This is a genomic window from Paenibacillus haidiansis, from assembly GCF_036553665.1.
Lineage (GTDB): Bacteria > Bacillota > Bacilli > Paenibacillales > Paenibacillaceae > Fontibacillus > Fontibacillus haidiansis.
Window position 1 is genome coordinate 115,344 of record NZ_JAZHPZ010000004.1, and the last position, 57,531, is coordinate 172,874.

At 55.3% G+C, this 57,531-nt stretch carries 55 protein-coding genes and 1 riboswitch (1 of these 56 cut by a window edge); of the genes, 11 read left to right on the plus strand and 44 right to left on the minus strand.

Annotated elements, in window-relative coordinates; all coding sequences use genetic code 11:
- From V3851_RS10165 to V3851_RS10225, 13 genes are all read right to left on the minus strand, one after another.
- A protein-coding gene (locus V3851_RS10165; protein WP_331846426.1) for an ABC transporter permease crosses the window boundary here: on the minus strand, positions 1–95 show its beginning. The gene continues 1,195 nt to the left of window position 1, outside the view; the window shows 95 of its 1,290 coding nt (coding positions 1–95); its start codon is at positions 93–95; the stop codon falls past the left edge of the window.
- Positions 88–993 (minus strand): ABC transporter ATP-binding protein, encoded by a 906-nt coding sequence (locus tag V3851_RS10170; RefSeq protein WP_331846427.1) that lies wholly within the window; start codon positions 991–993, stop codon positions 88–90. Before V3851_RS10170 ends, V3851_RS10165 begins: the two co-directional genes overlap by 8 nt.
- A gap of 17 nt (positions 994–1,010) precedes the next feature.
- Complete coding sequence (locus tag V3851_RS10175; RefSeq protein WP_331846428.1) at positions 1,011–1,943, minus strand: ABC transporter ATP-binding protein; 933 nt, start codon at positions 1,941–1,943, stop codon at positions 1,011–1,013.
- Positions 1,940–2,353 (minus strand): GntR family transcriptional regulator, encoded by a 414-nt coding sequence (locus V3851_RS10180; protein WP_331846429.1) that lies wholly within the window; start codon positions 2,351–2,353, stop codon positions 1,940–1,942. Before V3851_RS10180 ends, V3851_RS10175 begins: the two co-directional genes overlap by 4 nt.
- A 48-nt stretch (positions 2,354–2,401) precedes the next feature.
- Positions 2,402–3,124 (minus strand): hypothetical protein, encoded by a 723-nt coding sequence (locus tag V3851_RS10185; RefSeq protein WP_331846430.1) that lies wholly within the window; start codon positions 3,122–3,124, stop codon positions 2,402–2,404.
- Positions 3,125–3,642: 518 nt separating this feature from the next.
- Positions 3,643–4,107 carry a DUF420 domain-containing protein gene (locus V3851_RS10190; protein WP_331846431.1) on the minus strand — a complete coding sequence of 155 codons (465 nt, stop codon included), beginning with the start codon at positions 4,105–4,107 and terminating at the stop codon, positions 3,643–3,645.
- A 38-nt stretch (positions 4,108–4,145) separates the two neighbouring features.
- Positions 4,146–5,060 carry a cytochrome c oxidase assembly factor CtaG gene (gene ctaG, locus V3851_RS10195; protein WP_331846432.1) on the minus strand — a complete coding sequence of 305 codons (915 nt, stop codon included), beginning with the start codon at positions 5,058–5,060 and terminating at the stop codon, positions 4,146–4,148.
- 100 nt (positions 5,061–5,160) lie between these two features.
- A complete protein-coding gene (locus V3851_RS10200; protein ID WP_331846433.1) occupies positions 5,161–5,478 on the minus strand; it encodes a cytochrome C oxidase subunit IV family protein in 318 nt (105 codons plus the stop codon).
- Between the two features lies 1 nt (position 5,479).
- Positions 5,480–6,109 carry a cytochrome (ubi)quinol oxidase subunit III gene (locus V3851_RS10205; protein ID WP_331846434.1) on the minus strand — a complete coding sequence of 210 codons (630 nt, stop codon included), beginning with the start codon at positions 6,107–6,109 and terminating at the stop codon, positions 5,480–5,482.
- Positions 6,106–7,959, minus strand: a complete 1,854-nt coding sequence (ctaD, locus tag V3851_RS10210; RefSeq protein WP_331846694.1) for a cytochrome c oxidase subunit I — start codon at positions 7,957–7,959, stop codon at positions 6,106–6,108. Before ctaD ends, V3851_RS10205 begins: the two co-directional genes overlap by 4 nt.
- Before the next feature lie 52 nt (positions 7,960–8,011).
- Complete coding sequence (gene coxB, locus V3851_RS10215) at positions 8,012–9,070, minus strand: cytochrome c oxidase subunit II (protein ID WP_331846435.1); 1,059 nt, start codon at positions 9,068–9,070, stop codon at positions 8,012–8,014.
- 365 nt (positions 9,071–9,435) lie between these two features.
- The gene (gene map, locus V3851_RS10220; RefSeq protein ID WP_414859289.1) at positions 9,436–10,227 is read right to left on the minus strand and encodes a type I methionyl aminopeptidase; all 792 of its coding nucleotides are present in this window, start codon (positions 10,225–10,227) and stop codon (positions 9,436–9,438) included.
- Between the two features lie 115 nt (positions 10,228–10,342).
- Entirely contained in the window at positions 10,343–10,531 is a 189-nt protein-coding gene (locus tag V3851_RS10225) for a hypothetical protein (RefSeq protein ID WP_044480239.1), read from the minus strand.
- A 411-nt stretch (positions 10,532–10,942) separates the two neighbouring features.
- Between V3851_RS10225 and V3851_RS10230 the strand changes: the two genes are divergently transcribed.
- A complete protein-coding gene (locus tag V3851_RS10230; protein WP_331846437.1) occupies positions 10,943–12,124 on the plus strand; it encodes an MGDG synthase family glycosyltransferase in 1,182 nt (393 codons plus the stop codon).
- Positions 12,125–12,169: 45 nt separating this feature from the next.
- A complete protein-coding gene (locus V3851_RS10235) occupies positions 12,170–12,511 on the plus strand; it encodes a DUF4870 domain-containing protein (protein WP_331846438.1) in 342 nt (113 codons plus the stop codon).
- Between the two features lie 45 nt (positions 12,512–12,556).
- Here the strand turns inward: V3851_RS10235 and V3851_RS10240 are convergent, their stop codons facing one another.
- The 4 genes from V3851_RS10240 to V3851_RS10255 form a co-directional block, all read right to left on the minus strand.
- Positions 12,557–13,888 (minus strand): nucleobase:cation symporter-2 family protein, encoded by a 1,332-nt coding sequence (locus V3851_RS10240; RefSeq protein WP_331846439.1) that lies wholly within the window; start codon positions 13,886–13,888, stop codon positions 12,557–12,559.
- A gap of 61 nt (positions 13,889–13,949) precedes the next feature.
- Positions 13,950–14,528 (minus strand): xanthine phosphoribosyltransferase, encoded by a 579-nt coding sequence (locus V3851_RS10245; RefSeq protein ID WP_331846440.1) that lies wholly within the window; start codon positions 14,526–14,528, stop codon positions 13,950–13,952.
- A gap of 142 nt (positions 14,529–14,670) precedes the next feature.
- Positions 14,671–14,771, minus strand: a riboswitch (purine riboswitch).
- Between the two features lie 71 nt (positions 14,772–14,842).
- A complete protein-coding gene (locus V3851_RS10250) occupies positions 14,843–15,148 on the minus strand; it encodes a hypothetical protein (RefSeq protein WP_331846441.1) in 306 nt (101 codons plus the stop codon).
- Positions 15,149–15,332: 184 nt separating this feature from the next.
- Complete coding sequence (locus V3851_RS10255) at positions 15,333–16,046, minus strand: zinc ribbon domain-containing protein (protein WP_331846442.1); 714 nt, start codon at positions 16,044–16,046, stop codon at positions 15,333–15,335.
- Between the two features lie 180 nt (positions 16,047–16,226).
- Here V3851_RS10255 and V3851_RS10260 point away from each other — a divergent pair, with 180 nt between their 5' ends.
- A complete protein-coding gene (locus V3851_RS10260) occupies positions 16,227–16,598 on the plus strand; it encodes a hypothetical protein (protein WP_331846443.1) in 372 nt (123 codons plus the stop codon).
- Between the two features lie 15 nt (positions 16,599–16,613).
- On the opposite strand, the gene V3851_RS10265 is transcribed toward V3851_RS10260, so the two are convergent.
- Together V3851_RS10265 and V3851_RS10270 are read right to left on the minus strand one after the other, a co-directional pair.
- On the minus strand, positions 16,614–17,423 hold the full coding sequence (locus tag V3851_RS10265; RefSeq protein ID WP_331846444.1) for a hypothetical protein: 810 nt from the start codon (positions 17,421–17,423) through the stop codon (positions 16,614–16,616).
- Positions 17,420–20,557 carry a DEAD/DEAH box helicase gene (locus V3851_RS10270; RefSeq protein ID WP_331846445.1) on the minus strand — a complete coding sequence of 1,046 codons (3,138 nt, stop codon included), beginning with the start codon at positions 20,555–20,557 and terminating at the stop codon, positions 17,420–17,422. The genes V3851_RS10265 and V3851_RS10270 overlap by 4 nt, the downstream gene beginning before the upstream one ends.
- Before the next feature lie 213 nt (positions 20,558–20,770).
- Here V3851_RS10270 and V3851_RS10275 point away from each other — a divergent pair, with 213 nt between their 5' ends.
- Entirely contained in the window at positions 20,771–21,526 is a 756-nt protein-coding gene (locus V3851_RS10275; protein ID WP_331846446.1) for a TspO/MBR family protein, read from the plus strand.
- A 128-nt stretch (positions 21,527–21,654) separates the two neighbouring features.
- On the opposite strand, the gene V3851_RS10280 is transcribed toward V3851_RS10275, so the two are convergent.
- From V3851_RS10280 to V3851_RS10300, 5 genes are all read right to left on the minus strand, one after another.
- Positions 21,655–22,032, minus strand: a complete 378-nt coding sequence (locus V3851_RS10280) for a RidA family protein (protein ID WP_331846447.1) — start codon at positions 22,030–22,032, stop codon at positions 21,655–21,657.
- 42 nt (positions 22,033–22,074) lie between these two features.
- The gene (locus V3851_RS10285) at positions 22,075–23,547 is read right to left on the minus strand and encodes an ATP-binding protein (protein WP_331846448.1); all 1,473 of its coding nucleotides are present in this window, start codon (positions 23,545–23,547) and stop codon (positions 22,075–22,077) included.
- Between the two features lie 132 nt (positions 23,548–23,679).
- Entirely contained in the window at positions 23,680–23,949 is a 270-nt protein-coding gene (locus V3851_RS10290; RefSeq protein WP_331846449.1) for a hypothetical protein, read from the minus strand.
- A gap of 50 nt (positions 23,950–23,999) precedes the next feature.
- The gene (locus tag V3851_RS10295) at positions 24,000–24,200 is read right to left on the minus strand and encodes a CsbD family protein (protein WP_331846695.1); all 201 of its coding nucleotides are present in this window, start codon (positions 24,198–24,200) and stop codon (positions 24,000–24,002) included.
- Between the two features lie 158 nt (positions 24,201–24,358).
- Positions 24,359–25,873 carry an HD-GYP domain-containing protein gene (locus tag V3851_RS10300; RefSeq protein WP_331846450.1) on the minus strand — a complete coding sequence of 505 codons (1,515 nt, stop codon included), beginning with the start codon at positions 25,871–25,873 and terminating at the stop codon, positions 24,359–24,361.
- Positions 25,874–26,023: 150 nt separating this feature from the next.
- Between V3851_RS10300 and V3851_RS10305 the strand changes: the two genes are divergently transcribed.
- The 5 genes from V3851_RS10305 (at position 26,024) to V3851_RS10325 (ending at position 32,255) form a co-directional block, all read left to right on the plus strand.
- Complete coding sequence (locus V3851_RS10305; RefSeq protein WP_331846451.1) at positions 26,024–27,547, plus strand: potassium/proton antiporter; 1,524 nt, start codon at positions 26,024–26,026, stop codon at positions 27,545–27,547.
- Positions 27,548–27,815: 268 nt separating this feature from the next.
- Entirely contained in the window at positions 27,816–28,718 is a 903-nt protein-coding gene (locus tag V3851_RS10310; protein ID WP_331846452.1) for an FMN-binding protein, read from the plus strand.
- Positions 28,719–28,766: 48 nt separating this feature from the next.
- Positions 28,767–30,641, plus strand: a complete 1,875-nt coding sequence (locus V3851_RS10315; RefSeq protein ID WP_331846453.1) for an NAD(P)/FAD-dependent oxidoreductase — start codon at positions 28,767–28,769, stop codon at positions 30,639–30,641.
- 135 nt (positions 30,642–30,776) lie between these two features.
- Positions 30,777–31,229, plus strand: coding sequence for a hypothetical protein (locus tag V3851_RS10320; RefSeq protein ID WP_331846454.1), 453 nt, complete (start codon positions 30,777–30,779; stop codon positions 31,227–31,229).
- A gap of 45 nt (positions 31,230–31,274) precedes the next feature.
- Positions 31,275–32,255, plus strand: coding sequence for a polyprenyl synthetase family protein (locus V3851_RS10325; RefSeq protein ID WP_331846696.1), 981 nt, complete (start codon positions 31,275–31,277; stop codon positions 32,253–32,255).
- Positions 32,256–32,670: 415 nt separating this feature from the next.
- On the opposite strand, the gene V3851_RS10330 is transcribed toward V3851_RS10325, so the two are convergent.
- The 9 genes from V3851_RS10330 to V3851_RS10370 form a co-directional block, all read right to left on the minus strand.
- Positions 32,671–33,543, minus strand: a complete 873-nt coding sequence (locus V3851_RS10330) for a UbiA-like polyprenyltransferase (protein WP_331846455.1) — start codon at positions 33,541–33,543, stop codon at positions 32,671–32,673.
- Positions 33,527–34,855: an aspartate aminotransferase family protein gene (locus V3851_RS10335; protein ID WP_331846456.1), complete on the minus strand. Its 1,329-nt coding sequence runs from the start codon at positions 34,853–34,855 to the stop codon at positions 33,527–33,529. Before V3851_RS10335 ends, V3851_RS10330 begins: the two co-directional genes overlap by 17 nt.
- A 126-nt stretch (positions 34,856–34,981) precedes the next feature.
- Complete coding sequence (locus tag V3851_RS10340) at positions 34,982–35,335, minus strand: hypothetical protein (RefSeq protein ID WP_331846457.1); 354 nt, start codon at positions 35,333–35,335, stop codon at positions 34,982–34,984.
- A complete protein-coding gene (locus tag V3851_RS10345) occupies positions 35,313–37,382 on the minus strand; it encodes a peptidase U32 family protein (protein WP_331846458.1) in 2,070 nt (689 codons plus the stop codon). The genes V3851_RS10340 and V3851_RS10345 overlap by 23 nt, the downstream gene beginning before the upstream one ends.
- Before the next feature lie 51 nt (positions 37,383–37,433).
- Positions 37,434–38,234, minus strand: coding sequence for an energy-coupling factor transporter transmembrane component T family protein (locus V3851_RS10350; protein WP_331846459.1), 801 nt, complete (start codon positions 38,232–38,234; stop codon positions 37,434–37,436).
- Complete coding sequence (locus V3851_RS10355; RefSeq protein WP_331846460.1) at positions 38,200–39,135, minus strand: ATP-binding cassette domain-containing protein; 936 nt, start codon at positions 39,133–39,135, stop codon at positions 38,200–38,202. The genes V3851_RS10350 and V3851_RS10355 overlap by 35 nt, the downstream gene beginning before the upstream one ends.
- Positions 39,111–39,950, minus strand: a complete 840-nt coding sequence (locus V3851_RS10360) for an energy-coupling factor transporter ATPase (RefSeq protein WP_331846461.1) — start codon at positions 39,948–39,950, stop codon at positions 39,111–39,113. The genes V3851_RS10355 and V3851_RS10360 overlap by 25 nt, the downstream gene beginning before the upstream one ends.
- Positions 39,951–39,998: 48 nt before the next feature.
- Positions 39,999–40,553 carry a Gx transporter family protein gene (locus V3851_RS10365; RefSeq protein WP_331846462.1) on the minus strand — a complete coding sequence of 185 codons (555 nt, stop codon included), beginning with the start codon at positions 40,551–40,553 and terminating at the stop codon, positions 39,999–40,001.
- Positions 40,537–40,929 (minus strand): NusG domain II-containing protein, encoded by a 393-nt coding sequence (locus V3851_RS10370; protein ID WP_331846463.1) that lies wholly within the window; start codon positions 40,927–40,929, stop codon positions 40,537–40,539. The genes V3851_RS10365 and V3851_RS10370 overlap by 17 nt, the downstream gene beginning before the upstream one ends.
- 231 nt (positions 40,930–41,160) lie before the next feature.
- Here V3851_RS10370 and V3851_RS10375 point away from each other — a divergent pair, with 231 nt between their 5' ends.
- Positions 41,161–42,246: an FAD:protein FMN transferase gene (locus V3851_RS10375; RefSeq protein WP_331846464.1), complete on the plus strand. Its 1,086-nt coding sequence runs from the start codon at positions 41,161–41,163 to the stop codon at positions 42,244–42,246.
- Between the two features lie 466 nt (positions 42,247–42,712).
- Here the strand turns inward: V3851_RS10375 and V3851_RS10380 are convergent, their stop codons facing one another.
- The 3 genes from V3851_RS10380 to V3851_RS10390 all read right to left on the minus strand — a co-directional run bounded on the left by V3851_RS10380 (position 42,713) and on the right by V3851_RS10390 (position 45,776).
- Positions 42,713–43,984, minus strand: coding sequence for an ABC transporter substrate-binding protein (locus V3851_RS10380; RefSeq protein ID WP_331846465.1), 1,272 nt, complete (start codon positions 43,982–43,984; stop codon positions 42,713–42,715).
- 74 nt (positions 43,985–44,058) lie between these two features.
- Positions 44,059–44,895 carry a carbohydrate ABC transporter permease gene (locus tag V3851_RS10385; RefSeq protein WP_331846466.1) on the minus strand — a complete coding sequence of 279 codons (837 nt, stop codon included), beginning with the start codon at positions 44,893–44,895 and terminating at the stop codon, positions 44,059–44,061.
- Positions 44,895–45,776: a carbohydrate ABC transporter permease gene (locus tag V3851_RS10390; protein ID WP_331846467.1), complete on the minus strand. Its 882-nt coding sequence runs from the start codon at positions 45,774–45,776 to the stop codon at positions 44,895–44,897. The genes V3851_RS10385 and V3851_RS10390 overlap by 1 nt, the downstream gene beginning before the upstream one ends.
- A gap of 141 nt (positions 45,777–45,917) precedes the next feature.
- On the opposite strand from V3851_RS10390, the gene V3851_RS10395 reads away from it, so the two are divergent.
- Positions 45,918–46,076: an asparagine synthase gene (locus tag V3851_RS10395; protein ID WP_331846468.1), complete on the plus strand. Its 159-nt coding sequence runs from the start codon at positions 45,918–45,920 to the stop codon at positions 46,074–46,076.
- A gap of 439 nt (positions 46,077–46,515) precedes the next feature.
- Here the strand turns inward: V3851_RS10395 and V3851_RS10400 are convergent, their stop codons facing one another.
- The 8 genes from V3851_RS10400 to V3851_RS10435 all read right to left on the minus strand — a co-directional run bounded on the left by V3851_RS10400 (position 46,516) and on the right by V3851_RS10435 (position 57,382).
- A complete protein-coding gene (locus V3851_RS10400) occupies positions 46,516–47,874 on the minus strand; it encodes an ankyrin repeat domain-containing protein (protein ID WP_331846469.1) in 1,359 nt (452 codons plus the stop codon).
- A 49-nt stretch (positions 47,875–47,923) separates the two neighbouring features.
- The gene (locus V3851_RS10405) at positions 47,924–48,388 is read right to left on the minus strand and encodes a 2-thiouracil desulfurase family protein (RefSeq protein ID WP_331846470.1); all 465 of its coding nucleotides are present in this window, start codon (positions 48,386–48,388) and stop codon (positions 47,924–47,926) included.
- 133 nt (positions 48,389–48,521) lie between these two features.
- Complete coding sequence (locus V3851_RS10410; protein WP_331846471.1) at positions 48,522–50,621, minus strand: glycoside hydrolase family 36 protein; 2,100 nt, start codon at positions 50,619–50,621, stop codon at positions 48,522–48,524.
- A gap of 21 nt (positions 50,622–50,642) precedes the next feature.
- The gene (locus V3851_RS10415; RefSeq protein ID WP_331846472.1) at positions 50,643–51,488 is read right to left on the minus strand and encodes a carbohydrate ABC transporter permease; all 846 of its coding nucleotides are present in this window, start codon (positions 51,486–51,488) and stop codon (positions 50,643–50,645) included.
- A gap of 28 nt (positions 51,489–51,516) precedes the next feature.
- Positions 51,517–52,425: a carbohydrate ABC transporter permease gene (locus tag V3851_RS10420; RefSeq protein WP_331846473.1), complete on the minus strand. Its 909-nt coding sequence runs from the start codon at positions 52,423–52,425 to the stop codon at positions 51,517–51,519.
- 128 nt (positions 52,426–52,553) lie between these two features.
- Positions 52,554–53,888 carry an ABC transporter substrate-binding protein gene (locus V3851_RS10425; RefSeq protein ID WP_331846474.1) on the minus strand — a complete coding sequence of 445 codons (1,335 nt, stop codon included), beginning with the start codon at positions 53,886–53,888 and terminating at the stop codon, positions 52,554–52,556.
- A gap of 105 nt (positions 53,889–53,993) precedes the next feature.
- Entirely contained in the window at positions 53,994–55,604 is a 1,611-nt protein-coding gene (locus tag V3851_RS10430; protein WP_331846475.1) for a helix-turn-helix domain-containing protein, read from the minus strand.
- 56 nt (positions 55,605–55,660) lie between these two features.
- The gene (locus V3851_RS10435) at positions 55,661–57,382 is read right to left on the minus strand and encodes a sensor histidine kinase (protein ID WP_331846476.1); all 1,722 of its coding nucleotides are present in this window, start codon (positions 57,380–57,382) and stop codon (positions 55,661–55,663) included.
- Positions 57,383–57,531: the final 149 nt, after the last annotated feature.

The following is a 57,531-nucleotide window of genomic DNA, read 5'->3' on the forward strand; positions in this document are numbered from 1 at the left end:
ACGAGAATGGCCAGCACCAAGGTCGTAATCATAAACGATTTCGCCCTGATTTTATTGAGAAATGTAAAGGCGATTACCGTTCCCATCTTATTCATTCGATTCACCCACTTCCCTGATGAAGATTTGATTCAAAGTCGGTTCCTTGATTTCGAAATGCTCTACATCGCTTTGTTCCATCGCCTTATGCAAAATGTCCCGCGCCGCGGATACATCGGAAATCCGGATCAGGTAGCCTCGTTCTTGGCGCTCCACCCGGCTTACCCCAGCGATCCCTTCCAGCCCGGACACTTCCGAAGAAGTACGCAGAATCACTTCCTCGCGCGGATAACGCTTCTTGATTTCGCTTAGGTTGCCCTGCAGTACGGTCTTCGACCGGTCGAGAATCGTTATGTTGCGGCACAGCTCCTCGACATGCTCCATGCGGTGAGTGGAAAACAAGATACTCGTACCCTTGTCGCGCAGCTCTTTGACAGTCGCCTTCAGCAGCTCGACATTGACCGGGTCCAAGCCGCTGAACGCTTCATCCATGATGACGATCTTCGGCTTGTGGACGACGGCGGCGATGAAGCCCATCTTCTGTTGATTTCCTTTCGACAATTCTTCGATTTTCTTATCGTAATATTCCGGAACTTCAAACCGCTCCAGCCAGTATTTCAGATTTTTATCGGCGTCGGCACGCGACATCCCGCGGAGACGGGCCAGATAAATGATCTGCTCGCTGACCTTGACCTTTGGATACAGGCCGCGTTCTTCCGGCAAATAACCCATTAGATGGCGAAGCTCGGTATTGTGAGGCTTGCCGTTATACAATATCCGACCGCTGTCCGGATAGATGAGCCCCAGCACCATCCGCATCGTCGTCGTTTTGCCCGCCCCGTTGGCGCCGAGCAGCCCGTAAATTTCCCCTTCCTCCACTTGCAGCGAAATATCGCTAACCGCGGTCTTTTCGCCAAATTGCTTCACCACGCTCTCCAACACTAATGGCTTTGTCATGGCTGTTCCCCCTTGGTTCAATCGATTATTCCTTCCGGCTTATATCCTTGCATCCACAAATCCAATATTTCCTCCAGCTCGAGGCTGCGGCTCTTGATCAGTTGGACATCGCTCTCCAAGGCCCCTACTCTCTGCTCAAGCTCGTAGCTATCTTTAACGATCAGCTTCAGAATCCCGGGGCCATCCTCGCTCACGGTCAATACCTCCGGCCATGCCTCGATCCGGTTTCGGTCCGCTCCGCGCACCCAAATTTCCATGAAGCCGCCGAACAGGCTATCCTTCTCGGCCATCCCCAGGATTTGCCCCTGGTGGATCAGAACGATGTAGTCGGCAAGGCGCTTGACCTCCTCCACCACATGGGTTGACAGTACGATGGTGACGTCCTCTTCATCTTCCTCCATACACGCTCTAAGCTCGGCGATCATGTCTTTCCAAGCGAAAGGGTCCAGCCCGGACGACGGCTCATCAAGCAACAGCAGTTTCGGTTTGGCCGCCAGCACGGCGGCGATTTCGAACTTGCGCCGCTCTCCCTTGGACAACCGGTTCAGCCGCTCCCGGAGCGGCACCCCGAACCGGGTCATCAGGGTCTCGAAGCGCTCCCGGTCCCAATCGGGGTACCAGCGCGCTCGGAAATTCGCCGCCGATTCCGCGGTCATATAATTTTCCTCGACCGCCGAATGCTCCGGAACATATCCGATCCGCTGCCTTAGCGCCAACGGCAAAGCCTCATTGGTGAATTCGCCGAACCAGGAGATGTCCCCCTTATCCGGATGAATAATTTGCAGCATCAGATGCATCAGTGTGCTTTTGCCGGAGCCGTTCGGACCGACCAAAGCGACGACATAGCCTTGCGGGATCCGCAGATTCAGCGGCCCAAGCGGCTTTCTGCGCCCCCGGATCACGGCGCCTTTCAGTTCGATAGCAGCCTTTTGAAACGCTATTTCCGTCATTTGGCTCCCCCCCTGCCATCAGCTTCGCTGTATTTTTTTCGTAATATCCGCAAAAACAATTCCTTCATCGCTTCCTCGCCGTATTGGACCGATATGCCCGTATCCACGGCTTCCTCCACCGCCTTCTCCACCGCGGCCCTGCGGTATTCGTCGCGCTCGTCCGCATCGACGCTGGCCACAAAGGTTCCGGTTCCCTGTTTGGTTCTCAGCAGTCCCTCGTTCTCCAGGTCCTGATACACCCGGCGCACCGTAATGACACTGCAGCTCAGGCTTGCCGCAAACTCCCGAATGGATGGAAGCAAGGTCCCTTCCGCAATCTGCCCGCCGACAATCAGCGATTTTAATTGCGTTTCGATTTGGCGATATAAAGGCTCGGCGCTTTGTTCATTGATTTGAATGGGAATCCACATCCGCCGGCTCACCTCCGGTTCTAAACCGCCCGTATAAATTTTCATATTTCATCTTATCAAGTCCCGTCTGACCAGCTTCCGGCGGGTGGCCCCGCTAAGCAAGCCCAGAATAAGCAGCCCTCCGGCTAATGCTCCCCACATTAAGGGAGACAGCAAGCCGTAGCCCCTGGAAAGATTCAGCGATATCTTGAACAGGCTGCCGCCGTACAAACTTACAACAATGGAAACCAGCACCGAAACAATCACAATCAGGAAGGTAGCCCATAAGTAGGTACGCCCTTTGCAGGTCAGTTCCAAATAAATGTAAACACCGTTTACGGCCAACGAAAATCCGATCCAGGTCAGCGCAAACGCAATGTATTGCTCCAGGCTGAGCTTCAAGTCGAAAACGTTGGATAAGAAATAAATCGTTGCGAACAAGATCAGCCCGTTGAACAAAATCGCCGTAAAGAGCTGAATCAGACGACTTTTGATAATTGTGCTCACCGGGATCGGCAACGTCCGGTAAAAGAGCAGCATCTGCGTATAGGAATCCTCCTTGAAATAATTAAAGGATCTCCTGGAAAAATAAAAGCCGATCAGCGGAAACAATAGCAGCATCAGAAAATCCACGGTCGGATGAATCAATAAATTTTCTTCAACCCTAGGCTGGAACATGATGCTCAGCATTACCCCCATATAGACCATGAAGATGACATTCCAAAGGAGGTACAACCGGTCTATGCGCAAATCCTTCATGAAAATGGCCCAGGCATCTTTCCAAGTATGCAAATTCAAACACCCTTCCTTTGACTTGATTTTCCGCACACTACAGCCACTACTTATAAGCGGATCGGACATCCATCCCGGTTTACCGCTTCTTCTTGCCAGCCCGGCGGGCAGGTGTAGCGCGTTTTAGTGTGCTTACTGTTTATATCTTTATACACAGTATATACTGTGCTCTCGGTGACGTCAACATTTTTCGGCGTATTCGGCAGACGTTCAGAAGAAATTCGGCGGGCGTTTAGCGTGGGTTCAAGGGGTGTTCGGAAAGACATACCGCAGCGGACATAGGGAACCTTATCCGGGCAGAATATAACAATTGACGGTATTAACGGACAAAGAGGCGGCTATCCAGCCCGAAAAAGGACATTTAAGAGAAATCCTCGCATATAGTATCTCTCATGTCCGTTAGATTCTACAATCGACCCATCCGGTCAAAATAAGGTCTCCGGTGTCCCTTACAGTCGCCATGATACAGTATTCCGTCAAAAAAAAGCCGTCGAAGCAATCGCTTCGACGGCTCTATTCTAAAAACCGAAAATAACTTCCCATACCGGCTTCGTATGGCCTCCAGGGTAGAGGAGATACAGCAGCACGTAAACCGCCACGCCCGTAATCGCGGTGAAAAACCAGATGATCGAGGTCGTGCGCCCCCATTTGCGGTGCTTGGCGTATTTCTCCTTGAATCCGAGCACGAGGGTCGTAATCCCGAAGACGGCCGCCACCGTAGCCAGCACGATATGAAACACCAAAAACACCTGATAGTATGGCTTTAGACTGTCGGGTCCGCCCCAGGACGTATTTCCGATGAAAACGGTGCGCGACATGTAGATGATAAAGAAGAGCAGCGCCGCTGCGGCCGCCGCGATCATTGTCTTCTTGTGCGCCTCCCGCTTCCCTTTAATAATCAGGCCCCAGCCGATCGCCACAAGGATCGCGCTAAGCACGATAAATGCGGTGCTGACCGTCGGGAACACAAAAAACCAGTCCATAATATCCCCCTGTCCTTCCAGCATCTATTTACTCTATCTTACAACTGATTCAGCTTGAAATCATCCCCAATCGGTTCGTCATCATCTTCCCGGTTCTCTTGACGGTACCATTGAAAAAAGACGTAAGCCAGCATCGAAGCGAAAATGATCTCCTGGATGAATTTCATCAGGATCCCGCCGACCTGTTGGTCGATCCGCGGCTCCAGGTACCCGAAATAGCCGGGTCCCCCAAAGCGGCTGATGAGCGTCGCCGGATCGCCCGAAATGCAGTACCCCATCGCCTTCGCCCAAACGGCCGGGTCGCTGTAGGTGGCATATAACGGTTCGGGGGCGAAAATAATCAGCCCGCACGCCGGCGTAAGCAGCACCATATTGAGAAAGATGAAACCCATCTTTTTCAGCCCCTGGACCTCCGCGCCATCCGGCAGCGGCTTGACCAGCGTCCACCACATCAGCACCGAAGCGGCGAACAATACGACGTAATACAAACGGTGTACCCCAAAATGGAGCATGACATAATCATGTATCACCGGGATATGGTAAAAAGAAAACAACCCGTTAAACACCAGCGCGGCCACGATCGGGTGGGTCAGGAACTTCAAGCGGCGGAGCGGACCGCGCCCCAGGTACGAGACCGCCGCCTGCCAGACCCAGGCCGGCAAGCCGAGCATGAGCAGCGGAGGAGCGACGAGATAAGACAGCGCCATGCTGACCATGTGGAAGCTGAACATCATATGGCCGAGCAGCTCCACCGGGCCGCCCTGCGCCAGGTAAAGGGCGACCATACCAAGCACAAACAAAATCTTCCGGCCGGCGGAGACTCGCTGCCCTTGTCCGAATTTCTCGTTCAGCGGCCCCGTCAGCACGAAATAACCCGCCGTGACCAGCAGCATCACCGCCAGAACCAAAGGGCTCCATACATCTTCAAATTTAAAATATTCTAAACCCAGCACGTGAACCCTCCTTCCGCCCGCCGCTTTTTGCGTCCAAATTGTGAACTTCCTCCATATAAGCGAAAGAGGCGGCTTGAAACCAAGCCCACCTCTTTATCGATTACCACCACATCCAATATAGCGCCGCTACGATCGCCGTGCCTGCGACAAAAAATCCCCCGGCCATAAAGATGATCGGAATCATATGGCCCTTATCCTTCAAGTGCATCCAGTAACCGAGCTGCACGAGCACCTGGAGCACCGCCATCACCAGCAAGAGCAGCACCGTAAATGCGGTGTTGACGCCGCCGGCCGCCACTGTAGCGAAGGCGATCAGCGTCAGGATAATCGAGAAAATGAAGGCGACGACATGCTTCTGCGGCCCTTCCTGGCGGTGACGATGCTTCACCGCGCCGCCGTCCAAATCGTGATCTGTCATCTTAACCTACCACCTTTCCGAGCAGGTAGACTACGGTGAAGATAAATACCCACACAACGTCGATAAAGTGCCAATACATCGCGGATACGTATATTTTCGGCGCCGTCACGACGGTCAGCCCTTTTTTGAACAATTGTCCGATCAGAATCGATATCCAGAGAATCCCGAACAACACGTGCGCTCCGTGGAAACCGACCAGCGTATAGAAAGCCGAACTAAAGGCGCTTGTCGTCATTCCGTAACCGTCATGAATAATATATTCAGCGAATTCGTAAATCTCCAAGATGAGGAACGCAAGCCCGAGGACCACGGTGACACCGAGCCAGCGCGCCAAGGAGGTACGGTTGCCGCGATGCATCGCCTGGATGGCGAACACGCTCGTCAAGCTGCTGACGAGCAGGATGAATGTGGCGGCGGCCGTCATCGGCAGGCTGAACAGCTCGCTCGCGCTCGGTCCGTCCGCCACCTGATTGCGCAGCGTCAGGAAAGTGGCGAACAGCGTACCGAACAGGACCGACTCGCCCCCCAGGAACAGCCAGAAGCCGAGCACTTTGTTGCGGCCCTCCAGCGTCGCTTTCTCCGGCTCGTGGGGTAGAGCGCCCGCGGCCTGCTGTGGGTGAGGTGTACTCATGATGCTTTGACCTCCTTGTCGTTCAATTCGTCCGGATCGATATGCCAGCCGTGATCGTCAAACAGCGAACGAAGCAGCATACAGCCGAAAGTAATCGCCAGGCCGAGGCCCGTGATGATATATTTGCCGAACAGGAAATTGAGTACGCTGTTACCGAAATCGTCATTCGTAAACATAAAGCCGAGACCTGCAATGAAGAGGCCGACCGACATCATGAACGGCAGGATGGTCGGGGAAGGCATGTGAATCGGCCCGACCGGTTCGGCCGGCGTCATCTCCTTGTTGCCCGCCATCTTCTCTTTCCAGAAGGCGTCGATTCCGCGAACGAGCGGAGTCTGCTTAAAGTTGTACTCCGGCGGCGGCGAAGCAATGGCCCATTCGAGCGTCCGGCCGTCTTCCCAAACATCGCCGGCCACGCCTTTCGGCTGTCTGAACGACAGCACGACATTGACGAGGAAAATGATCACGCCGACGCCCATCAAAAACGCGCCGATCGTACTGACCAGGTTCATCGTATCGAAGCCTTGGTTCGGCAAGTACGTAAACACGCGGCGCTGCATCCCGATGAGTCCGAGGAAATGCTGCACGAAGAAGGTCATATGGAAACCGATAATAAAGGTCCAGAACTCCACTTTGCCGAGCTTCTCGTTCAGAACGCGGCCGAACATCTTGGGCCACCAGTAATGCAGGCCGGCAAACAGGCCGAGCACGAGACCGCCGACGATGACATAGTGGAAATGCGCCACGACGAAGTATGTGTCATGGTACTGATAATCGGCCGGCGCGGAAGCGAGCATCACCCCGGTTACCCCGCCCATCACGAAGGTCGGAATAAAGCCGGACGCGAACAGGTTCGCCGTCGTAAAGCGGATTTGCCCGCCCCACATCGTGAACAGCCAGTTGAAGATTTTAATCCCCGTCGGGACGGCGATCAGCATCGTCGCGATGGAGAACAGCGCGTTGGCGACCGGTCCCATTCCGGTCGTGAACATGTGGTGCGCCCACACCATGAAGCCGAGGAACGCGATCAGGATGGTGGCGAACACCATCGAGCTGTATCCGAACAGCCGCTTGCGCGAGAACGTACTGACTACCTCGGAGATGACGCCGAAGGCAGGCAGAATCAATATGTAAACCTCCGGGTGTCCGAAGATCCAGAAAATATGTTGCCAAAGGACGGGATTGCCGCCTTGAGCCACATCGAAGAAGTTCGCGCCCAAAATCCGGTCAAACGTAAGCAGCACCAAGCCCACCGTGATCGCCGGGAAAGCGAACAAAATCATGGTCGAGGTTACGAAAGTCGTCCAGGTGAACATCGGCATGCGCATAAAGGACATACCCGGCGCACGCATCGTAATGATCGTGGCCAGGAAGTTGATCCCCCCGATCAGCGTACCGAGACCGGCAATCTGCAGGCCGATTGTGTAAAAATCGACGCCGTGCGTCAAGCTGTAGGTCGTTGAAGACAGCGGAGTATAAGAGGTCCACCCGGCATCCGGGGCGCCGCCCAGAATCCAGCTCAGGTTCAGCAGCAGGCCGCCGAACAGGAACGTCCAAAAGCCGAGCGAATTCAGGAACGGAAACGCCACGTCGCGGGCTCCGATCTGCAGCGGAATCACCGCGTTCATGAGCGCGAAGATCACCGGCATGACGCCGAGGAAGATCATCGTCGTTCCGTGCATCGTGATGAGTTCATTAAATTGCTGGGCCGTTACGAAATCGTTCATCGGCTTGGCGAGCTGCACGCGGATGAGCAGCGCTTCAATCCCGCCGATGCCGAAGAAGAAACCGCCCGCGATCAAATACAGGATAGCGATTTTCTTATGGTCGACCGTGGTCAACCAGTCCATCAAACCTTTGTGGCGCTTGACAGTGTGAGCATGAGCCAAGGTTTGTACCCCCTCAATATGACAATTTGTAATCGGCCAGATACTGGGCGATGGCATTGATTTCATCATCCGTAAGCCCCAGATCTTCCTTCGGACTCGGCATCTTGTTGCCCGGTTTCACCGCTTGCGGGTCCATCAGCCATTCCTTCATGTTATCCTTGGCCGGTTTGCTGCCGACATAATTGCCTTCGCCCTCCGCATTCAGCAGAATGCTGGCCACGGATTCCCGGCTGCCTATGCCGGTCAGGTTCGGCCCGATCGGACCTCCCTGATCGCCGACCGCATGGCAGGTCAGGCATTGATTCTTGAACACCTCGGCGACGGCCGGGTCTTCCGGCAGCACCGCCGGCGCCTTCATCGCGTCCACCCAGGCGTTGAATTCGTCATCGCTGACCGCCTTCACCTTGAATTCCATAAAGGCGTGGGACGGGCCGCAAAGCTCGGCGCATTTCCCAAGATAAACGCCTTCGTTCTTCGCCTCGATCCAGGCGTTGTTAATCGTTCCGTCCGTATTGGTGTCGGTCTTCCCCGCCAGTGACGGAACCCAGAAGGAGTGCAGCACGTCGGCCGTTTTCAGCTCGAGCGCAATTTTTTTGCCGGTCGGGATGACCAAATCCTGCGCGGTAGTAATCCCGTAATCCGGGTAGGAGAATTCCCACCAGAACAAGTGCGAAGTGACCTTGACCTTGACCGCGTTCTTGTCCGCCGAATAATTTTCTCCGAACGCGAACACCTTCTGTACGGTAGCTACGGCCAGAATCAGCACCAGCACGAGCGGAATCGCCGTCCAGATGACCTCCAGCTTAAAGTTGCCTTCCACCTGCTTCGGAACTTCGTTTTGTCCCGGCTTCCGCCGGAATTTGATCCACACAAAGGCCGCAATTCCAAATACGATGAGCATAACCGCCACCATGATGGTGATGGAAAGTTTAATCAAACCGAGCTGCTCCTCCGCCACTGTCCCTTGCGGTCTGAGCACCGACAAATCCTCCCGGCCGCATGCGGACAGCAAAAGCGATAGCCCGGCGAACAGAGGTACAAGCCGCTTTACAGCCTTCCACGGTTTCATCATTGATCTACCCCACTTTTCCGTTTTCTTCTCCGGTATGTACAGGCATGTGGTGTACCCAGTCAAAAATAACCTGCTTTAGCACGGAAACATCACTTTTGTCAATTATAACAATCACCTATTAAATATATGATCGAACCCCTGTTTTGTCAATGTGTCGAAGGCAGTTCACAAATTGTTCAAAATTAGAGAAAACCGCGCCGCAATGCGGTTTGCTAACGTTTTCAGGATAGCTTTACCCGTTGGCTTGCCCTGTGAACCATGGTCATATTTTGCCAATTACGTAAAAATACTGATTTCATTCATTTTTGACATTTTGAGAAACTTTATGTTACAAAAAATCAAAAAAAGAGAGCATCGCTCTCTTTTTAAGATGTTAAGATGACCGGTCCGTCTTCCAAAATTGCCAAAGTATGCTCATAATGCGCCCCCAGGCTGCCGTCCGCCGAGCGGATCGTCCACCCGTCATCGTCCCAAAATACCGCGCCGGTCTCGCCCAGCGTAAAGATCGGTTCGATCGTAATCACCATACCGGGCTGCAATTTGACGCCGCTGTGCGGCCGTCCGAAGTTCGGCACATCGGGCGGTTCATGCATCTTTTGCCCGATTCCGTGGCCGATCAGCGGCTTGACGATTCCGACCCGCTCCTCCTGCGCGACGCGCTGGACCGCATAGCCGATATCGCCGACGCGGTTGCCCGGAATCGCCTGGGCGATCCCCGCATAAAGCGCCTTTTCGGTCGTCTTGAGCAGCCGTTCTGCTTCCGGCTTTACCTCTCCGACCCGGTAGGACCAGGCCGAATCCGCCAGCCAGCCCTTCTTGTTGACGACCATATCAATCGTAACGATATCGCCGTTCTGCAATTTCTGCTTCCCCGGAAATCCGTGACATACCACCTCGTTGACGGAAGCGCAGGTGGCGTAAGGGAAGCCGCGGTAGCCTTTCTGCTCCGGCGTCGCCCCTTTTTTGGCAAGGAAGGATTCGACGAAAGCATCGATCTCCCCCGTCGTAATCCCCGGAGCGATCAGCCTGGCGATCTCTCTGTGACATTCGGCAAGAATGGCTCCCGCCTCGCGGATCCGGGCTATTTCTTCTTTCGATTTTATATTTGCTTTCAAAATTAAGGAACTCCTTTCGCGGCGCATGGCTGTTAAATCCATAATAAGGCCGATGTTAATCTATTATATGTCGATTCCAAAGAAAAAAACGCCCCGGCTCTCGCCGGGACGGTCATTACCGTATTTAATCGGTTCAATCGATCAATTCACTTAAGCCTCAGGAAACCGAAGAGTCCAGTTTGTCCAATTCCATTTCCACCAAGTGGGTCAATTCTTCCTCATACCCGCCTGTAATCCGGTATTTGCGGACGTATTCCTTCACGAACTTTTTCGGGTCCTTCGGTTTGAATATCCGGGTCATTTCCCGCAAACTTTCCTTCACCTCATTGTGTCCTTTCGTTGCCATTCCAAATTCCCTCCCAGAACGATTCTAGTTCAATGCTCCGATCCCGAGAATGCGTAAAAAGCAGATATTCATGAAGTCAGCTTGCGGTAACTTAAACAGCTGGCGCATGACACTATACATACCCGAACAAATTCTCGATGAATCAGGCACGGTTAGAACAGCGTCTTGCAAATGCGTTTACCGGTCTCTTAGGAATTCTTAAGCGAAAAAGACCTTACCTCCCATATTGTAACATATTCAGCTTCCAGTTACAGCTTTCTTCCAAATACCTATTTCTGTTATCGGCAAAAATTTGATTTTTTGGAATAGCTCCCATTGGTTAAGATATCTACGGGGACATTTTATCGCGAGTTAATCATACTGTTATAATCTTAATAAGTGAGTAAAAATCACGGACAGGAGGATGGCATTTTGAAGCCCACAACGCCCAAAATCATGATACTTTCCGCCAGCTTCGGCGACGGGCATACCCTCGCCTCCCAAGCGGTCGAAGTTTGTTTCCGCAGCAAGGGGATTCAGGATATTATTGTGCTCGACCTCCTGGCTGAAGCTCACCCGTTTCTGAACGACCTGACGAAATTCGTTTACCTCAACAGTTTTAAAGCGCTGCCGTCCCTTTACGGATGGATCTATAATCTGTCCAACGAGCTCCGGCCCGAAGCTTCCTTCCTCCGGGCGATCAATTCCGTCGGGACCGGCAAGCTCAAAGAAGCCATTCTCCGCCACAAGCCGGACCTGGTTATTCACACATTTCCGCAGCTCGCCCTGCCGGATATATTGAAGAAATCCGGGCAGCGACTGCCGCTCGTCAATATCGTGACCGATTTTGATTTGCATACAAGATGGATCCACTCCGGGGTAGACCGGTATTATGTGGCTACCGAAGACATGAAAGCGGAGATGGTCAAAAAAGGAGTACCCGAATCCCGCGTGCTTGTCAGCGGCATTCCTTTACGGCCCGACTTTCAACAAGATCTTCAGAACTCCCGCCCCGGACTTACGGGCTCATTGGACCGGGAAAAAAAGACCGTCTTGCTGATGGCCGGGGCCTACGGGGTGATGCAAGGGATCCGCGAGATTTGCGAGGCGCTGCTTGAGGGGGGACAGTATCGGATATTGGCCGTCTGCGGCCGGAATGAGGGTTTGTACAACGGGCTGAAATCCGCCTTCGGTGACCGCCCGGATCTTCATCTGTTCGGCTACGTTCAGGAAGTCGCTCTGTTGATGCATGCGAGCGATTGCATTATTACCAAGCCCGGCGGGATCACTTTGGCGGAATCGCTGGCCTCCCGCCTGCCGATGTTCCTGTACCGCCCCGTCCCGGGTCAGGAATTGAACAACGCCCGGTACTTGAAAGAAAAGGGCGTCGCTTCCATCGCGAGCGACGCCAAGTCGCTGCGCAAAGAAATCGACGACCTGCTGCTGGATGAGCAGCGGCTCGCGGGGGTCCGCGCGGAAATAGAAAACCTCCGCAAGCCGGATGCCGCGGAGGTAATCGTCGGTGATATATTGGATCAATGGTTTCGGCCGGATACCGGGACCATTCCACCTGTTCAAATCGGTTCTGCCCGCCCTAGGCTCGTCATACATTGAGTACTAAAGGAAGGTTATCCGAATTTGGAAAGCAGGTGTATGCCCGTGTCCCCGTTCAAATCTTCAACAGGCCTTTACGAAAATGTGGCCGGATTCCTCTGTTATCTGTTCGCCTTCGTCGGCGGCGTGGTGTTTCTGGCTATCGAGCGAAGAAGCCGCTTCGTGCTGTTTCATGCCCTGCAGTCCGTGGTCCTGTTCGGCGGACTGATGGTCTGCCATGCGCTGGTCAACTTTCTGCCGATTATCGGTGTCGTTGTCAACCTGCTGCTCACGCTGCTAGGCCTCGTCCTGTGGTTCGTCCTGATGCTGGCCGCGCTGCAGGGCAAATGGCTCAAACTCCCCTGGATCGGCGACTTCGCCGAGAAGCAGTTAAACCGGATGCGCTGAAGACACGACGCTTCCCGCAAAGATACGAAAAGACGAAAAGATAGACTATTCTTCCGCCGGTGCTTGCTTCTTCTTGCCGCCGCTCAGGCCGTTGAACAGCAGGTTCAACACGATCGCCGTGAAGCTGCCGGCCACGATGCCGTTGTCAACGAGAATCCGCAGCCAGGACGGCAGAGCATGGAAAACTTCCGGAACGACCGTAACGCCCAGTCCCATCCCCACCGAGCAGGCGATGATGAGCAGGTTTTCCGGCCGGTTCAGGTCGGCCTGATCGCCCAGCATCCGGATACCCGAAGACAATACCATGCCGAACAGCGCGATCATCGCTCCGCCGAGCACGGAGGTCGGCACGAGCTGGGTGAGCGCGGCGATCTTCGGCACAAAGCCGATTAGAATCAGCAGAGAGCCGGCCACGACGATCACGTCGCGGGTTTTCACCCGGCTCATTTGGACGAGCCCGACGTTTTGCGAATATGTCGTATACGGAAATGAGTTGAACACGCCGCCGAGCATGATGGCCAGCCCCTCGGCGCGGTAGCCGCGCGCAAGATCTTTTCCGGTGATATCTTTGTCAACGATTTTTCCGAGCGCCATAAAGACGCCGGTGGATTCCGCAACGCTGACGATCGCGACCAGAATCATCGTGATGATGGCCGAGGCATGGAATGTCGGCACCCCGAAATAGAACGGCTGAACCATATGAAACCAGCTCGCTTCCTTAAGCGGCGTCAAATCCACTTTGCCCATCAGCGCCGCGGCCAGCGTCCCGACAATCAGGCCGATCAGCACGGAAATCGACTGCAGGAATCCTTTGGCAAACCGGTTCATCAAAATAACGAAAATGAATACCCCGAACCCTAAGATAAGATTGCTCGGGCTGCCGAAATCCGCCTTCGTGACGTCGCCGCCGCCAAGGTCGGTCAAAGCTACCGGAATCAGCGTCACGCCGATAATAGTCACGACCGAACCGGTAACAATCGGCGGAAAGAACGCGATCAGTTTGCCGAACAAGCCGGAGAATAAGAAGACGAACAGCCCCGAAGCGATGATCGCTCCATAGATGGCCGAAACCCCCATCCCCTCCGTTCCGCCGATGGCAATCATCGGGGACACCGCCTGGAACGCGCAGCCCAGCATGACCGGCAGCCCGATGCCGAAGAAGCGGTTTCCCCAAACTTGCAGCAACGTTGCCACCCCGCAGGCCAGCAGGTCGATCGAAATCAAGTAGGTCAATTGCTGATGAGTGAAATTGAGTGCCCCCCCGACAATCAGCGGTACAACGACCGCCCCCGCATACATCGCCAGCACATGCTGCACTCCTAGCGAAAATGTTTTAAACGGATGCCGGTTTCTTTGGAAAATACGCTCGCGTGCCATCTTTGCTCCTTACTCCTCCCCATGGTTATCCCATGATCATTTTTTATATATTGTGTTGCTATTACAGCTCCTCTACGAAGGAAACCGCCCCGTTCTCCAAAGAAGCGATCCGGACCAAAGAATCTACCCGATAGCCCGCTTCCTGAAGCCGGCTCGCGCCCGGCTGGAACGATTTCTCGATCACGATGCCGATTCCGACGACGCTGGCACCCACCTGCTCGACGATCCGGGCCAGTCCGAAAGCAGCTTCTCCGTTGGCCAGGAAATCGTCGATAATCAATACCCGGTCTTCGGGATGCAAAAATTTCTTGGAGACCGTAATTTCATTCGTTTCCTGCTTGGTGAAAGAATAGACCTTCTCCACCAAAATGTCGTCGCGCAAAGTCAGCGATTTATGCTTCCGCGCGAATATCATCGGCACGCCGAGTTCCAGCGACGTCATGATCGCCGGGGCAATCCCCGACGATTCTATCGTCAGCACTTTGGTGACGCCCTCTTCCGCGAATCTGCGGGCAAATTCACCTCCGACCTCCCGCATCAGCACCGGATCCATTTGGTGATTAAGAAAAGAATCCACTTTGAGGACATTGTCCCCCAGTACGATGCCCTCCGCCATCACTTTGTCTCTGAGTAATTTCATGTGACGCTTCCCCCTTATGTCGAATAAATTAAGCAACAAAAAAACACCTCCCGGCGCTGCCGGGAAGTGGACGAGACAAGGCAAAAAACCGGAGACCCCAGCCGTCTTCCGGCGATAAGCAATGCCGGAAGACACGCTTGGGGGAAACCTGGTTTCACCTCGTAGTCCGATCATTTCCGGTGACCGGGTAGAGACATGCAGGCCGATTCCTGCACATATACGAGAAAAATGTATTTAAAAATTGAAAGTTGTCGTCTTTCATGCAATGTTAGAAGTATAACGCATATGGTACGGGGAAATAAAGAGGAAATTTTTTAGAGCGGTCTGGATTCCTTGGGCAGCAAATTACTCAGCAGCGAACGCAGCTCCGTATCTTCCTTATAGCTCTTCTCCCCGGTATCCAGGCGGCGCACCCGGATCTTACTGTAGTTTGCGGCCGGATCAACCGGTGTAAACACCAGATTGTCCTTGTCCTCCAGCCGAAGCTTGTAGCCCATCTCCACGAACATCGACAAAAAATCTTGTTCCGACGGCACTTGTCCCTCCTGCAAAAAGATCAGCCCGCGCAATTCCTTCACCTCGTGCGGGTGATGCACTTCAAAGTGAACGATGCATTCCATAGTAATTAAGCTCCTTTCAAAACTAGCGTTCCCTGGAAAAACGCGCGGCACGGTTTCCGGCAAAATTTTACCGGGGCTCTCCGTGCCGCTTCCAAACCGGCGCCCTACTTATTACTACGGATCAATCCCTAGGCTGCGGGGCGCGCATATTACAAGTTTGTGAATTTTTCAGAAAAATCGCTCATTAAATTTGTTCCGAGCCGCAATGCGGACACCATTTGGTGCCTTTGACCAATACGGCGGAGCAAATCTGACAGCCCACCGTCGGGATGGCCGCCTCCAAAGTCGAAGAAACCTGTTCCTTCGGCTCCATGTTCTCTTTCCAGGTCCGAACTCGGCGGTCCAGCTCCTCCTGGCGTCTTATTTCCCGCTGGCGGCGGGCCTCCATCTCTTCATCAGCGGGTGGTTCCTTGGCTTCTTTGTAGATGATCGTCTCGTCCGACACCTGGCCGGTAAGCGAAGCCAGCGGATCGTTAAAGGCCTTGAGTGGGGCGGGCTCTTCCGGCTCCTTATCGGCGGAACGGCTTTCCTCCGCGGGCTTGACCTTGTTCAGCTTGTGCCCGCAATATTGGCAGAACATCGCATCCTCGGCGACGGACCGGCCGCAGGCGCCGCAAAGGCGCTCATTCTTCATCTCGGCGATTTTGGCGCGGATCTCGTCCCGCTCCTCGGCGAGGAGATCGCAGGTTTTGGCCAGCTCGATCATTTCTTTCTCCGCATCGGACATATCCTTGCGGGAATAACCTTCGTAGAAGATCTCGCCCATTCTTTGGAAGTATAGCCCCATTTCACGTTCAATATTCGAAATTTGCGTGTTCAGCCTGCCGATCTCCACGGCGTTTTGCGCGCGGTCGGTCACCTTCCCAGCACCGTCTTTTATCCGTTGTAAAAAATTCATGACAGTATTCCTCCCATTCATCGGCATACCTGGTCGTTAAAAAGTCTGTAGGAATATAAATTCTAGATTATCATACCAGATTTGCGGCTTCCGTGAAAATCGGCCCTTTGATTCACCTATAGGGGCTCCGTGTAAAAAAGGAATAGAACGCTAAGGTCCGCAGAAAAGGAGGAATCGCAAGTGGCCTTGTCCAAGACCCCGTATTATGTTTCCGTAACGCACCGGCTTATCCAGCAAACGCCGAACGACTCGTCCGAGTTCCAGGTGCTTCTGGACGAAGAAGAACTCGCGCAGCTCCGCGACAAGCTGAACGAACTGTCCAAAGAGGACGACTACACGTTCAAACGGGCTCCCGTCCCCTTCAAGTCCGCCGACCATGATGAAGCGCCGGAACAGTTCAACCGTAGGCTTACTGAGCTATATGTACTTTTGTACCGTACCGGCACCGAGCGGACGCGGAACGCCTTGATGAAAATGGGCGTTCTGAATCGCCTCGCCGACACGGATTACCGCGATCCCGGATATGGCGGCGGATCGCCCTTGAACAAATAAGCAAGCCGGGCTGGTTTAGCCCGGCTTGCTGCGCTTCGCACCGGCGAGCTCCGCCGCGCGCTCCATGACCCGGCCGGCAACCAGGGCCAAGCCCTTGGCGGCCCCGGGAACGCCGGGAAGCAGCGCGGCCCACGGGGCCGAATCGGACCCCGTCTCGCGGCCGGGCTTCACGCCGGGGCGGCGGAGGCGGAGATCCGCAAGCTCCGCCGCCACATCGTGAAGCTGCGGTCCGGGCAGGTGAAGCCGCCCCTGGTCGGCCATCTCCGCGAGCCATTCCGCGAGGTTCGGGCCGCCCTCCGCTTCGCCAGGCGACCGCTCAGGCCCGCCGGCCGCCTGGCGGAGCGCGGCGGCGGGATCGGGCAGCGGCTGGCGCGCCGCCCACAGATCCAGGGCGGCCGCCGCCAGCGTCTCCGGCGTCCAGCCGAGCAGCGCGAGCCGCACGCCGGCGTCCGCCGCCCAGGCGGCGTCGCCATAGGCCATGGCGCGCTCGGCATGGCCGCACCCCCCGGCGCCGCAGGAGCACCGCGGCGCATCCGACGCTGCCGCTGCGGGCTTGCCCCGCCGCCAGGGCGGCTGCTCGGGCAGGAGCGCCTCCAGCGCCTCCGGCCCTTCCTCGAGCAGCCCGGCCAGCAGCAGCGGCCGGCCCGCAAGCCGGTTCAGCAGCGCCCGGCTTTCCTCGCCGCCGCGAGGATCGCCCGGCAGCAGCACGGTGCAGAGCGGCGGCCGCTCTCCGGCTTCCGCCGCCTCCGCCGGGAACTTGACGAGCAGGCCCTCCGGTACCGGCTCCAGCGCCACGTCTTTCGGAATCGTTAATTTCCGGCTCATCGAACCTCCTCCTCGATCATGCTTCCCGCCCGCAGCGCGATCAGGCCGCGCAATTCCTCGTCGGACATTTCCGTAAGCCATTGCTCGCCGGAACCGACAACCTGTTCGGACAGGCTTTTTTTCCGTTCGATCAATTCATCGATCCTCTCTTCCAGCGTGCCTTGGCAAATCAGCTTGTGCACCTCCACGTTCTTCCGCTGCCCGATCCGAAATACCCGGTCGGTCGCCTGATTCTCCACCGCCGGATTCCACCACCGGTCATAGTGGATCACATGGTTGGCCCGCGTTAAATTCAAGCCTACACCGCCCGCTTTCAGGGAGAGCACAAAAAATGGCGCTCCGACGCCTTCCTGGAAGCCCTTGACCATGTCGTCCCGCTCCTGCTTCACCACGCCGCCGTGCAGGAAGAACGGCGCCTCTCCGTACCGCTTGGCAAGCTGTTCCTTGATCAATTCCCCCATTTGTACGTATTGCGTAAATATCAGCGCCGCTTCGCCGTTGTCGATAATCAGATCGAGCAGCTCGAACATCCGCTCCATTTTGCCGGAACGTTCCGCGGCGGCACCTCCTGCTCTTCCGGCCCCCAGCTGCGGATGATCGCAAATCTGCTTCAGCCGGGTCAGCGAGGACAGCACAAGCCCTTTGCGGGCGATCCCGCTGCTTCCGCCGATGCTCGACATCAGCTCCGCCGTCACCGCCTCGTACATCCCGGCCTGCTCCGCCGTAAGTGTACAATACGATTTCAGCTCGATCTTCTCGGGAAGATCCTTGCGGATATCCGGATCGCTCTTCAACCGCCGGAGCAAAAACGGCGCCACCAGCTTCCGCAGGCTGGCAAGTTCGGCGGCATGCTGCTCCCCGTTCCCCCCGTACCTGGAACGGAACGCGGCGTTCGTGCCCAAATACCCGGGATTCAGAAACTGAAATATCGACCACAGCTCGCTCAGCCGGTTCTCCACCGGCGTGCCCGTCATGGCGATCCGCTGCGGGGCGCTTAGCTTCATGACGCTTTGCGCCTGCTTCGTGCCGAAGTTCTTAATGTACTGCGCTTCATCGAGCACGATCGTCTTCCATGCCAGCTCGCGAAGCTCCTTGCCGTCCCGCCCGGCCAATTGGTAGGTTGTCAGCACGATGTCGCTCTCCCGGCATTTCCGGGCCAACCGCTCCTCGTGCAGCCGGTCGCTTCCATGATGGACGTAAAGCCGCAAATGCGGCGCGAACCGGGCCAGCTCCCGCTGCCAATTGCCGAGCAGCGAGGTCGGGCACACGATCAGGCTGGATCCGTCCGATGTCTCCAGGCCGTCCAGCAGCTCCGTGATGACCTGCACCGTCTTGCCCAGGCCCATATCATCCGCCAGCAATGCCCCGAATCCGAGCTCTCGCATGGCCGCAAGCCACTGGAAGCCTCTTTCCTGATAAGGCCGCAGCGTGCCGTGCAGCGAGCGTGGAACCGGCCGGGGAGCGATGCTGCGCAGCGCTTCGCCGGACAATAGAACGGCCAGCATCCCTTCCGATTCCACTTCTTCCACCCGCAGCCCGTCGAAGAACTGGTCCTGTTCGCTGCCCGATTTCAGATACATGAGATCGCGAAACGTCATCGTTCCGCTTTCCTGCCGCTTCATAAACTTCAGGACCTGGCGGAGTTCCTTCACGTCGACCTCGATCCACTCGCCGTGAAACAACACGAGCGGCGACTTCGAAGCGGCGAGCTGCGCAAGCTCCTCCAGGCTCAGCTCTTTCCCGCCGAGCACAGCCCTCGCCTCGAAAGACACCAGTTGCTGGACACCGAATCCCGCTCCTTCCGACTTCTCCCGCGGGAAGCCTTCCCAGCCGGCCGTCTTGATCTTTACGCCGGCGGTGCGCCGGCCCTCCCGGGTCCAGCGGGAGGGCATCTGCACGGATACCCCGTGCTTGCGCAGCGGCACGACGGACCGGCTCAGAAAGGCGTACATCTCCTCCGGCCGGAGTACCGCCGAATCGGGCCGCGCCGTCATACAAGCCTCGGCGATTAGGCCGGATAGCTCCGCGGCTTTCTTCAAACGAAGCAGCAGATTCTCCCGGACATTCCGGTACTTCCGTCCGGCAATTTCCATGTCCGGCTCGGGATAGCTCCAGACCAGGCCGGCCGGAAGCCGTACGGAGGGATCCTCCGCGCCTTCGCCCCAGAACGATAACCTCCACAAAGGCCCCGTGTCCTTGCCGTTTCCGCCGGCGCCGTTCTCCTGCCAAGGCTCGATCCGCAAGGCCAGGCGCAGCGTCCCCGCTTCCATGCCGGGCTCGGTTTCCGCATCCGCCTGCGGGCGCCCTCCTCCGGCGGCGGCGATATCTGCGGCGAGCTGCCCGATCTCGCCCGCACTGCCCTGTATATCCGGCGGGGTTCCCGCGCTCAACAGGCCGTTCCACCACAGCTCCGCGAGCGGGGAATATCCCCTGCGGTAATCGGCCCGCGCGGGATTCAGCTTCCGCCCCAAATCGCGGACGCTGTTTCTGACCTCGTAATCGATCATCGCCGTCATAAAAGAGTGCAGCAGCGCAAGCTGACGCTCCGCGATCGAACCGGACTCCTGCATCGCCGGTGCCTGCACCGCGGCCAGTGCCACCGGCGGCATCGCCGCCGCCAGCCGGCGGAAGCGGTCCTCGTCTTTTCCTCCGTCCAGAAGCGGCCCCCATACCGCGCCGAGCGAAGCCTGTGTCCCCCTGCGGCGTCCCGGAGTTCCGGAGCCGGGCTTCACTCCGGGTGCGATTCGGCCCCGCAGCAAAAGGTCAAGGGCAAAGCGCGCAGCCGCGGCCCAGTACCCGAACTCCGGCCCGGATTTGATTCCGTGGCCGGCGAAGTAGCTCTCATCCCATCCCAGCAGCAGCTGCCATGCTTCCCCGACCGGCAGGGCCAGGCCTTCCAGCGTCCTGCCGATCAGCCCTTTGCGATCGCCGCCGCCCGCCGATCTGCGCCCGTAGGAGACCGGGTACCTGACCTCGGCGAGCCGCAGGGCGGCATGTTGAAACGGGCGTACTCCGGGCCGCGGCTCCAGCGGTCTCACCGCCGCCGTCCAGGCGTCCACTTTGGATTCCGATATTTCACCGGAGAAGCAAAACAGCACATCTCCGAGCCAAATTCCATACAGGCGTTGATTCATGGTGATCTCCCGTCATTTTTCCTGATTCATCTCGGTTCATCTGAAAAACCGCATTAATTCTATCTTATACGAAACCGCCCCGGTATAAAACCGCGGCCAAACCTTTGCACGGGCCCCGCTTCGTCCTTAACGGAAAATGTTTTTCCAAAAATGGGTATATTCATATAGTAAACGCGATAAACCCGCTTCTAACGTCCGAGGAGGCATTTATTCATGTTCAGCAAACAGGCCTGCCGTTGGTGGAACTGTCTTCTATTTCTGGCTCTTATAGCGATAAATATATTTGCTGAGGCCATCCCGCTGGGGAGCGGCCGTACCGGAGAATTGTCCGAGCGCTATTTAACACTGCTCACACCTGCCGGATACGCCTTTGCGATCTGGATCGTCATTTATATTTTGCTCGGCTGCGCGGTCGTCTATCTCTTCCGCCGCAAAGATGCGGATAAGCCTTGGGGACGCATGTTCACGCTTTGGTTTGCGCTCTCATGTCTATTCAATGCGGGGTGGCTCGCGCTCTGGCATTATGAATCCCTCATCCCGTCGTTCGCAGCGATCGTTCTGCTGCTTGTTTCCCTTGCGATGATCTACCGTTATTCGCGGGAAATCCTTCACCCGACCCGGGGGGAAACCTGGTTTTTGCGGATTCCGTTCAGCCTCTATTTCGGTTGGGTTTTTACCGCCTCGCTGATCAACCTGCAGGTTATCCTCCAGCATTCCCGGCTTCGGGTCAGCCTGCCGCAGCCTGAAACGGCCATTATTCTATTGATCATAGGCGCGATTGCGATGATGCTCGTCGGCAACCGGACCCGGGACGGACTTCTTCCGCTGCCGACAGCCTGGGGCTATATAGCCGTGGCGGTCAAGCACTCCGACCGGCACGAACTGATGTTTGCCGCCTGGCTCGCAGCCGCCGTCCTGCTCATCTATTCGCTCGCCCTGCTCTTTTTCCGCGCAAGGGAACGGGATTAATCAGTGTTCGGGAAACAACGTCCCTATTACCGGAGGTTTGTAAAAAACAAAAGTGCAGGGATCCGAATGAAAATCCGCTGCACTATTGTACGATCTGATGATTCGAAGGTAGGCCTTGAATGAGGACACTATTTCAGAGCGATAACCTCGATTTCGACGAGTCCGTCCTTCGGCAAACGGGCTACCTGCACCGCGCTGCGGGCCGGGTAAGGCTCGGCGAAGAAGCTGCCGTAAATTTCGTTGACCTTGGCAAAATCGTTCATGTCATTCAAGAAGACGGTCGTCTTTACGACCTTGTCGAGACCGGTTCCGGCCGCTTCCAGAATGGCGCTCACATTGTTCAGCGCCTGCTTCGTTTGCGCTTCGACGCCCTCGGCAAGCTGGCCCGTTTCCGGAATCAGACCGAGCTGCCCGGATGTGAATACATACTCCCCGACTTGCACCGCCTGAGAATAAGGTCCGATCGCGCCCGGCGCGTTCGTTGTGGAAATTACCTGTTTATCCATTTCCCATCCCTCTTTACATAGAATTTCTTCTTATTGTATCTATTAACGGGGGCCCAAAGCAACCGAATCCGCCAAATCCGAACCGGCGTCTCCCGCTCCATCTTCCTTTGGATCAACATTTATAGGCAAATAAAGAGAAAAGGTGCTGCCTTTGCCTTCCTCGCTGCGCAGTGTAATGAAGCCGCCGAGCAAACGAGCCAGGTCCTTGCTGATCGGCAGCCCAAGCCCGGTTCCTCCATATCTGCGACTGATGGAGCCGTCCGCCTGGCGGAACATCTCAAAGATCGCGGCATGCTTGTCCTCCGGGACGCCGATTCCGGTATCGCTGACCGCGAAGACGATCCAATCCCCGGGCGGCGCTTCCTCTTGGTCCGCGGGGCGGATTTCCAGCCTGACTCCTCCCTGATGCGTAAACTTAAACGCATTGGAGAGCAAATTGCGCAAAATTTGACCGATCCGCTGTCCGTCCGAGGATATCGTGCAAGGCAGTCCCGGCTTCTGCACGATGTCGAAGGCCAGGCCTTTTTGGCTTGCAGTATGTTCAAAATCGAGCTCCATGAGCTGCATGATTTCGGCGATAATGACATCCTCCCTGACGATCTCCAGCCGCCCCGCCTCGACCTTGGATAAATCGAGGATATCGTTGATCAGATGAAGCAGGTCGAGGCCCGACTTATGAATGATCTTGCCGTAATTCGCCGCCTCTTCCCCGCTCCCGTCCCCGCCTTCGGATTCGGCGATAATCTCGGCCAGGTTGATGATGCTGTTGAGCGGCGTCCTTAACTCATGCGACATATTGGCCAAAAATTCCGACTTATATTGCGATGCCAATGCAAGCTGTCTGGCGCGTTCCTCCTGCACGATCTTTGCTTTCCGCAGCTCCTCCGTCTGCTTGCGCAGCAGGCCGTTGACACGCTTCAGGTCCACCGTCTGTTTCCGGTCCTGCTGGAAATCCCACAGCATGAGCGCAAAAGCGCAGCTAAGAGCCAAGGTAAGCGGAAACGTAATCGGCGTAATTTCCAGCAGGTACTGCTTCACGGGAATGACGCCGAATATGGCAATATTGACCGTATTGAGCACGTTCACGATCACAATCGTGATGATGCCCTTCGTAATCAGGCGGAGATTGCTCCCTCTGATCCAAATGTTGAGGCACGCGCAGACGACCCCCAGTATCGACAAATTGATAAAGCCCGCCATGGCCGCGTCGTTTATGCCGAATGTCAGTCTGGCCGCCCCGATGCCCACCCCTATGATCACCAAGGTGAGCGGGTTGGAATAGACGGCGGAAGCGATGATGAGCGGCACGACCCGCAGATCGAAAATCACGTTGTCTTTAAGCTGAAATCCGAATTTCATGCAAATCCAGCCCGAGAATATGATCAGAATCACCGACAAAGCATAGTTGGTTTTGGAGAATCGCTTGGTCAGTAAATATTTATAGATGACGTTGGCCAAGTAAGCGACCGTAATAAGCAGTCCCAAATTGAGCATAAACATCTTGCTGAAGCCCATAAACTCACTCCTGTAGATAAGTTGCACCTGCCTTTGGCAGTCTTCCATCATCTTATCACAAGCCCGGAACTAAAGAATGAGACTATTTACATTTTTTAGATTGCCCGATCCTCCCATCAAAAAAAGCGCAAATCAGATCCGATTTGCGCCTTTCTTCCAGAACAGCGGCCAAGGCAGCGCGGCGGCTTCCCGATCCCGCAGCCTCCGCCTTTTCAGGCGGGCCCAAACTCCTCCGATTGCGGGATCTTCCGCACGATCATATGCCGGCCGGGGCTCGACATCAATCTCCCTAAGCGTATAATATCGGAGATTGTAAGTGCTGACCGTGTCGCCTTGGAGCGTAACCACGCTGTCCCTCTTGTACTCGATAATCCTTCCGGTCACTACGCGGGAAACGTACATCTTTTTCCGCCTCCAATGCGGTTTCGGTTTAGGATGGGACGGGCAGCCGCTCAATCGCGGGAACGCACCCAGTCATTGTATTCGCGCTCGGCGGCATCCTTGGTATGACCGTAGCGCTCCTGAAGCTTGCCGACCAGCTTGTCCTTCTCTCCGGCGATCACGTCCAGATCGTCATCCGTCAGCTTGCCCCACTGTTTTTTGGCTTCTCCTTTTATCTGATTCCATTTTCCTTTAATGATGTTCTCGTCCATCATAGATCACTCCTTATTCCATGGATAGTTCAGAGGCTGTTACCAAAGCGCCGGGGCATTTCCCCGTGTACTTTGTAAATACCCTTCGGTCCCCGGTTTGAACCGAGAACACCCCTTCCATTCGTGATGTGCCGAAAAAGCAAACAAGCCCCGCTTGGCTACGGAGCTTGTTTCATTTCCTTTTTGCGATAGGCATCCACAAACAACTGCGCAAAGTGAGGGTCCCACTGGGTTCCCCGGCCTTGCTCCAAAATCTCGATCGCCTTCCCTTCATCAAGCCCTTTCCGGTAGGGACGGTCCGAGGTCATGGCGTCGAAGGCGTCGGCCACCGCGATAATCCGTCCGAACAGCGGAATCTCTTCGCCTTGCAAGCCGTCCGGATATCCGCCTCCGTCATACCGTTCATGGTGCGAACGCACCCCTGGCAGGAACGGAGCCATGGCGTCTGCCGGCTCGATTTGCTTCAGGATTGCCTCGCCGAGGACGGGATGCTGTTTGATATGCTCCCATTCTTCATTGGTCAGGCGGCCTTCTTTTAACAATACCGCGTCGGGGATGCCGATTTTGCCGATATCGTGCAGCAGGGCCGATTTCCTTAGATCGTGAATCTCCTCCTCCGGAAGGTCCGCCAGAAGGCCGATGCCGACGGCGTATTCGGCAACTCGCAAGGAATGGCCCGCCGTATAGGGATCACGGGCGTCCAGCGCTGCAGCAAGCGTGGCGAAGTAGCTCTCCAGCAGTTGATTGTTGCGTTCCGCCTGCAGTTTGATCCCCCGCATCATATGGTTAAACCCGGAGACCAGGCGCGAAAATTCATCGGAGAACAAATCGCTGGCGCCCGTGCGCAGGTAACCGCGCTTGATCTCGCCCATCTTTTCGTACAAATGCTGGATCGGCAGGACGATTTCCCGGGTCAGCAGCCTGGAGCCGATAAACGCGAAGCCCAAGCCGATGACGAGAATAAAAATCGCCCATTCCCAGTAGGAGGTTCCGATCTCGCTCCAATCGCCCAAGCGGAACTGGACCGATAAGCTGTAAAGCAATAACGGGAAAGCCCCGATCAGGAAGAAGCTCCATCTGAGCTTGCGGCGGATGGATATCAGCACTCGCCCTCCCAGCGTCAGCTCCTTGCCGAACAAACGCAGGGACCAAGAGCTCAGCTCCAGCAAAACCGGACGGATGGCGTAGGAAGTCAAGTAGAAGTCGATTAATGCGCGCATTCCGGCAACAAGCACTACTGCCATGGATGCGAGCAGCACATAATAATAAGGAATGGATAATTTCCCGGCATGAATAAGCCATATTGTCAAAGCCGATGCGGGGAGCAGCAGGCCGAACAAATGCGGCCCCATAATCCGCTTCACGGCCAAGCCGGGAAGGCGGTGTGTTCTTATGTATACATTCTGCAAAGAGACGAAGCCTTCGATTTCCGTGGTAAAGCAGGCGCGGATCGGGCGGATCTGCAGGGTGAACACCGTCCATTCGAGGACGAGCATGATGCAAAACGAAAATAGCAGCGCGCCGAGAAGCCCTACATATTGTTCCGCCGGAATATCGTTCGGAGCAAGGAGAATCAGTCCGCCCAAGGCGAAGGCCATGAGCAGAGCGCCCAGCGCAAAATTCAATTTCATGCGAAAAATAAATGTTTTGTACACCGTCAAGGGAATTGTCATTCCTTCCGTTTCCGCCTCTTACATCATTATCGGCAGGAACTGGTAAAGTTTTCAGTGCGCGATTTGTTGGCAAGCTCCAAAAATTTGTCTAATTATTTATAAAGATAACAAACCCATAAGTTAAACCTTGACAGGAGGCACGCCAAAGCTATGGACCCGACAACACTTACGGATTACTTCATTATCCTATTGGCCAGCTTGCTGCTGATCGGCGTGTTCGCCACCAAATTTTCCAGCCGCTTCGGTTTGCCCGCGCTCGTCTTCTTTATCGCCGCCGGCATGGTGCTCAGCCGGTTCATTTATTTTGACAATGCCTTTATCGCCCAACTGGTCGGCACCTTCGCCTTGATCATCATCCTTTTTGAAGGCGGGATGCAGACGAAATTCGCTACGATCAGACCCGTGATCAAAAGCGCCTTATCGCTCGCGACGCTGGGAGTTGTTCTTACCGCCGCGATCGTCGGCATCGGCGCGGTATACATTCTGGGCGTTTCGCTGGAAGAGGGACTGCTGATCGGCTCGATCGTCGGTTCCACCGACGCCGCGGCGGTGTTCTCCGTGCTGAGCGGCAAAAATATCAAGGAGCGCCTGACGGCGACGCTGGAGGCAGAATCCGGCAGCAACGATCCGATGGCGGTGTTCCTGACCGTCACCCTGATCGAATGGATCCAAAGCCCGGACCACGCCCTGTCGGCCCTGATTTTCTCGTTTATGCTGGAGATGGGGCTGGGCCTTTTGCTGGGTCTGGCCTTCGGCTGGATCGCGGTTAAGGTCATCAACAGTATCAACTTCGATTCCTCCGGTTTATATCCCGTCATCGCCGTCGCTTTTGCCATTCTGACCTACGGCGCCACCGCAGCCATTCACGGCAGCGGCCTGCTCGCGGTATACGTCATGGCCCTGGTCCTCGGCAACTCGGATCTCACCTACCGGCAATCGATTTTGCAGTTTAACAAAGGCTTCGGTTGGATTATGCAAATTACGATGTTTACGCTGCTCGGCTTGCTTGTGTTTCCCGAAGAGCTGCCGGGAATTATGCTGCCTGGCGTCGCATTATCTATGATTCTGATGCTTGTGGCGCGTCCGGTTTCCGTCTATGCGAGCCTGCTTTTTGCAAAATTTTCATTTAAAGAGAAAACGCTTATCTCCTGGGCCGGGCTGCGCGGAGCCGTACCGATCGTGCTCGCCACCTATCCATTGATGAGCGGGCTGCCCAACGGGCAATTGTTTTTTAACGTCGTCTTCTTCGTGATTCTGACCTCCACGCTGATCCAGGGGGCAACCATTTCGCCCCTGGCCGTCAAGCTCGGGCTCGTCAGCGATACGGGGGCCCAGCAGCATTCGCTGCTTGAACTAGTGGCGCTGGGCAAGACCAAAGCCGAAATCAACCATCTTCATATCCATGCGGGCATGAAGGTCGTCGGCAAGGAGCTACAAGAGCTGGACCTGCCGGATGAGGTGCTCGTGACTGCGGTCATCCGCGGCGAGCAGATCGTCACGCCTCGCGGCAACACAATAATTGAAGAAGGAGATACGCTCTACGTACTCGGTCCCAAGGCCAAACGCGACAAGATCAAGGAGATCTTCAGCTTTCGCGAATCCCCCTACCTTCCGGTCGTTCCCGATGCCGAATTGATTCCCGAGGACAGCGACAGGCGAATCTTCAAAAAATAATTAAAAATTGAGCAATCGCTTCCAACCCCCGAAACCCCTTGCGGTGCCTGACTGCAGGGCGGTTTTCGGGGTTGTTTTTTATCACACACCAAGTGATATTTTTCACATAAACCCACATATGAATATGCTAAAATTCCATCGAACAAAGGTTTTGGGACTCTTTTAAGCTCATGAAAATCCCGTAACGGCGGGGATTTTCCGTCCCGGACGTTATTAAAATGTCTTCGCATTTTAATATATACAAAATTATCAGTGGAGGTCATTGATCATGAAAAAAGCATCTATTCTTTTATGCAGCGCCCTGCTGCTGGGGGTTCTTGCCGGCTGCGGTTCAAACAGTGGAAATACAGCGGAACCTGCCAACAACACTCCTGCCGCAACCAATGAAACAAACAGCGGGAATACCGCCGGTACGACCGAGGAGCAAGGCAAATATCAAGACGGCGTTTATTATGCCCAAGGCGAAGCCGATCCCGATAGCGGTTGGCAATACTATGTAACTCTTACGGTATCCGGCGGCAAAATCACGGAAGCCAAATGGAACGGGCTTAATGCCACTGTAGGCGTTGACAAAGTAACTTATTCCAAAGAAGGCAAATACGGCATGAAAGCCGGCGGCGCCCAATCCGAATGGCACGAACAAGCCGAGAAAACGGAACAATACCTGATTGAGAAGCAAGATCCGAAAGACATCACTCTGAATGAAGAAGGCAAAACCGATGCGATAAGCGGTGTATCCGTACACGTCAATGAATTCTTTGACCTGGCCGACCAAGCCCTGACCGCTGGTCCGGTTCAAGCCGGCCCTTACAAGGACGGTACTTACCATGCCGAAGGCGATAAATTCGACGAGCATTCCGGCTGGAAGGAAACGGCCGACGTAGTGATCGCCGCGGGCAAAATCGTAAAGGTCAACTTCAGCGGCGTGAATGAAGCCGGCGAAGACAAGAAACAAAACTCCATCGACGGCAAATACGGCATGAAAGCCGGCGGCGCCCAATCCGAATGGCATGAGCAAGCAGCGCTGGCCGAAGCATATCTGGTTGAAAACCAAGATCCGGCTTCCCTGACTTTCAATGAAGAAGGCAAAACCGACGCCCTTTCCGGCGTATCGATCAGCTTGCAATCCTACTTCGGTCTGGTAACCAAGGCGCTTGAACAAGCGAAATAATAAACATCCCGCTACATGATTGACAACCTAAACGAGAAGGTGAATCTCTTGAAGAAAATAGTCGTTCTGGGCGGCGGTTACGGCGGCGTCGTTACCTCCAAGCACCTGGCTAAACTATTCAAAAAAGACAAAGATGTGGAAATCAAGCTGATTGACCGCAATCCGTACCACACCCTTTTGACGGAGCTGCACGAGGTCGCGGCCAACCGCGCGCCGGAAGACTCGGTCAAGATCGAGTTGAAAAAGATATTCGCCGGTCAAAAGGTCGATGTCGTTCTGGATTCGATCGATCACATCGATTTTAACGCCAAAGAACTTCGTTCCGAGAAAAGCACTTATAAATACGATTATCTTGTTATCGGTACGGGCTGTAAGCCTACCTTCTTCGGCATCCCGGGTGCCGAGGAGCATTCCTTGACCTTATGGTCCTATGAAGACGCCGTTCGGTTGAAAGAGCAAGTCCGCAACAAATTCGGCCTCGCCGCGAAGGAAACCAATCCGGCCAAACGCCGGAAAATGCTGTCCTTCGTCGTTGTCGGCGCCGGATTTACCGGGGTCGAGCTGGTCGGCGAGCTTGCCGAATTCCGCGATGAGCTCTGCAAGGAATTCTTCATCGATCCGAGCGAGGTGCGCCTCGTCGTGGCGGATATGGCTCCGAAGATCCTGCCGATCCTGCCCGACAAGCTGATCGAAAAGGCAGCCAAACGCCTGCACAAAATGAATGTCGAAATCATCACCAGCGCGAAGATTACCGGCGTGACTCCGTCCGGCGTCGTGCTCGGCGAGAAAGAGCTCGAAGCGGATACGGTCGTATGGACCGCCGGCGTGGAAGGCTCCGATCTTGTCGGCAAACTGGACGTGAAGCAGGAAGGCCGCAAGCGGATCGTCACGAACGACAAGCTGCAAAGCGTGGATCATGAGAATGTCTACATCGTCGGCGACAACATCTTCTTCATTCCGGAAGGCGAAACCCGTCCGGTACCGCAAATGGTAGAGAACGCCGAGCAAGCCGGTCCCGTGATCGCCCATAATATCCATGCCGATATCCATAACAAGCCTAAGAAGTCCTACAAACCGGGCTTCCACGGCACCATGGTCTGCATCGGCAGCCGGTATGGCGTCGCCAACGTAGGTTTGCCGAACAAAATGTTCATGCTGACCGGATTCCTGGCCATGTTCTCCAAGCACTTAATCAATATGTACTACCTGTTTACGGTGGCCGGCTTCAACAAGGTTTGGACTTATATGATGCACGAGTTCTTCCATGTAAATAACCGCAGAAGCTTCGTGGGCGGGCATTTCGCCAAACGTTCCCCGAACTTCTGGCTCCTTCCGCTCCGTATCTTCGTCGGATACAAATGGCTGGAAGAAGGTCTCGACAAGCTGCCGAAGATCTTTAAGGATCCTTCGAACATCTTCCTGATTCCTGCTTCGCCGAAGGCCGACGTCGTCTCCGCCGCCAGCGCGGCCGCCAGCGATGTTACACAAGCCGTAGACGCTTCGGCAGCCGCTTCGGCCGTGGAAAGTGCATCCACTGCGGTTACGGCACTGCCGGTACCGGGATTCATCAAGAGCATCGTGAACTGGTTTATGGACATCTTCTTCTACACTTCGGACGGCGGTTTTACCGCACTGGCGACCGTGTTCCAGTTCTTCATGGTATTCATGGAAATCGCGCTCGGCATCATGATCATCGTTGGTCTGTTCACCGCAGTGGCCTCCGCCGCAACGGTCGCGCTCGGTGTCATGATCTGGTCCTCCAGCATGGCCTCCACGGAAATGCTGTGGTACATGACCGCGGGCATCGCCTTGATCGGCGGCTCGGGCAGCACCTTTGGCTTGGACTACTACGTTCTGCCGTGGCTCAAGAAACAATGGAAGAGAATTCCGCTGGTTCGAAGATGGTATTTGTACACCGAATAAGCTTGGATTAATCACATGAAGTATTTTAACTGATTATCTATAGAGTAATGTGCTCCACCGCACATTACTCTAATTTTTACACCATTACCTAAGATTTTAACTATCGCGGCATTTCAGCCCGAGGAGTGTGCCCTAATGAATCATGAGCTCATCCAAGACGCTTGTCACTTGTTGCAGGGAGAAGTCTCGCCCACAACCGGCATACAAATCCGTATTTCCGTTGAAGAAGCGCGGCCCTTTGCCGTGTTATTGGAGCAATACGACATGCCTCCATTACGCCGGCAGCGCTTGTTGTCCATTTACTTCGCAATCAAGCTCGCCCTCCGGCGCCACGGCGGCTGCAGCAGCTCCGATACGGGTGAAACGCTCACCCGCAAAGTGCTGGACGGCGACTATTTATACAGTTTATATATTCAGCTCTGTCTGAAATGGGAGGAGATCGACCTCCTATCCCTGCTCGCCCCAGTCATTAAACAAATGCAGATCAAACGGTTCGAGGGCAAGCCGGAAGACGACCGGCTGCTTAAAGGGCTGGAACTGTTTCTGCAGTTGGAGAGCAGCCGCAACCGGCTTAGCCGGGCGATTTAAACGTCATCATGAAACGGCATGAACAAGGAGGTTATTTCGATGAAAATGAAGCTGGATGAGGCGTTGGGCATTCCCCTCCGCTCGGTCGACCGCGAGATTGAAAACATGGTCAAGTATGACAAGGACCTTCCCCGCTCCTCCGCGCTGGCCAAAAGCATCATCGATCTGGTCCGCTCCGGAGGAAAAAGGGTCCGCCCGCTCATGGTCATCGTCGGCAGCCGCTTCGGACCCGCTCCCGACGAGAATAAGCTGTGGCGGCTCGCCGCCGCCGCGGAGTTCATCCATGCCGCCTCCTTGATTCATGACGACATCATCGACGACTCCCCGGTCCGCCGCGGCCAGAAGGCGCTCCATATCAAGCTCGGGGTAAGCGAAGCCGTACATGTCGGCAACTACATGTCGGCCAGGGTCATCGAACTCATCTCCGCCTATTCCGCGGAGCGGGAACGCTACGCGTACGACCTTTCTTCCCTGGCGACTACCGAGCTTTGCTTGGGCGAATATGAACAATTGTCTCATCTGTTCGATTACGAAGTCTCGGTGGAGGAATATCTGGAGAAATCGCGGAAGAAAACCGCGCAATTGATGGCCGCCTGCCTGCGCATCGGTGCCCAGTCGGCCGGCGCGGACGACGAGGTGGCGGAGCTGCTGTACGCCTTCGGCGAGAAACTCGGCATGGCGTTCCAAATCCGCGACGACATCCTTGACTTTACACAGTCCGCGGAGAAGCTGGGCAAGCCTGCGGGAAGCGATTTGCGCAAAGGCCAGGTCACGCTCCCGGTTCTGTTTGCCCTAGAAGATGAAGAACTGGCTCCTTCCATCCGGGCCATTGCCGCGGAAACGCCGGCGGAATTGACCGATGCCGTCATTGCGGCGATCGGGCGCTCCGGTGCGCTGGAGCGCAGCGAAAGCTTGAGCGCGCGGTATTTGGACGAAGCCCAAGCGATCATCCACCGGCTCCGGGACTACCCGGCTCACCGGGATTTGCAGGCGCTGCTGCAATATTTCGGCGGTCGGGAGAGCTGATTGCGGAATGAAATTAAGTTGCCTATATATAAGCGCCCCTTATCCGATTAGCGATCGGATAAGGGGCGTTTTTTGATGTGATTTCCCGTCTGCGGCAATTGGGCTGTACACCCTTCATCCATTGCGGCGCACGGCAACGTATAATATGAGGTTACCTTTGTAGGTAATGGACATCCATGGCGCTATTTTGTTGTTTTGGGCCGATTTCTGAGACTAGCGGACATGGGAGCCGCTATTTCTTATTGAGCCCCCGGTTTCGGGATATTTTCCATTCCTTTACATCTCTTATGTCCGTTAAGCGGGTAAATTACGGGGCTCACAGGCAAATAAGCGTTCCGGCGGCCGTTAATGAACAACAAGCACGGTGTTCCTTGGAGAATGGTTCTCCGCGGACGCCGTGCTTTTTGGGATCAATCTATAGTAGGAAGAAATCGCCGAGGGTAAAGAACAGGATCACCATGCTGATCACCTGGTTTAAATTGTAGGATGCAATTTTCATGGCTTTGCGGTTCGACGGTTTGATGATTTTGTGCTCCGTCATCAGCAGGAAGACCGCAAGGATGATACCCGCAATGTACAGCCAGCCCAGGTGGCGGATCGGGATCAGCGCGATCAGCAGCAGCACCATGATCAGATGCAGCCCGGCGGCGATGCGCAGCCCGTTTTTCAGGCCGAAAATGCTCGGAATGGACCACAGCTTATGGTTCCGGTCAAAATCAATGTCCTGCGAGCCGTAAATGATGTCGAAGCCGGCGATCCACAGCATGACGATCGTGCCGATGATAAACGGGGTAAAGGCAAATTTCCCGGTCACCGCGAACCAGGCGCCGATCGGCGCCGAAGCGATGGTAAAGCCCAGATACAGATGGCTCATGTACGTAAAACGCTTCGTATAAGAGTAGGATGAGATCAGAAAGATCGCGACCGGCGACAAAATAAAGCAAAGCGTATTCAGCATCGCCGCCGCGAAAATGAAAATTCCGTAGTTGATCACAACAAACGCCAGCACTTCCTTTTCGCCCAGGAGCATCCGCGGCAGATGACGGTGGGCCGTACGCGGATTCTGCGCGTCGAACGTGCGGTCCACCACGCGGTTGAACGCGTTGGCCCCGTTGCGGGCGCCGATGAGGGCGATCAGCCCCCACAGCATAATTCGCCAGGACGGGAAGCCGCCGGCGGCCCAGACCATCGAGATGATGGCAAACGGCAGTGAAAACAAGGTATGCGAGAACATGACCAGCTCGCTGTACAGCTTGATTTTGGTGCCGAGTTTACGGGCGTACTCCATCGCCGTTCCCTCCCCCAGCCACCAGCACGATGTTCAGCGCCTGCTCCAGCGCGGTGAGCATTTCCTCAATGTCTTGCTCCGTGATGACGAGCGGCGGCTGGAAGGCCAGCACGTTGCGACCCACGCCGTTCTTACCGATGATGAACCCGCGGTCCTTCATCTCCTCCAGCACCTCGTCGACCAGCCGGGCGCCGCGCTCGGCGTCGTCCGCGCACAGCTCGGCGCCGATCATCAGGCCGGCGCCGCGCACGTCCGAGACGAGCTGCGGATAGCGGGCGGCGAGGTCCCGGAGGCCGGCGACGAGCAGGCCGCCGAGGCGCTCGGCGCGCTCGGGCAGGCGGTGCGACTCGATATAGTCGAGCACCGCCAGGGCGGTGACGGACGAGACCGGGTTGCCGCCGAACGTGGAGGCCGAAGGCCGCGTGAAGCTGGCGGCAATCTCGTCCGTCGAGGCGAACGCGGCCACGGGCACGCCGCTGCCGAGCGCCTTGGCCATGGTCACGATATCGGGCGTAACGCCCCAGCGTTCCATGGCGAACATGCGGCCGGTGCGGCCGAAGCCGGTCTGAATCTCGTCGGCGATAAGCAGCACGCCGTACTGCTCCAGCAGCGCCTTCACTTCAGGGAAATACCAGTCCGGCGGCATGATCATGCCCCCGTTGCCCTGGATCGGCTCCACGATCATGGCGGCGAACTCGCCGCCCCGCTCCGCGAGCACAGCCTTCAGGGCATCGATGGAACGGCGCGCCGCTTCGTCCCCGCTCATCCCGCGCTCATACGGGCGCGGGATGAACGCCACGTCCGGGTCCCCGCCAAGCTCCGGAAGCTGCGGGTCGGAGCGCCACATCCGCATGCCCGTGACGCTCATGGTCAAGTACGTGCGGCCGTGCAGCCCCTGCTCCAGCGCGAGGAAGCCTCTCCGCCCGGTATGCAGCCGGGCCAGCAGCAGCGCGCCCTCATTGGCCTCCGAGCCGCTGTTGACGAAGAAGGTCCGGCTAAGCTTGCCGGGCAGCACGCCCGCCAGCCGCTCCGCCAGCTCGACGTTCGGCTGGGTCAAATAAATCGTGCACGTATGCTGCAGCGTCTTCAGCTGCTCCGCCGTCCGCTCCACGATTTCCGGGTTGCAGTGGCCGCTCGCGACCACGGAAACGCCCGCGTAAAAGTCCGTATAGCATGTGCCGTCGTGCCCGTACAAATATTGCATCTCGCCTTTGACGAGCTGCGGCGGATTCCGATAGAAGTGGCTCGTGCAGGGGTAGAAATACTGCTGTCGCTTCGCCAGCACGCCCTCCGGCCCGATATAGTTTTGCATTCTTACCGCCCCTTTCATCTTCTCTGTTACGCTTCGTTATATTTGAAGCTCGCAAATTAACTGTATTTCCTACAGCTAAATCTCCGGCTATCGACCGGATTATGAATTTAACTGGATTTCCTACAGCTAATCCTGCGAAATCCGGTACATAAATGGTGAAACGTTGAAATTAGCTGCATGTTTTCCAGTTATTTGGCTGAAATGCTGGTTTAATGGAGAAATAACGGGAGGTTTTCCCGTTATTTCTCCGATCGCTAGCTTCACACCGGCCGTTCTCTTAACGGCTTGCCACCGGTTCGTCCGGCGAAGCGGCAGATGCCTCCGCCGCAGGCTTCTCCACCCCGGCGGCTGCCTGTGAGGCTCCGGCACCGGCCTCGACTCCGGGGCCTCGGCCACCGCTACGGCCGCTGCCCCTTCGGCGCTATGGCCTGCGGCAGCGGCTGGCCCGGCCGGTTCCTCACCGGCTCGTGACCGGCTCATCGGCCGGCTCTTTCGCCGCAGCCGCCTCCGCCTGGGCCTCGCCGGCTCCCGCCGCGCCAGGCCCGCCGGCGCTGCCGCTGGCGGCGCCGCCGTCGAACTGCAGCGCGCCCAGCGTATAGCCGGCGTACACCGGCGCCAGGGCCGCGAACAGCTCGGCCGCCGCTTCCGGCGCGGCCAGTGCGGCCTTGTAGGCGGCGACGATCTCCGCCAGCCGCTCCGGCCGGTAAGTCGCGCCCTCGATCCGGAAGACGGACAAGCCGGCTTCCTTCAGCTCCTTCACGAGCGGCAGCAGACAGAGCTCCTTCGCCAGCATTAAATGGTTTCGCCCGTTTACATCGCGGTAAACCGGGTTTTCGCCTTTATCCGTCATCAGCACCAGAATGCTGTTGTCTACGAATTTATTGTCTTCCTCGCCGACCGGCTCAAAGACCTCCGCGTTTTCGTATAGGTCGTGCTCCATGTACATGATTGCCGGAGAGCCGTGAACAATCGCTTCCAGCGGCACAGGTGAGCTGGCCAATAATGCGGTAAAGTCGAGCAGCGGCAGCTCCATCGACGCCGTCAGCCGCTCTAGCCCAAGCCCGGCGTAGAAACCGGCGGACAGCCGGTTGTAAACATTCAGATTGAAATCGCCGACCAGCCGATATCCTTTGGAGGCGAATCTCCGCACGGCCCCCAGATTGGTAACCATGACCCCGTCGATCGGCAGCCGTTCTCCGGACAACAGCCCGTCGTAGATGTCAAAATGCAGCTCCGTCATCATCCGCGGCAGACACAAATACAGCTTCGCAGCGCCCTTGATCGCCGCCAGTTCCCGAATCTCCGCCTTGGTGAACGGGCGGTCCGGTTCAAATACATCGCCGGACAAATAGATGTGATCGGCTCCGGCCTCCAGCGCGGCCTTCGCCTGGGCCATATTGTTCACATGTACCGAAACCTGCGCTGCGGATTGCGGACGATTTTGCCCATGAATTGCTTTTCCGGTGTCATCCACAGCGGCGGCCGCCCAGGTTTCCCGGATCTCTTCAAGCCGCTTCTCGCCGAGCTCCCGTTCCGCCGTCGGCGTACTGAACACTTTGCCCGTGCTGTAAAATTTGCCTGTTCCCTCGTAACGCTTATTGATGTTCGACAGCCCCGGACGGCCAAAAGCATAAGCGGTCGAGAAATCCCGCTTCCGGTTCTCATACAGCAGCTTCGTATCCTTGCTGCGTTCAAAGCCCGCCGGGTCGGCGATGTAGCGGTCGATGGCGTCTCCGTAGGCGTTCGCCAGCATGACGACGAACTCTTTGTCGCGCATGCGCCCTTCGATTTTAAAGGAGGTGATTCCACCGTGAATCAGCTCCGGAATATGCTCGTACATGAACATGTCTTTGACCGCGAGAGGATATTCGGACGGGTAAATGTTGCCGTCCTTTTTGACGCGATAATCCCAACGGCACGGCTTAAGGCATTTGCCCCGGTTACTGCTCATACCGAACACCATGGAGCTGAAATAACAGTTGGCCCCGTGAACCGAACACATATCCCCGTGCACAAAATATTCCAGCTCCATGCCCGTTACCGCCTGCAAATAACGCGTCGTCTGCAGGTCCATCTCCCGGGACGTCACGACGCGGGTCACCCCAAGCTCCTGGAGCGCCTTCACCATTTCCACATTGTGCACATTCATCATAACCGAGGCATGCACGGGAACCGACAACCCGAGCTGCTTGATCAAGGCGAGCACGGCAAAGTCCTGGACGATAATCGCGTCCGGTCCGGCTTCCTCAAGAAATTGCAGATATGCCGCCGCTTCATCGATCTCCCCTTCATTCAGCAGATTGTTCACCGTGACGTAGGCTTTCTTGCCTAGGGAATGAGCGATTTGTACCGCCTCCGTCAATTCTTCCAGCGTAAAATTGTAGCCTTTCCGCATCAGCCGCATGTTCAGGCTCGGCCCGCCAAAATAGACGGCATCGCAATTCGCCGCGATAACCTCCTTGAAAATTTCAAACGTTCCCGCCGGTGCAAGCAGCTCCACTTCTCTTCCGTTAAAATACCGTGCCACAGGCGTTTCCCTCCTCCGTATATCCGCTCTTTCAGCGGTCTAGTCTCGCATCTACAACCAACTCAATAAAAGTACGACAGCGACCAGTACGACATAAGACAACACGAACCAGGTATCCTTGGAGCGCCAGCGCAGCAGGTGGTATTCCGAGCGCGGCGCTCCGATCATATAGCCGCGGGATTCCATCGACAGCACCAGCTCTTCCGCGCGGCGGAAGGCGCTGACGGTGACCGGAACGAGCAGCGAGACGAGCATTCTGCCTTTTTCCTTCCAGGGCATCTCCCGGAGGTCCGCCCCGCGTGCGGCCTGAGCCTTCAAAATTTTCTGGGTTTCATCCAAAATCGTCGGAATGAACCGCAGCGCAATGCTCATCATGAGCGTAAGGCGCTGGGCGGAAATGCCGACCTTTTGCAGCGGCGCCAGCACGCCGGCAAGCCCCTGGTTCAAGAGCCCCGGCGTCGTCGTGAAGGTCAGGATCGCCGTAAAGGACACGAGCAAAGCCATGCGCGATGCGGCGATCAGCCCGCTGCCGAGGCCGGCCGAATACAGTGTCCAAGAGCCTACGCTCCATAAGGCATCCCCTTGCTTCACCGTCAGGCATTGGATGACGAAAATAAAGACCATCAGCACCCAGAGCGGCTTGGCGGCTTTGGCGTAATACTTGATGGGAATCCGGGTGGCGGCCATGTACGCCAGCGAGAAGACCAGCGCCACGCCCAACGCCGCCCAGGATCGGGTAATGACGATCGCGGCCAGGTAAAGCACCATGCCGGTCAGCTTGGCCCGCGGATCTAGCCCGTGCACCCAGGAGCCGGTATCAATGCAGCGCCCGAACAGCAGCTTGTTCCGCATCGCTCTCAGCCCCTTCCCGCTTCATGCCTTCCTCTTGCCTATTCCCGGCAAGCAGCCGCGCCACGCGGGCGGCCAACGAATCCGGCGTCAGGCAAGGCTCTTCGCCCTCCAGGCCGAACCTCGCGGCCACCCTGTTCCAGACCGAGATGCAGGCCGGAATCGCCAGTCCGCATTCCCGCTCCAGCCTGCCCGCCTCGCGAACCAAATCGGCGGCCGTTCCCTGGAACGCCTTCGCGCCCTCCTTCATGACGACCCATGTGTCGACATAAGGGAGCATCTCTTCCATCCGGTGGGTAATGACGACGACCGTCTTACCCTGCTCCCGCTGCATCCGGGACAATAGTCCGGCCAGCTCCGCCCGGCTCTCCGGATCCAGCGTCGCGGTCGGCTCATCGAGCGCGATCACCTCCGGATCCATCGCCAGCGCGGACGCGATCGCCACTTTGCGCATCTGGCCGCCGCTCAAATGGAACGGATTCCGCGGCAGGAACGAATCGTCCAGCCCGACCATCGCCAGCGCCTTGCTAGCCCGCTCCTTCGCTTCCGCCGGACTCATCCCGAAGTTCAGCGGGCCGAAGCATAGATCCTTCTCGACCGTGTCCTCGAACAACTGCTGCTCGGGGAACTGGAACACCAGCCCGACGCGCCGCCGCAGCTCGCGCAGCGGCGGCCCCTTCGCCCCGGCTTCCATCGTAAAGTCGAGCACGCGGACCTTGCCCCCGGTCGGCTTCAGGATGCCGTTCAAATGCTGGAGCAGCGTCGATTTGCCGGAGCCGGTTCCGCCCGCAACGGCGGCGAATGTCCCCGTGGCGAGCCGCAAATCGATCCCCTCCAGCGCGCTGTGCCGCCAGAGGCTCCGGTCGTCGTAGGCGAAGCTTACTTGCTCGTAGCTAATTGCCATAGCGTATCTGCCACCTCCTCCTCGGAAAGATCCGGGGGCAAATGAATACCCTGCCGCCTAAGCTCCCGCTCCAGACGGATCCGGTAAGGAGCGATCACCCGGCAGGAGCGGAGCAATTCCTCGTCTTCGAACAGCTCCCTCGGCGTCAGATCGGCCGCCACTTCCCCGTCCCGCAGCACGATCGCGCGGTCGGAAGCCATGATCTCCTCCGCATCGTGCGTAATGGAGATGATCGTATACTCCCCACTCCGCTTCATATCGCGTACAATCTCAAGCAGTTCCCCGCGCGCCTTTTCGTCAAGCATGGAGGAAGCTTCGTCAAAGATGACGATGCCGGGCTCCATCGCCAAAATGGCCGCCACCGCCACCCGCTGCTTCTGGCCGCCCGACAATTCGGAGGGGTGCTTGGAGAGCAAGTGGCCGATTTCCAATTTGCCCGCGTACCGTTGTACCCGCTCCGTCATTTCTTCCCGCGGCAAACAACGCCCCTCCAGACCGAAGGCGATATCCTCCTCCACGGTGGCGCCGATAAATTGGTTGTCCGGGTTCTGGAACACCATGCCGATTCGGGGCCGAATCCGCCCCACGGTCTCTTGGTTCAGCGGAATTCCTTCCACTAAAATGGTGCCGCCGTTTACGGCAAGCAGGCCGCCTAGCAATTTGGCGAGTGTCGATTTCCCGCAGCCGTTGGGTCCCACCAGCGACACCCAGCTTCCCCGCGGGATGCCGCATGTCACATCGCTGAGTACCGGCCGCTCCGGCCCGTAAGCAAAAGACACGTGCTGCAATTCGAAAGCGAGCCCGGCTTCTTCCATGATCATCGTCCCCTTTCCCTACGGCTGCAAAGCCTGGTTCGCCGCGATCTAAGCCGTTTCGGTCAGGAATCCTTCGAACAGCGACAGCTTGGAAAGCGAAGGAACCAGATATTTAACGGCGATGCCGACGGCAATCCCGGTCAGCACGCCCATGATGAGCAGCATCGGCAAATAGTAGAAAATATTGGTGGTGTTGAAGTAAATACAGGCCGCCGTAAGCTGCCCGACATTATGCGCGATCCCGCCGACAATGCTGATGCCGATGGCGCTGAGCCGCTTGCGCCCGATCAGCAGCAGGAACCACATGGCCGCGAAGCTGAACAACGCTCCCATAATGCTGAACAGGAAACTGGAAAATGTACCGAAAATAAATGCCGTAAGCAACGTCTTCAGCAGCACCATGACAAAAGCGTCTCTGGCCCGCAAAAAATACAGGCAGGTCAGCACCATAATGTTGGCCAGCCCCAATTTGGCGCCAGGTACGCTCATATTGACGGGAATCAGGGATTCCACCAGACTAAGCACGACCGCAACCGCGGCGAATATCGCAACGATAACCGTTCTTTTTAACGCTAGATTGGCTCCTTCATTTAACGACGGCATCGATCTCATCTCCTTCCCCGGATGGACCTTCGATTTCTACCAACAGCTTGTGTGGCAAACAAACGATGGTTCCTCCGTTCCGTTCAATAAACCCGAAAGTAAGGCACACTTTATCGGGGCAATCCGCATCGATCATTTCAATCCCATAATCATGAACTTTCAAAAGGTTGTATCCGTATTCCGTTTTGATTTCTATCGTCTGCTCTTCTCCGGTCAATTCCACGGTCCGGAACAACTCCCCGTCAACCGTGATTTTGGCGACGCGCGTTTCGTTGTGATATTTTTCACTTGAACTGCCGTCAAGCCATCTCGGGACCAAAAAAACGGCGGCGATGACGATAATGAGTCCGATCAGCAGGATGTCTCCGCGTTTCATAGCAAACTCCCTTATTTTTTAATTATGTAAATCTTAGACGACTTCATTATACCTGTAACATTCGTCACTCCTATGTGATAAATGTCTCAAACTGTGAACTATTTCACAAAATCCTCATTTAAGAAGCGATTTCAGGGAATAATAATTACTTTGTGAATAAAAGTACTTTTAGTGCCGGCCAATTTCTGCTAGAATCAAGGCGAAAATGACATGTAGAAAAGAGGCCTAACTATGAAAATAAACAAGCCCGTCATTCTGCTGGCGACCTTCTCCCTGCTTGCGGCGCTGCTTGGCGGCTGCTCCGGCACCGGCTCGGCCGATACGGCCGGCACGAACGCGCAGGCTGAGCAAAATAAGACCATTGAACCTTTGTCCCAGACATTTTTTATATTTGATACCGTCGTAAATATTAAAATCTACGATGAGCGGGCCACATCCAAAAATATGGAAGAGCTTGAAGCTCTCATGAAAGAGATAGACTATAAAATCAGCCGCAACAACCCGGACAGCGAGATCTCCAAAGTCAACGCGCAGGCCGGCATTGCTCCTGTCGAGGTGTCCCCGGACACGTTCGAGCTGGTCACGCTGGCGGTGGAATACGCCAAGAAGACGAACGGCCTGCTCGATCCGTCGATCGGACCGCTCGTCAGCCTGTGGAACATCGGCCATGAAGGAGCCCATGTCCCTCCCGCAGGCGATATCGCCGCGGCGCAGCAGTTGACGGATTACCGCAAAATCGAGCTGAACCCGGAGAAGCATGAGATTTATTTGCAGACCAAAGGCATGGAAATCGAACTGGGTTCTTACGGTAAAGGCTATGCGGCCGACAAGATTTACGATTATTTGGCGGAGCAGGATTTCCATAGCGCCATTATCGACCTTGGCGGCAATATTCTCGTCATGGGCAGCAAGCCGGGCGATCTGCCTTGGAATGTCGGCATCCAGGACCCGGATCAGGAGCGGGGTAACCCGATCGGCTCGGTTAAGGTCGTCGACAAAACGGTCGTAACCGCCGGAATTTACGAACGCTTCTTTATCGAGGACGGGAAGATGTACCAGCACATCCTCGACCCCCGGACCGGATACCCGGTCGACAACAATATCAGCAGCGTAACCATCATTACGGATAGCTCCACCGATGCGGACACGATGGATACCTCCTTGTTGATCATGGGCATTGAAGAAGGCTTGAAATTCGCCGAAAGCACTCCGAATACGGAAGTGTTGTTCATTACCAAGGACAAGAAGTTGTACGCCTCGCCGGGATTCAAAGAAATGCTGAATAAAACGAACGACGAGTACACTTTTGCCAATTGAATCTTATCCGGTTTATCCTCTATATCCCGTTTAAACTCCCGATCACCAGCCCCTCCGCTCCCCGCCGAGGGGTCTTTCATTTGACTTTTCATGAAAATTACAGTAGTATTTCAAATAGATTGTTAAACCCCTATAGCAGTTCCTCAAAAGATTATAACTCTCCTGTATACCGATTCGGTATGAAATTCCTTATTTGATTGACCCTAAGAGTAAGAATTGCCGAGTATTTCCGATTCACACTGGCGCGGTCATCGGAGCCGCAAGGACAAATGAGAGGTAGGGCTTTTGTTGTTTTGGAAACCGTCTTAAGTTACGGTTGTAGTCTAAGCGGGAACTCCTCCACAACCTTCAGCGTGTACATGAAGGCGCGGGTAACAATACAATATGCAAAAAAAGCAAGCGTCGCGCGGATCAAAGCATCCGTTTGACGCTTGCGTCCATTTTAGGGCCTGAATTTCAAACGGCCTTAATCTACGCTAAGGTTGTCCCAATTCATTTGGAACTGCTCCAGCATTTCCGTCTTGCCGATCTTCCCGCCGATATACGCCTGCATGCTGCTGGAGATCTCCTGCGGCATACCGTTCGGGAGGCGGAACCAGTTCCAGGTCAGCGCCTTGCCGGCGTCCGTATAGTTCAACACTTCCATCCCAAGCGCGCCGAGATCTTCTTCCGTCCCCTCGATACTGTCGAACGCAGGGATAAATTTGAACTCCTTGGTGATGTATTTTTTGCCCGTTTCGGAAGTCACAAGCCAGTTTAGAAACTCTTTGGCCTCTTCTTTGACCGGCGAGTCTTTGTAAATGACCCAATTGTTCGGCACGCCGACGAACAGCCTGTCGTTGTCCTCCGCGGTGTCGTCGATCGGCATCGGCAGGATGCCGAGATTCAAATCCGGGTTGATTCCGTCAAGCTGCACCTGGGTCCAGTTGCCCTGTTGAAGCATCGCGGCTTCCCCGTTTGCGAACATGGTGACCTGGGTGTTATAGTCCGTAGTCAGCGGATTGGCATTCCCGTACTCCAGCGTAAGGTCGAGCAGCTCCGTCCACTGCTCAAATACCGGGTCTTCCGCAAATTTGTACTTGCCGTCGCTTAACCCCTGAATGAATTCCGCCGGATCCGGCTGATTGGCGAAGGCCACATTCACATTATGGTTGCCGAGCACAAACCATTCCTGGTAGCCGTCGGAGAACGGCGTGATGCCCGCCGCCTTCAGCTTCTCCGCCGCTTCCCGCAGCCCGCTGAGCGTCACCGGCTTCTCCGTGATTCCGGCTTTGGCGAACAAGTCCTTGTTATATATAAAGCCGTACCCTTCCAGGTTCATCGGCTGTCCGTAGAGCTTGCCGTTCTTCGTCATCGGCTCTTTGGCGATTTCCTTGACGTCCTTGACCCAAGGCTGGTCCGACAAGTCCTCCAGATATTCCTGCCACATCTCCATCTCCGTGTAGCCGCCGATATTAAAAATATCGGGCTCTTCCCCGGAGGCGAATTTCGATCTCAGCGAAGCGCCGTAATCGCTCCCGCCGCCGACCGTCTGGATATCCAGCTTAATGTCCGGATGTTCTTTTTCATACTCCGCCTTCAAGCCTTCCAGCGCTTCAGCGATTTCCACCTTGAACTGAAATATGTGCAGCACCTTGCGCCCGCCGTCCATCTCCGGCCCGTTTTTACCGCAGCCTGCCATCAGCAAAGCCATCGCCAGTATCGTCAGCAGGAGCAGCGCCTGTTTGCCCAGTCTCATCTTCCGTTCACCCTCCTTTGCCCCTTTCAACTTATGTCTTAAGCTTATCCCGGCCGGTTCGCCGACGGGTTCGCTCATCCCTTCACCGAGCCTTGGGCGATACCGGCGATAATGTATTTCTGCATGACCAGGAAAAAGATCACGACCGGCGTAATGCCCAGCACCAGGGCAGGCAGCGCCAAATCCCACTGCTTCGTATACTGTCCGAAGAAAGCGAACGTCTCGATCGGGATCGTGTATAATTCCGGCTTCTGCAAAATAAGCGACGGCATCAGGTAATCATTCCAGATCCACAGCGTGTTTAAAATGATGACCGTGACGGCGATCGGCTGCATCAGCGGTAAAATGATCCGGAAGAAAACGCCGTAAGGCGAACAGCCGTCGACCCTCCCCGCCTCCTCGACATCGACCGGAACCGATTTGACGAACCCGTGCAGCAGGAACACCGTCATAGGGGCGCCAAAGCCCAAATAGCAAATGATCAGCCCCCAGATCGAGTTCATGATACCCAGCAGGCTGGACACTTTGACCAGCGGGATCATGATCGCCTGGAACGGAATGACCATCGCCGCGACGAACGCCGCATACAGGAAGCGGTTATACCGCGTCGGCCTCCGGGCCATCCGGTAAGCGGCCATCGAGCACATCAGCACAAGCAGCAAATTGCTGGCCACCGTGACGAGCAGCGAGTTGCCGAACGCCTTCGGGAATGCGGTTTTATTCCAGGCTTCCGCATAATTGCCCCAATGGAACACGCCCGGCCAACTGGCCGCATCGGTCAGAATTTCGCCGAAGCTTTTCAGCGAATTGACGATCAGGAAATAAAAAGGAATTAAAAAGACAAGCCCGCCGAGGATCAATACCGCCTCGATCAGGATCAGGCCGCCGCGATATCGTTTTGCCGTCTCCATTACAGTTCAACCTCCCTGCGCTTAGTCGCCCTGACCTGAAGAATCGAGATGAGCGCAACGACGATGAAGAAAATGATCGCTTTCGCCGAGCCCATTCCAAACCGGCTGATATTGAACGCTTCATTATAAATGTTCAGCGCCACCGATTCGGTCGATTTGAACGGTCCCCCTTTGGTCAGGGACAAGTTGAGATCGAACAGCTTGAACGACCAAGAAATCGCCAGAAACAGGCAAACCGTCACCGCCGGCATAACCAGTGGAACAATGACATGCCTGAGCACCTGCTTCCGCCCCGCCCCGTCGACCTTGGCCGCTTCGATCAGGTTTTTCGGCACGTTATTGATCGCGGAAATATAAATGACCATCAGGTATCCGGCGTTTTGCCAGACGAAGACGATGACGATCGCCCAGAAGGAGGTGGCCTCCGTTCCGAGCCAAGGCAATTTAAAGAACGCCAGCCCTGTCGCCTCGCCGATGGAGGAGAAGCCGCGGACAAAAATAAACTGCCAGATGAAGCCGAGCAGCAGCCCCCCGATGACGTGGGGCATAAAAAACACCGTCCGCATCACATTTCTTGTGTAAAGCCGCTTCGTTAAAAAATAAGCCAGCGCAAAGCCCGCGAGATTCGTAAGCACCACGCCCAGCACCATAAATTTGGCCGTAAACCAGAACGAATTGAGAAAGGCAGGATCTTTGGTGAAGATATGGGCGAAATTGCGCAGCCCGACACCATCCGCCTGTCTGGATATTCCGTTCCAGTCCGTAAATGCATAGTACAGACCGAGGAAAAACGGAACCGCCACGATCAAGACGAAAAATAAGGTCGACGGTCCCACAAACACCAGTTGCTGTACTTGCTCGGACGTTTTTCTCCGTGTCATTATCGTTTCACCCCTTGGCTAGCTGTTTGACTTCTTTTTACCCTTACTGCCAAAGGATTGAATCTAAGCCGGCGTATAAATGGCATCCTCATATACCAAAATAACGATGTCTTTCCAAACCAGTCCAAAGGAGTGTTTGTCATGCGTGAAGGTTTGATTCCTACTGTTCTTGGAGCTGTAGTGTCCGCTTCTGCCGCATCACTGCTTGGAAGCAGGTATAAGCTTGCTGCAACCGGGGCTCTGGGGTTCGGCCTGGCCCATATCGTACTCGGCACCATCGACCTGATCGAGCACCGCTAGCCAAGTGTTGGAAGATAGCCCGGGGGAAGCCCCGGGCTTTTTGGAGTTATATGAGTGGAACAAGGCTGTGATCGAGGTTTATGACTGAGTGTTGTGGACAGGACTTGGAGGACGGGGCTTGAGGATGAAGTTTGGGGATGAAGCTTACCGACAGGGTTTGTTCTTCTACGGAGGACAATTTGACGAAAAATGTCCACCCGAAAGGTGGACACGAGGCCAATAAGCTCTAATGAGCGAAATATCCATATCTAGTTGAGTTCAAGACAACACTCACCAATATATTGAATTTTCGGCACAGCAGGCGCGGTATCTCTTTCGCAGAAACTTGTCCACTCTTGGAAGACATTTTGCCGATTTTTCCACTGGGAGAGGACAACATGTTTAGTTATATGAAAAAAGCGGATTTCCGCTACGGAAACCCGCTTCTATAAACCGGCTGTCAATGAGGCTGTCCGATCGTCTTTTCATCACCCGGATTAACATAGTAGATATATACTTCATTATCGGGGCCAAGTGCATAGACGGTGCTGTACCACATCGTTTGGATCTCGTTCCAATAGATATACAGCTGCGTTTTCACGCTTCCGGATTTTATGCCTTCCACGTCAACGGTTCCAAAGTCGCCGGAGATCGGCTCGAATCCTTTGCCCTTATCCGTATATCCCCAAATTTCCGAGCCGTCCATGTCATCCGTACCTTTGGCAGGATTCGGGCCGAAGGTTTTGAGCGCTTCGCTCTGGCTAATTCCGTTATGTAACTTGTTGAAAACTTGCTCCACGTACGGATTCACCGGCGTTACCGTTTGTTCCGCAAGCTCCATGCCGAGTAATTTGGCTATACCGGTGGCGTTGTTTTCGCGGACAACGTCATATACCGTTTTCCCTTCATCGTTCGCGATCTCCGGGTCCGCACCGCGCCCCAGCAGTTCCGCAAAGATTTGCTCTTCTTGAAGAAGATAGAACAATGCCGTGTTCCCCGTTTCATCCTGGGCATTGACATCGGCACCCGCCTCAAGAAGAGGCATGCATGCCTCCGGCAAATCCATGCCCGCGGAGACGAGTATTTGCGGGTCCTTGCTCGGGTCGGCTCCTTCCGCCAGCAAAAGCTTCACAAGCTTAAGGCCCTTATCCCGCCTTTTCTTGGTGAAGTCCGCATCCGGCATATCCGAAGCGGAATAGCCGTGGAAAACGGCAAGCGCCAGCAATGTGCTTCCGTACTCGTCCGCGGCATTGGGATCGGCCCCCTGAGACAGCAGTTGCTCGGCCGCGGCGACATCCCCAAGATTTACGGCTTCCACCAGTCGGGTATTCAGAATCGATTCGGTTGCGCTCTCCCCCGCAGTTCCGGTATTTCCGGTGTTTCCGGTATTTCCAGCGCCGGAAGCTTCCGGACTCCCTGAGATTTCGGATACGGCGGCGAGCGATTGTTCTTTGAGCAGTGATTGATTGTCCCGCAGCCAATTCATGGCGTCCAGCAGCGTGGCGTTTTGGCCCTGCTCGTCGGTGAAATAAATCAGCACCATTTGCGTCCAGAATTCGTTTTCCACATCGGGATCGTCAAAAAATTGCTCCACTTGAATACCTTGGCCGCGCCAATCTTCAAGAATGCCGCCGACAAGCGCGCGGAGCCGGTCGTAACCGACCTGTTCCTCCCAGCCGTAAGCGGTAATTCCGCTCGAAATCGCGGCCAGGTCTTCGTTTTGAATTCCCCCGGATGCTTGACCGTCTTGAAGAATAGAACAAGAGGACAGCAGCAGGGCAAGTGCAATGATTAATGGGATGAATAAAGACCGCAACAAGCAACACGCTCCATTTTGATTTTCTTTTATGTATTTATCGGATTATTGATTAATCCTCTAAATAAGAAAGCAATGAGTCGTTCTCGGACAGGACGGCAAAACCCTCCCGTTTGAGCAGCGCGGCCGTCACCCCGTTTCCGGCAATCTTTCGATTACCGAAGCTGCCGTCGTAAATTCGCGAACTGCCGCAGGAAGGACTGAATTCTTTCAGTACAATTGCGGTGGCACCGGACTCCTTGACGACCCGCAAAGTCTCGTAGGCGCCTTTGACGTACATTCCGCTGACGTCCTCGCCGGATTTGCTCATGACTCTGGCTCTTCCATCGAGCACGTCCTCGCCGGTCCCGCCGAAGATCTCGGCTGGTTCCCGCGGCGTACCGAAACCGCCCAGCAATTCCGGGCACACGGGGATAGCTTTCTTTTCATCGATCAGCCGCTTCACGATTTCATCCGGGCAGTCCGTGCCGTTATAACGAACCTTCATTCCTGCCAGGCAGGAGCTAACTATGATCATAGAACTCGATCCTCCTTCCACTACCTAATATACTATGATTCGACAAGAATTGCCCGGGAAATGGAATTTTAGCGAAAAAAGAGGCGGACTCCCGGTACGGAATCTCGCCTCTCTCGCTTCAGCAAGCTGTTTACTATTTTAATTCTATCTCAAAAAGTCTCGCCGTCCGGCGCGATGGAAGGGACACGCTCAACGTTCCCGCCGTCCGGTTCCAATGCCAATCGGCTTCGCCGTCCGAAGGGTAGGTCAGCTTGATCTTGGCGTCGCGGCCGGCACCGCCCGGCAGCGGGAAGGAAGCGGTCTGGCCCCCTTCCATTCTCCACACCGCCAGGAACAGCCGGTCTCCATCGCGGATGCCGAAGCTGAGCCAAGGGTCCTCGAGCCGCGGCAGTCCGCCCGGCCAAAACGGCAGGCCTGCGGCGATATGCTGCCGGATATGCTTATAGTAGGCGATGCCTTCCTGCACATAGCCGAGCCTTTCCGGGCTGATCTCGGCCAGGTGTCCGCTTTGGTGGATGCGCAGGAGCAGGCTGTTGATCATGTTCATCACAACCTCTTCCCGGTCGCCGTCCCGCAGCGGATAGGACCATACCGCGCATTGCTCCGGCGTTGCGAGCGAAGCCGACGCCGCGGCGATCGCGGCATTTTTCAAATAATCGGTCTGATCGCTGCTCGACTGGATGCTGTGCCGGCTCAGCATGGCGTAATCCATCCTCATCCCGCCGCTGCCGCAGTTCTCGATGACCAGTTCGGGATAGCGCGCGAACACGCCGTCAAGCCATGCCAGATACGCCCGGTTGTGGCCCAGCAGTCCGTCGCCGAAGCTGTCGGCGCCAAGCTCCGTGCCGATCCCAGCATTGATGTTGTAGTCCATCTTGATGTAGCCCACGCCGTACTCCTGGACAAGCCGGTCGATCACTTGATCCGCATAGGCCCTGACGTCCGGGTTGCGGTAATCAAGCTGGTAACGGGAATGATCGATTACCCGCTTGCCGTGGCGGACGAAGAACCAGTCGTCCGGCACCCGGGAAGCCGTAGGGCAGGCCACGCCCATGACTTCAAGCTCCAGCCATAGACCGGGGATCATGCCCTTGCTCCGGATATAGTCCAGCATCTCTTTGATACCGCCGGGAAATCTCGCTTCCGAGGGCAGCCACTCGCCGACGCCGTCCCACCAATAACCGTCGGAATACCATCCGCAGTCGACGCAGAAGTATTCGCAGCCGGCTTCGGCGGCGGCATCGATGAGCGGAATCAGCTTCTCCGTCGTCGGATCGCCGAACAGGCAGTTCATATAGTCGTTAAATATCACGGGAAGCTTCACATTATCCTCATTCGGCCTACGAATGGCGCGCCGATACTGTGTCAGAGCCTCGATGCCCCGCTGAATGCCGCCGGACACCGCGCCCACCGCGGCGGGAACCGTGGTGAACGTTTCACCCGGCGCCAGCCGTTTCCACCAGTGATGTTCATTCTCGGTCGGCCCGCTCAATTGGACGTACAATTCGTCCGTCATATCGCTGATCTCGAAATGCCATGAGCCGTTATGCTCGATCTGCCAGATGAGCCCTTCGCCGGTCTCGGTATTTTCCAGAAACGCCATCGGGGCATACTGCGAAGTCGACCAGGTGCCCGCGCTGCCGTAAGAGAGCCGCTTCATCGAGAACTCGTTCACTGTGTTCAGGCCAAGCTCGGGCAGCGAAGAAGCCTGCCATTGCGCCTCTCCGTACCAGGTGTTATGCGGAATGTGCAGCCGGATTTTCCGGTCCCGCCCGCTGACGCCATGCTTATCCACCCCGGTGTAGGCAAACGTGGACACATACTCCAGGCCCAGCCTCTCCGTTCCCCCGTTTTCCGCCTCGGTCCATACCCTTACGATCGGCAGCCCGTCGAAAAACTGGATGTGACTGCGCACGATAAGGCCGGTTGCCTCTTCATCGCGCTGATGAATGACGAGCTTGCGTCCCGTCTCATTTCGGGCATCCTCGATCCGCTGCAGCTTGAGCCGCTTGCCCGGCAAAGTCCCCGTATGCTTCGGGCCGTGATGGTCGTCATGGTTTTCGCCCGATACGTGAACCTCCACGAGCCGGTGCTTGCTTCGCCGCTTATCATCCCAAGCCTCGGGCAAAGCGGTCGGCCGGTCGCCGAAATGCAGCAGCCTTACGTCCCGATCGTCCGTTACTTCCAGCCATAGGTGAAGCCCGTTTTCCTGAATGTAAATTTTCTCCGCCATTTTTATATGACTCCTTTCGCATTATCCTTTGACCGAACCGGCTGTCATGCCCTCCACAATATACCGCTGCAAAAAGATGAACAGGACAACGACCGGCAGCACGCTCAGCACGGAGGAGGCCATCAGGCTGCCCCAATCAGTCTGGTACAGCCCTTTGAACAGGCTGATCCCCGGTGTCAACGTGCGGTGCGCCTCGTCGTTAATGAACACGAAGCCGAACATGAACTCATTCCAGGCGTTAAGAAAAGCGAACAGCGAGGTGGACACCAGGCTCGGCAGCGAGACCGGCAGCAATATGCGGAAGATCGTGCGTATCTTGCCGCAGCCGTCGATTTCGGCCGCCTCTTCCATCTCGAAAGGAATGCTGTCGAAAAAGCTCTTCATCATGAATGTGCACAGAGGCACGGTAAATGTCGTATAAGCCAGAATCAGGGACAGGTAAGTGTTGATCAGCCCCATTTTGCTCATGATCAGATAAAGCGGGATCAGAAGAAGGACCCCCGGAATCATTTGCGACAAGAGCATCGCCACACTGAATACCTTAATGCCTTTGAACCGAAGGTAGCGGCTGAGCGCATACCCGGCAAACACCGAGATCAAAATCGCCGCCAGGGTTACGGTCACGGCCACGAACAAGCTGTTTTTGAAAAACGTCAGGAAGGCCGAATTATTGAGTACATTATCGAAGTGCATAAAGGTCGGCGAATCCGTCCACAAGCTTGGGGTGACCGAGCGTATTTCATTTGGCGGTTTAATCGCCGTAACGAGCATCCACAAGAACGGAAATACGCAATATACGGAAAATCCGATGAGTACGATATAGGTTACGACCTGCAAAAAATTTCTCTTTCCTTTGCTGATTAGCATCGTTGTTCACACTCCATCCTTCACGGAATCAAGCCCGGTTCTTTCTCGAGGTGTACATGTAATATATTAAAAATCCGCACAGCATAAATCCGAGCATCATGGATGCCAGCGCGGATGCGCTGCCAAAGTTATATTCCTGCATGGCGTACCGGTAAATCATAATCGGCAAGGTCTCCGAGGAATGCAATGGTCCGCCCTCGCTCATAATCCAAATAAAGTCGAAGTTGATCGCCGTCCAAATAATATGGACAAAGATAATCGTGATCGAGACGGTCTTAAGCTGCGGCATGACGATTTTGAAAAACCGCTGTCTGACGCCTGCGCCGTCGATGGCCGCCGCCTCCAGCGCGTCGCGGGATACGGATTGCAGGCCCGCCAAAAGCGTAATCGTAAAGAACGGAAAGCTGCGCCAAATATTGACGAACACGATCGTCAGCAGCGCCGTGTTCATCTCGCCGAGCCAATAGATCGGCTCGTCGATGATCCCAAGGCTTGTAAGCCAGTAGTTGATCACGCCGTAATCGGGTGAGAGCATCCAGTCCCAGGTCAATCCGGCCACGACGATCGGTACGACCCAAGGGACGATGACCAGCGCCCGGAACAGGGTTCTGCCCTTAATGTTCTGATTCAAGGCTACGGCCGAGATCAGACCGAAGATGTACTCGCCGGCAACGGACAAGACCGTCCAGATAACGGTGTTGCGTAATGCTCCCCAAAAATACTCGTTTGCAAATACTTCACGGTAATTCGCCAGCCCCGCAAAGCCACTGACCGCTTTATTCAGCATGTTCTTGAAGTGAAAGCTGTCCCATAGCACGCTGATTAGCGGATAAGCGTTCATCAGAATGAAGAACAGCAGGGCGGGAAGTACAAATAAGTAGGCGATTCGCCGGAATTTTCTTTCTCTCAAACTCACATTCACAGTAGCTTTTCTCATTGTCCTCACCACGTTTTTTAAGATAGAAAAACAAGCATAGACTTTAGAAGCTATCCGTTCCATGCTTGTTTTTCTTTTGTGTATGACTATCCAGTTAAGGCCTAAAGTCTATGAAACTCCCGGCTATTCTACTCGGCGCTAAGCTCCCCGGTTTTGCTCAAGCTGTCGTTGATCGCCTGGGATAACCATTTCGCCACTTCCTCGGGGTTATCGTTTTTGAGCAGCGCCTTGGCCAGCGCGTCTTCCATCGCCGTCGTGATTCCGCCGAGCGATACGGCCGGGAACACAACGCCCGTATCGGTGAGCGCCATGAAATTGCTGCCCCAAGGGCTGTCGCTGACTACGTCTTGGCGCGGAGCCTCGTTCAGATTGACCGCGCTTTGATACTCGGCACTAAGCAGGAATTTGGCGAATTCCCAAGTAGCGTCCGCGTTTTCCGTTTTATATAGGAAGAGCGGCGCGACCTCCATAAAGGTAGCAGGGGTGTTCTTATACATCGGAGCCGCGATTTTTACATCGGCCATCTCGTCGGGATTGGACGCTCCGTATGTCTCCATCCAAGAACCGTCGACGACCATCGCATATTGGCCGAGCGCGAAGTTCTGATCCTCTTCTTCCCAGCCCCAGGTCTTGGCATCCGCTTTAATCGTTTTCGTGGCGAGCAGGTCTTGATAGAACTTGAATACTTCGGCGGCTTTGGAAAGCTGGTCCGGATTGTCCTGCCACGTATTTTTGTATTTGCCGTCGCTCATTTGTTCCGCGATGACCACATCGTTTTGCGCCAGGTACATAATCAGCTCTTGCGGTGAACGGACACCCGCACCGGCGATGCCGAACGCTTCCTTGCCCGTCTTTTCTTTAACGGCCGGCCCCATGGCCAGCAGTTCGTCCCAAGTCGCGGGCGGCGCGTCATATCCGGCTTCCTTGAGGATGTTCTCATGGTACAGGAGAGCCCGAATGCCCAAATAGTTAGGCAGCGCTTTCAATTTGCCGTCGACGGTGTACGACTGGATTACATTCTCATAGAACTGGTCTTTCTCGTCCCAATTGTTGAAATAATCGGTCAAGTCGAGCAAAGCGTCGAATTGGTTGAATTCCCCGAACCATTCGCTAAGCCCCCAGCTGATATCGGGAGCGTCGCCCGCATTAAAGGCCGCGACCAGCTTGTCGTGCATGACATCGTAGGAGATGACCTGCATGTTGATATCGATATCGTCACGGCTGGCATCGAACTGCTCGACCAGCTTCTTGATCGTCTTGCCTTCCTCCGAGCTCGGGTCCAGCGCGGACCAGAAATCCACGGTAACGGCCTTGCCGCTTCCGGCCTTGCCGGCATTTCCTCCGCCGGAGTTTGCCCCCGTGCCGGCGCCCGCGGTTTCGTTTTTACCGCCGCCGCAGCCTGCCAGCAGCCCGAGCACAAGCACTGCGGACAGAATCAAGCTTAGCTTTTTTGTCACTTTCATGGTGATCCCCTCACTTCATGAATTATTGTTGTGTTTATAGGTTCATTGTACATTCGCTTCAAAAGGATGGGGATGAGACGGAATTCAGTGAAATGTTGAATATATTTAGTTCTCTTTTCGATAGTCCGTCGGCTTCATGCCCGTGAACTTGCGGAACACCTGGCTGAAATAGCGCTGATCCGTATAGCCCACCCGCTCCGCGATTTCATAGGTTTTGAGCTCACTGTTTTTCAACAATCGTTTGGCCTCTTCCATTCGAAGCTTGGTTAAAAATTCCCCATAGCTCTCTCCCGTTTCGTTTTTGAACAGGGAACAGAAGTAATTTTTATTAATATAGAACTGGCTGGAGATTTCCTCCAGCGTTACCGTCCGGAAATTCCGCCGGCTGTACTGAACGACGGCGCCAATTAATTGCTTGCCGCTTTTCGCCTTCGGGTCCGCGGCAAATTTGTCGATGACCCGCCCGATCAAGTCTCCCAGCAGCTGCCGGACCCGGGCAACCTTCAGATCATTCGCGCAGCCCTTGGCGTTGTCCAGCATAACCGGCAGTTCCGTATCCTGCCCGGCCAGAGGCTCAAGCACTTTCAACAGGCGCATGACCCCCTGTTTGAGCTCGGTACCGCGCATTTGCATCAGCCGTTCATGGCTCAGAATCTCCCCAAGCTTCCCCAAGAGCGCTTCGCTGTCCCGCAGGGAGCCTGTCTTGACGAGCAGCTCCAGCATATCTTCGAGCTCCACCCATTCCGCCAATGCGGCGATATCTTTGGACGAAGCTTCATCAGGCAGATTCTTGTAGCTTGCAAACCCGCTGCCCCCAAGCTTCTGCGATTCCACCGCCTTTACGCCCTCGCGATAGGAAGCCCGAAGATGCTCCAAGCGCGTTTTGCGCCTGCCGAGGCCAAGCTTCGTCTGGAGCCGGACGGTCCGGGGCAGCAATTCGCAAAGCGCGGCAAGCGTATCTTCCATCCTTAAATCCCGTTCCCGCTCCGCCGCCGCCAGGGCCAGAAATTCATTGCTTTTGTGCAAATTGCGGAACACCTCTCCCGGAAAACCTTTCTCCGCCAGGCATTCGGCTATCACATTGCGAATCGCGTAATATAGCGCGGAGCGGTCCCGTTCGTATCGGCTGTTCAAATGTTCGTCGAGATCGTCCAGCCTTACGACGACCATATAAAATCCCTGCTCGGGCAACTGCAGCAGCACCTGCTCGGCGCGGATGATCATTTCGTTCTCGTCCTGCAAGGAACCGCCGATGATATCCGACATCAACTGGTCCTGCATCGACTCGATGCCGGTCTGAAGCACGGCCTTCTCGTCGATCTCCTCCTTCATCGCCAGCGACTCGCGCTGAATCTGCTCCACCACTTTGCCCAGTATCGATAACAGCTCCGCCTGCTGAACCGGTTTGAGCAAATAATCGAACGCCCCTCGCAGGAACGCCGGACGTATATATTCAAAATCGCCGTAACCGCTCAGGACGATGGCCTTGGAGCCGATTCCGGAAGCCTCCAGCCACTCCAGATAACCGAGCCCGTCCACCACGGGCATCTTGATATCCGTAATAATCAGATGCGGCTTACCGTCCGCGGTGATCCGTTTGGCCTCCTCCCCGTTATAGGCATGGCCAATGATTTGCCACCCCAGCTCTGCCCAGGGAATCATTTGTTCAAGTCTCTCATGTACGGATTGCTCGTCGTCAATAATCAGCACTTTCATTAAATCGCTTCCTTTGGGTGGTGTAGTTATTTGTCATGCTGCGGATTTCCGTATCACTACCTGTTCTTCATCGGCAAAACGAACCTGATGCATGTTCCTTTTCCGTTCTTGCTGTAAACGTTCAGTCCATACGGTTCACCGCAGATCAAGCGGATCCTCGTATGCACGTTGATCATGCCGATCGAGCTATCCTCCTTGTCCTTGGAGTTTATGCCCGCCTCCTCGGCAAGAGACTGACGCGTACCTTCCAAACGCTCCTTATCCATTCCGATCCCATTGTCCAGGACGCTGATATACAGTCTGTCTTGCTCCGCGTCGATCGCGGCATGAATCTTGATAAGCTTCTTTCCGTCCAGCTTGGGAATCAACCCGTGCTCCACGGCATTCTCCACCATCGGCTGCAAAATCAACTTCGGAATGGCCAGGCTGCGGATAGCCGGATCCACTTGAAAGCGAATCCGGATGCTCTCCGGATAACGTTTGTTAATAATCACCATATAGTTGCGGATATGCAAAATCTCGTCTTTCAACTGAACCCATTCATTACGAATGTGCATGTTGTAGCGGTACATATCGCTAAGGCTCTGACAGATCAGCTTCAAATCCGGCACATTGTTCACTTGCGCGATGTTCGACATCGTCTGCAGCGTATTAAACAGAAAATGCGGAGAAATTTGCGCCTGCAGCGCCTTAATCTGGCTCTCCTGATTCGTCAGCTGCAGCTTCAGTTCATGGTCGATGAGCTGCTGCATCGTCTCGACCATTTTATTGAACTGATTGCCCAAAAAGCCGATCTCATCGTTCGTGTTTGCCTGAACCCGGACCGAGTAATCTCCCCTTTGGATAAGCCCCATTTTGCGGTACATTCTCACAATCGGTTTGGTGATGCTATAGCTGAGCGTATAAGAGGCGACCAGCGCCAGCACCGCGGACAAGGCGATCGCGATAATAATCCAGAGGCGGACAACCGACACTTCCGGGTCCTCATAGAAAACATAGTACAGCAGCCAGTTCCCCCCTCCGATGTCCGTCTCGATCACAAACGGTTTGCCGGGTAGATTTGCCGGAGAGAAACTTCCCTGCCCCGCTTCGCGATCGGTATGATAAACAACTGCGCCCGATTTTTCCGTGATTATAACGCTACCGTTATAAAAGCTGTTGTACTTTTCCACGAGCTGCCGGAAGTAGGATTCTTTCATATCGATTACGAGCAGCCCCGTAGGTACACCAAGCGACTTTACGGGGTATAAATATTGAATGACCGGCTCGCCGTACATACTGTCGTACGTAAACAGGAAGGTCGGCCGGCTGTCCACCCGCTTGGATTCAAGCAATAGCTGCCGGATATATTCATCCGAAAGTCTGGGGGACAAGCTGGGAAAGAAATCCCCGGCCGCCTCCTGCTCCGCGTTGATCAGATACATCCCGACGATATCCTTGACCCGCGATTTGTTGTAAACGCTTAAGAAAAATTCCCGCATATCCCGTACCGTATCGTAAGTCCGGCTTTCATCGGGCGAATATGACGTATGATGGGTCAAGCTCTTGATTAAATCGGGATTCGAGTAAATCTGGTAAGCGGTTTCATTTAAGGCGAGAATGTATTCGTCGATCGCTCCCTTAAGATCCTGTTCGGTGCGTGTCTCCGCAAAACGCAGATCCTCCTTCAGTCCGTCCGAGATCTGGTACCAGATGATCATGGAAGCGATGCCGAGCGGAAGCAAAATAACCGCGATCATGGCGGCAAATATTTTCGTGCGGATTCTGGTAAATTTCAATTCTCTCACGCCTACTTCCGTTATGATGATGGACCGGTTGAAATTATCCTATATTTCGGTCTTGAAGATTATTTTATTTAATATAATAACATCTCTCCGATCTTCATAGAGCGTTACCCAGGTATTCCCTTTTTCCACAAAAAACGCGG

What these genes read in the sequence shown, in the direction of transcription:
- V3851_RS10340 (WP_331846457.1), bottom strand. Translation starts at nt 35,335, where the DNA reads ATGAGCCGGTCACGAGCCGGTGAGGAACCGGCCGGGCCAGCCGCTGCC.
- V3851_RS10225 (WP_044480239.1), bottom strand. Translation starts at nt 10,531, where the DNA reads ATGGCAACGAAAGGACACAATGAGGTGAAGGAAAGTTTGCGGGAAATG.
- V3851_RS10390 (WP_331846467.1), bottom strand. Translation starts at nt 45,776, where the DNA reads ATGACACGGAGAAAAACGTCCGAGCAAGTACAGCAACTGGTGTTTGTG.
- V3851_RS10310 (WP_331846452.1), top strand. Translation starts at nt 27,816, where the DNA reads ATGAAAAAAGCATCTATTCTTTTATGCAGCGCCCTGCTGCTGGGGGTT.
- V3851_RS10350 (WP_331846459.1), bottom strand. Translation starts at nt 38,234, where the DNA reads ATGCGGAACAAGCTGCTGTTCGGGCGCTGCATTGATACCGGCTCCTGG.
- V3851_RS10240 (WP_331846439.1), bottom strand. Translation starts at nt 13,888, where the DNA reads ATGGCACGCGAGCGTATTTTCCAAAGAAACCGGCATCCGTTTAAAACA.
- coxB (WP_331846435.1), bottom strand. Translation starts at nt 9,070, where the DNA reads ATGATGAAACCGTGGAAGGCTGTAAAGCGGCTTGTACCTCTGTTCGCC.
- V3851_RS10380 (WP_331846465.1), bottom strand. Translation starts at nt 43,984, where the DNA reads ATGAGACTGGGCAAACAGGCGCTGCTCCTGCTGACGATACTGGCGATG.
- V3851_RS10395 (WP_331846468.1), top strand. Translation starts at nt 45,918, where the DNA reads ATGCGTGAAGGTTTGATTCCTACTGTTCTTGGAGCTGTAGTGTCCGCT.
- V3851_RS10280 (WP_331846447.1), bottom strand. Translation starts at nt 22,032, where the DNA reads ATGGATAAACAGGTAATTTCCACAACGAACGCGCCGGGCGCGATCGGA.
- V3851_RS10375 (WP_331846464.1), top strand. Translation starts at nt 41,161, where the DNA reads ATGAAAATAAACAAGCCCGTCATTCTGCTGGCGACCTTCTCCCTGCTT.
- V3851_RS10270 (WP_331846445.1), bottom strand. Translation starts at nt 20,557, where the DNA reads ATGAATCAACGCCTGTATGGAATTTGGCTCGGAGATGTGCTGTTTTGC.
- V3851_RS10420 (WP_331846473.1), bottom strand. Translation starts at nt 52,425, where the DNA reads ATGAGAAAAGCTACTGTGAATGTGAGTTTGAGAGAAAGAAAATTCCGG.
- V3851_RS10320 (WP_331846454.1), top strand. Translation starts at nt 30,777, where the DNA reads ATGAATCATGAGCTCATCCAAGACGCTTGTCACTTGTTGCAGGGAGAA.
- ctaD (WP_331846694.1), bottom strand. Translation starts at nt 7,959, where the DNA reads ATGGACTGGTTGACCACGGTCGACCATAAGAAAATCGCTATCCTGTAT.
- V3851_RS10205 (WP_331846434.1), bottom strand. Translation starts at nt 6,109, where the DNA reads ATGAGTACACCTCACCCACAGCAGGCCGCGGGCGCTCTACCCCACGAG.
- V3851_RS10385 (WP_331846466.1), bottom strand. Translation starts at nt 44,895, where the DNA reads ATGGAGACGGCAAAACGATATCGCGGCGGCCTGATCCTGATCGAGGCG.
- V3851_RS10330 (WP_331846455.1), bottom strand. Translation starts at nt 33,543, where the DNA reads ATGGAGTACGCCCGTAAACTCGGCACCAAAATCAAGCTGTACAGCGAG.
- V3851_RS10180 (WP_331846429.1), bottom strand. Translation starts at nt 2,353, where the DNA reads ATGTGGATTCCCATTCAAATCAATGAACAAAGCGCCGAGCCTTTATAT.
- V3851_RS10335 (WP_331846456.1), bottom strand. Translation starts at nt 34,855, where the DNA reads ATGCAAAACTATATCGGGCCGGAGGGCGTGCTGGCGAAGCGACAGCAG.
- V3851_RS10300 (WP_331846450.1), bottom strand. Translation starts at nt 25,873, where the DNA reads ATGACAATTCCCTTGACGGTGTACAAAACATTTATTTTTCGCATGAAA.
- V3851_RS10265 (WP_331846444.1), bottom strand. Translation starts at nt 17,423, where the DNA reads ATGAGCCGGAAATTAACGATTCCGAAAGACGTGGCGCTGGAGCCGGTA.
- V3851_RS10175 (WP_331846428.1), bottom strand. Translation starts at nt 1,943, where the DNA reads ATGACGGAAATAGCGTTTCAAAAGGCTGCTATCGAACTGAAAGGCGCC.
- V3851_RS10255 (WP_331846442.1), bottom strand. Translation starts at nt 16,046, where the DNA reads ATGAATTTTTTACAACGGATAAAAGACGGTGCTGGGAAGGTGACCGAC.
- map (WP_414859289.1), bottom strand. Translation starts at nt 10,227, where the DNA reads ATGGATTTAACAGCCATGCGCCGCGAAAGGAGTTCCTTAATTTTGAAA.
- V3851_RS10365 (WP_331846462.1), bottom strand. Translation starts at nt 40,553, where the DNA reads ATGCCGTCGTTAAATGAAGGAGCCAATCTAGCGTTAAAAAGAACGGTT.
- V3851_RS10200 (WP_331846433.1), bottom strand. Translation starts at nt 5,478, where the DNA reads ATGACAGATCACGATTTGGACGGCGGCGCGGTGAAGCATCGTCACCGC.
- V3851_RS10410 (WP_331846471.1), bottom strand. Translation starts at nt 50,621, where the DNA reads ATGGCGGAGAAAATTTACATTCAGGAAAACGGGCTTCACCTATGGCTG.
- V3851_RS10405 (WP_331846470.1), bottom strand. Translation starts at nt 48,388, where the DNA reads ATGATCATAGTTAGCTCCTGCCTGGCAGGAATGAAGGTTCGTTATAAC.
- V3851_RS10360 (WP_331846461.1), bottom strand. Translation starts at nt 39,950, where the DNA reads ATGGAAGAAGCCGGGCTCGCTTTCGAATTGCAGCACGTGTCTTTTGCT.
- V3851_RS10370 (WP_331846463.1), bottom strand. Translation starts at nt 40,929, where the DNA reads ATGAAACGCGGAGACATCCTGCTGATCGGACTCATTATCGTCATCGCC.
- V3851_RS10325 (WP_331846696.1), top strand. Translation starts at nt 31,275, where the DNA reads ATGAAGCTGGATGAGGCGTTGGGCATTCCCCTCCGCTCGGTCGACCGC.
- V3851_RS10415 (WP_331846472.1), bottom strand. Translation starts at nt 51,488, where the DNA reads ATGCTAATCAGCAAAGGAAAGAGAAATTTTTTGCAGGTCGTAACCTAT.
- V3851_RS10285 (WP_331846448.1), bottom strand. Translation starts at nt 23,547, where the DNA reads ATGGGCTTCAGCAAGATGTTTATGCTCAATTTGGGACTGCTTATTACG.
- V3851_RS10170 (WP_331846427.1), bottom strand. Translation starts at nt 993, where the DNA reads ATGACAAAGCCATTAGTGTTGGAGAGCGTGGTGAAGCAATTTGGCGAA.
- V3851_RS10275 (WP_331846446.1), top strand. Translation starts at nt 20,771, where the DNA reads ATGTTCAGCAAACAGGCCTGCCGTTGGTGGAACTGTCTTCTATTTCTG.
- V3851_RS10190 (WP_331846431.1), bottom strand. Translation starts at nt 4,107, where the DNA reads ATGGACTGGTTTTTTGTGTTCCCGACGGTCAGCACCGCATTTATCGTG.
- V3851_RS10355 (WP_331846460.1), bottom strand. Translation starts at nt 39,135, where the DNA reads ATGGCAATTAGCTACGAGCAAGTAAGCTTCGCCTACGACGACCGGAGC.
- V3851_RS10245 (WP_331846440.1), bottom strand. Translation starts at nt 14,528, where the DNA reads ATGAAATTACTCAGAGACAAAGTGATGGCGGAGGGCATCGTACTGGGG.
- V3851_RS10290 (WP_331846449.1), bottom strand. Translation starts at nt 23,949, where the DNA reads ATGTACGTTTCCCGCGTAGTGACCGGAAGGATTATCGAGTACAAGAGG.
- V3851_RS10425 (WP_331846474.1), bottom strand. Translation starts at nt 53,888, where the DNA reads ATGAAAGTGACAAAAAAGCTAAGCTTGATTCTGTCCGCAGTGCTTGTG.
- V3851_RS10305 (WP_331846451.1), top strand. Translation starts at nt 26,024, where the DNA reads ATGGACCCGACAACACTTACGGATTACTTCATTATCCTATTGGCCAGC.
- V3851_RS10430 (WP_331846475.1), bottom strand. Translation starts at nt 55,604, where the DNA reads ATGAAAGTGCTGATTATTGACGACGAGCAATCCGTACATGAGAGACTT.
- V3851_RS10295 (WP_331846695.1), bottom strand. Translation starts at nt 24,200, where the DNA reads ATGGACGAGAACATCATTAAAGGAAAATGGAATCAGATAAAAGGAGAA.
- V3851_RS10250 (WP_331846441.1), bottom strand. Translation starts at nt 15,148, where the DNA reads ATGGAATGCATCGTTCACTTTGAAGTGCATCACCCGCACGAGGTGAAG.